This is a genomic window from Streptosporangium sp. LJ11 (genome assembly GCF_051918945.1).
Taxonomy (GTDB): Bacteria; Actinomycetota; Actinomycetes; order Streptosporangiales; family Streptosporangiaceae; genus Streptosporangium.
Genome location: NZ_JBPXMB010000018.1, coordinates 115,344 through 171,308, shown reverse-complemented (window position 1 = coordinate 171,308; position 55,965 = coordinate 115,344). Strand labels below are relative to the sequence as shown.

At 68.2% G+C, this 55,965-nt stretch carries 51 protein-coding genes and 8 pseudogenes (1 of these 59 cut by a window edge); 29 read left to right on the top strand and 30 right to left on the bottom strand.

The annotated features are described in order from the left end of the window. A protein-coding gene (locus ACTOQ3_RS26170) for a fumarylacetoacetate hydrolase family protein (RefSeq protein ID WP_440085994.1) crosses the window boundary here: on the top strand, positions 1 to 331 show its final stretch. The gene continues 605 nt to the left of window position 1, outside the view; the window shows 331 of its 936 coding nt (coding positions 606–936); its start codon lies beyond the left edge, outside the window; it ends in the stop codon at positions 329 to 331. A gap of 403 nt (positions 332 to 734) precedes the next feature. On the opposite strand, the gene ACTOQ3_RS26165 is transcribed toward ACTOQ3_RS26170, so the two are convergent. Both ACTOQ3_RS26165 and ACTOQ3_RS26160 read right to left on the bottom strand, forming a co-directional pair. Further along, on the bottom strand, positions 735 to 2,330 hold the full coding sequence (locus ACTOQ3_RS26165; protein WP_440085993.1) for a 3'-5' exonuclease: 1,596 nt from the start codon (positions 2,328 to 2,330) through the stop codon (positions 735 to 737). A gap of 229 nt (positions 2,331 to 2,559) precedes the next feature. After that, a pseudogene (locus ACTOQ3_RS26160) lies at positions 2,560 to 2,769 on the bottom strand (helicase-related protein); the annotation flags it as partial. Positions 2,770 to 2,808: 39 nt separating this feature from the next. Between ACTOQ3_RS26160 and ACTOQ3_RS26155 the strand changes: the two are divergent. Together ACTOQ3_RS26155 and ACTOQ3_RS26150 are read left to right on the top strand one after the other, a co-directional pair. Then, positions 2,809 to 3,243 carry a hypothetical protein gene (locus ACTOQ3_RS26155; protein ID WP_440085992.1) on the top strand — a complete coding sequence of 145 codons (435 nt, stop codon included), beginning with the start codon at positions 2,809 to 2,811 and terminating at the stop codon, positions 3,241 to 3,243. Between the two features lie 185 nt (positions 3,244 to 3,428). Further along, positions 3,429 to 3,677, top strand: coding sequence for a hypothetical protein (locus ACTOQ3_RS26150; protein WP_440085991.1), 249 nt, complete (start codon positions 3,429 to 3,431; stop codon positions 3,675 to 3,677). A 247-nt stretch (positions 3,678 to 3,924) separates the two neighbouring features. Here ACTOQ3_RS26150 and ACTOQ3_RS26145 read toward each other — a convergent pair whose 3' ends face one another. After that, complete coding sequence (locus ACTOQ3_RS26145; RefSeq protein WP_440085990.1) at positions 3,925 to 5,772, bottom strand: hypothetical protein; 1,848 nt, start codon at positions 5,770 to 5,772, stop codon at positions 3,925 to 3,927. 332 nt (positions 5,773 to 6,104) lie between these two features. Here ACTOQ3_RS26145 and ACTOQ3_RS26140 point away from each other — a divergent pair, with 332 nt between their 5' ends. From ACTOQ3_RS26140 to ACTOQ3_RS26130, 3 genes and pseudogenes are all read left to right on the top strand, one after another. Continuing rightward, positions 6,105 to 6,572 carry a DUF4158 domain-containing protein gene (locus ACTOQ3_RS26140; protein ID WP_440086070.1) on the top strand — a complete coding sequence of 156 codons (468 nt, stop codon included), beginning with the start codon at positions 6,105 to 6,107 and terminating at the stop codon, positions 6,570 to 6,572. 4 nt (positions 6,573 to 6,576) lie between these two features. Further along, positions 6,577 to 6,852, top strand: a pseudogene (locus tag ACTOQ3_RS26135) (transposase); the annotation flags it as partial. A gap of 2 nt (positions 6,853 to 6,854) precedes the next feature. Then, positions 6,855 to 7,010 carry a hypothetical protein gene (locus ACTOQ3_RS26130; RefSeq protein WP_440085989.1) on the top strand — a complete coding sequence of 52 codons (156 nt, stop codon included), beginning with the start codon at positions 6,855 to 6,857 and terminating at the stop codon, positions 7,008 to 7,010. A 162-nt stretch (positions 7,011 to 7,172) separates the two neighbouring features. On the opposite strand, the gene ACTOQ3_RS26125 is transcribed toward ACTOQ3_RS26130, so the two are convergent. From ACTOQ3_RS26125 to ACTOQ3_RS26100, 6 genes are read right to left on the bottom strand one after another with little or no spacing between them, the layout of a single operon-like run. Then, entirely contained in the window at positions 7,173 to 9,302 is a 2,130-nt protein-coding gene (locus tag ACTOQ3_RS26125) for an alpha-galactosidase (protein ID WP_440085988.1), read from the bottom strand. Between the two features lie 24 nt (positions 9,303 to 9,326). After that, positions 9,327 to 10,160, bottom strand: coding sequence for a carbohydrate ABC transporter permease (locus tag ACTOQ3_RS26120; protein WP_440085987.1), 834 nt, complete (start codon positions 10,158 to 10,160; stop codon positions 9,327 to 9,329). Next, positions 10,153 to 11,049 carry a carbohydrate ABC transporter permease gene (locus tag ACTOQ3_RS26115; protein ID WP_440085986.1) on the bottom strand — a complete coding sequence of 299 codons (897 nt, stop codon included), beginning with the start codon at positions 11,047 to 11,049 and terminating at the stop codon, positions 10,153 to 10,155. The genes ACTOQ3_RS26120 and ACTOQ3_RS26115 overlap by 8 nt, the downstream gene beginning before the upstream one ends. 14 nt (positions 11,050 to 11,063) lie before the next feature. Next, positions 11,064 to 12,335: an ABC transporter substrate-binding protein gene (locus tag ACTOQ3_RS26110; protein ID WP_440085985.1), complete on the bottom strand. Its 1,272-nt coding sequence runs from the start codon at positions 12,333 to 12,335 to the stop codon at positions 11,064 to 11,066. Positions 12,336 to 12,358: 23 nt separating this feature from the next. Next, entirely contained in the window at positions 12,359 to 14,845 is a 2,487-nt protein-coding gene (locus ACTOQ3_RS26105) for a glycoside hydrolase family 97 catalytic domain-containing protein (protein ID WP_440085984.1), read from the bottom strand. After that, positions 14,838 to 16,067: an ROK family transcriptional regulator gene (locus ACTOQ3_RS26100; protein ID WP_440085983.1), complete on the bottom strand. Its 1,230-nt coding sequence runs from the start codon at positions 16,065 to 16,067 to the stop codon at positions 14,838 to 14,840. Before ACTOQ3_RS26100 ends, ACTOQ3_RS26105 begins: the two co-directional genes overlap by 8 nt. A 191-nt stretch (positions 16,068 to 16,258) precedes the next feature. Between ACTOQ3_RS26100 and ACTOQ3_RS26095 the strand changes: the two are divergent. Continuing rightward, a pseudogene (locus ACTOQ3_RS26095) lies at positions 16,259 to 16,852 on the top strand (recombinase family protein); the annotation flags it as partial. 293 nt (positions 16,853 to 17,145) lie between these two features. On the opposite strand, the gene ACTOQ3_RS26090 reads toward ACTOQ3_RS26095, so the two are convergent. The 4 genes from ACTOQ3_RS26090 to ACTOQ3_RS26075 all read right to left on the bottom strand — a co-directional run bounded on the left by ACTOQ3_RS26090 (position 17,146) and on the right by ACTOQ3_RS26075 (position 19,055). Continuing rightward, positions 17,146 to 17,442, bottom strand: coding sequence for a hypothetical protein (locus ACTOQ3_RS26090; protein WP_440085982.1), 297 nt, complete (start codon positions 17,440 to 17,442; stop codon positions 17,146 to 17,148). A 31-nt stretch (positions 17,443 to 17,473) separates the two neighbouring features. Then, entirely contained in the window at positions 17,474 to 17,926 is a 453-nt protein-coding gene (locus tag ACTOQ3_RS26085; RefSeq protein ID WP_440085981.1) for a GmrSD restriction endonuclease domain-containing protein, read from the bottom strand. 67 nt (positions 17,927 to 17,993) lie between these two features. Next, positions 17,994 to 18,299, bottom strand: a complete 306-nt coding sequence (locus ACTOQ3_RS26080) for a hypothetical protein (protein ID WP_440085980.1) — start codon at positions 18,297 to 18,299, stop codon at positions 17,994 to 17,996. A 9-nt stretch (positions 18,300 to 18,308) separates the two neighbouring features. After that, positions 18,309 to 19,055 (bottom strand): SDR family NAD(P)-dependent oxidoreductase, encoded by a 747-nt coding sequence (locus ACTOQ3_RS26075; protein WP_440085979.1) that lies wholly within the window; start codon positions 19,053 to 19,055, stop codon positions 18,309 to 18,311. Positions 19,056 to 19,153: 98 nt separating this feature from the next. Here ACTOQ3_RS26075 and ACTOQ3_RS26070 point away from each other — a divergent pair, with 98 nt between their 5' ends. Then, the gene (locus ACTOQ3_RS26070) at positions 19,154 to 19,762 is read left to right on the top strand and encodes a TetR/AcrR family transcriptional regulator (protein WP_440085978.1); all 609 of its coding nucleotides are present in this window, start codon (positions 19,154 to 19,156) and stop codon (positions 19,760 to 19,762) included. On the opposite strand, the pseudogene ACTOQ3_RS26065 reads toward ACTOQ3_RS26070, so the two are convergent. Continuing rightward, positions 19,759 to 20,701 (bottom strand): annotated as a pseudogene (locus ACTOQ3_RS26065) (IS481 family transposase). The gene ACTOQ3_RS26070 and the pseudogene ACTOQ3_RS26065 overlap by 4 nt on opposite strands. Positions 20,702 to 20,875: 174 nt before the next feature. Between ACTOQ3_RS26065 and ACTOQ3_RS26060 the strand changes: the two are divergent. Both ACTOQ3_RS26060 and ACTOQ3_RS26055 read left to right on the top strand, forming a co-directional pair. Continuing rightward, on the top strand, positions 20,876 to 21,625 hold the full coding sequence (locus ACTOQ3_RS26060; RefSeq protein WP_440085977.1) for a helix-turn-helix domain-containing protein: 750 nt from the start codon (positions 20,876 to 20,878) through the stop codon (positions 21,623 to 21,625). A gap of 37 nt (positions 21,626 to 21,662) precedes the next feature. Beyond that, entirely contained in the window at positions 21,663 to 22,367 is a 705-nt protein-coding gene (locus ACTOQ3_RS26055; RefSeq protein ID WP_440085976.1) for a GOLPH3/VPS74 family protein, read from the top strand. 20 nt (positions 22,368 to 22,387) lie between these two features. On the opposite strand, the gene ACTOQ3_RS26050 is transcribed toward ACTOQ3_RS26055, so the two are convergent. The 3 genes and pseudogenes from ACTOQ3_RS26050 to ACTOQ3_RS26040 form a co-directional block, all read right to left on the bottom strand. Then, positions 22,388 to 22,594 carry a hypothetical protein gene (locus ACTOQ3_RS26050; protein ID WP_440085975.1) on the bottom strand — a complete coding sequence of 69 codons (207 nt, stop codon included), beginning with the start codon at positions 22,592 to 22,594 and terminating at the stop codon, positions 22,388 to 22,390. A 738-nt stretch (positions 22,595 to 23,332) separates the two neighbouring features. Then, entirely contained in the window at positions 23,333 to 24,340 is a 1,008-nt protein-coding gene (locus tag ACTOQ3_RS26045; protein ID WP_440085974.1) for a zinc-dependent alcohol dehydrogenase family protein, read from the bottom strand. Positions 24,341 to 24,493: 153 nt separating this feature from the next. Continuing rightward, positions 24,494 to 25,378 (bottom strand): annotated as a pseudogene (locus tag ACTOQ3_RS26040) (IS256 family transposase); the annotation flags it as partial. Between the two features lie 774 nt (positions 25,379 to 26,152). On the opposite strand from ACTOQ3_RS26040, the gene ACTOQ3_RS26035 reads away from it, so the two are divergent. Continuing rightward, positions 26,153 to 26,662, top strand: coding sequence for a hypothetical protein (locus ACTOQ3_RS26035; protein WP_440085973.1), 510 nt, complete (start codon positions 26,153 to 26,155; stop codon positions 26,660 to 26,662). Between the two features lie 79 nt (positions 26,663 to 26,741). Then, on the top strand, positions 26,742 to 27,443 hold the full coding sequence (locus ACTOQ3_RS26030) for a GOLPH3/VPS74 family protein (protein ID WP_440085972.1): 702 nt from the start codon (positions 26,742 to 26,744) through the stop codon (positions 27,441 to 27,443). A 94-nt stretch (positions 27,444 to 27,537) separates the two neighbouring features. Here the strand turns inward: ACTOQ3_RS26030 and ACTOQ3_RS26025 are convergent, their stop codons facing one another. From ACTOQ3_RS26025 to ACTOQ3_RS26015, 3 genes and pseudogenes are all read right to left on the bottom strand, one after another. Further along, on the bottom strand, positions 27,538 to 27,804 hold the full coding sequence (locus ACTOQ3_RS26025) for a CPBP family intramembrane glutamic endopeptidase (protein ID WP_440086069.1): 267 nt from the start codon (positions 27,802 to 27,804) through the stop codon (positions 27,538 to 27,540). Between the two features lie 150 nt (positions 27,805 to 27,954). Further along, entirely contained in the window at positions 27,955 to 30,114 is a 2,160-nt protein-coding gene (locus tag ACTOQ3_RS26020; RefSeq protein ID WP_440085971.1) for an alpha/beta fold hydrolase, read from the bottom strand. A gap of 572 nt (positions 30,115 to 30,686) precedes the next feature. Beyond that, positions 30,687 to 31,252, bottom strand: a pseudogene (locus tag ACTOQ3_RS26015) (LLM class flavin-dependent oxidoreductase). A gap of 322 nt (positions 31,253 to 31,574) precedes the next feature. Here ACTOQ3_RS26015 and ACTOQ3_RS26010 point away from each other — a divergent pair. Further along, complete coding sequence (locus tag ACTOQ3_RS26010) at positions 31,575 to 32,303, top strand: MerR family transcriptional regulator (protein ID WP_440085970.1); 729 nt, start codon at positions 31,575 to 31,577, stop codon at positions 32,301 to 32,303. Positions 32,304 to 32,310: 7 nt separating this feature from the next. On the opposite strand, the gene ACTOQ3_RS26005 is transcribed toward ACTOQ3_RS26010, so the two are convergent. From ACTOQ3_RS26005 to ACTOQ3_RS25980, 6 genes and pseudogenes are all read right to left on the bottom strand, one after another. Next, entirely contained in the window at positions 32,311 to 32,796 is a 486-nt protein-coding gene (locus ACTOQ3_RS26005) for a hypothetical protein (protein ID WP_440085969.1), read from the bottom strand. A 286-nt stretch (positions 32,797 to 33,082) separates the two neighbouring features. Then, the gene (locus ACTOQ3_RS26000; RefSeq protein ID WP_440085967.1) at positions 33,083 to 33,223 is read right to left on the bottom strand and encodes a hypothetical protein; all 141 of its coding nucleotides are present in this window, start codon (positions 33,221 to 33,223) and stop codon (positions 33,083 to 33,085) included. An 8-nt stretch (positions 33,224 to 33,231) separates the two neighbouring features. Beyond that, entirely contained in the window at positions 33,232 to 34,059 is an 828-nt protein-coding gene (locus ACTOQ3_RS25995; RefSeq protein ID WP_440085965.1) for an alpha/beta fold hydrolase, read from the bottom strand. A 58-nt stretch (positions 34,060 to 34,117) separates the two neighbouring features. After that, positions 34,118 to 34,390, bottom strand: a pseudogene (locus tag ACTOQ3_RS25990) (alpha/beta hydrolase); the annotation flags it as partial. Positions 34,391 to 34,657: 267 nt separating this feature from the next. Continuing rightward, a complete protein-coding gene (locus tag ACTOQ3_RS25985) occupies positions 34,658 to 35,326 on the bottom strand; it encodes an NADPH-dependent F420 reductase (RefSeq protein ID WP_362864075.1) in 669 nt (222 codons plus the stop codon). Further along, positions 35,323 to 36,393 (bottom strand): LLM class flavin-dependent oxidoreductase, encoded by a 1,071-nt coding sequence (locus tag ACTOQ3_RS25980; RefSeq protein WP_440085964.1) that lies wholly within the window; start codon positions 36,391 to 36,393, stop codon positions 35,323 to 35,325. The genes ACTOQ3_RS25985 and ACTOQ3_RS25980 overlap by 4 nt, the downstream gene beginning before the upstream one ends. Before the next feature lie 97 nt (positions 36,394 to 36,490). Here ACTOQ3_RS25980 and ACTOQ3_RS25975 point away from each other — a divergent pair, with 97 nt between their 5' ends. The 4 genes from ACTOQ3_RS25975 (at position 36,491) to ACTOQ3_RS25960 (ending at position 39,336) form a co-directional block, all read left to right on the top strand. Then, on the top strand, positions 36,491 to 36,991 hold the full coding sequence (locus ACTOQ3_RS25975) for a MarR family winged helix-turn-helix transcriptional regulator (RefSeq protein ID WP_440085963.1): 501 nt from the start codon (positions 36,491 to 36,493) through the stop codon (positions 36,989 to 36,991). Next, positions 36,988 to 37,608: a GNAT family N-acetyltransferase gene (locus ACTOQ3_RS25970; RefSeq protein WP_440085962.1), complete on the top strand. Its 621-nt coding sequence runs from the start codon at positions 36,988 to 36,990 to the stop codon at positions 37,606 to 37,608. The genes ACTOQ3_RS25975 and ACTOQ3_RS25970 overlap by 4 nt, the downstream gene beginning before the upstream one ends. 120 nt (positions 37,609 to 37,728) lie before the next feature. Beyond that, positions 37,729 to 38,307: a low temperature requirement protein A gene (locus tag ACTOQ3_RS25965; protein ID WP_440085960.1), complete on the top strand. Its 579-nt coding sequence runs from the start codon at positions 37,729 to 37,731 to the stop codon at positions 38,305 to 38,307. 270 nt (positions 38,308 to 38,577) lie between these two features. Then, positions 38,578 to 39,336 (top strand): MerR family transcriptional regulator, encoded by a 759-nt coding sequence (locus ACTOQ3_RS25960; RefSeq protein ID WP_440085959.1) that lies wholly within the window; start codon positions 38,578 to 38,580, stop codon positions 39,334 to 39,336. 231 nt (positions 39,337 to 39,567) lie between these two features. Here the strand turns inward: ACTOQ3_RS25960 and ACTOQ3_RS25955 are convergent, their stop codons facing one another. Continuing rightward, complete coding sequence (locus ACTOQ3_RS25955; RefSeq protein ID WP_440085958.1) at positions 39,568 to 40,215, bottom strand: TetR/AcrR family transcriptional regulator; 648 nt, start codon at positions 40,213 to 40,215, stop codon at positions 39,568 to 39,570. A 115-nt stretch (positions 40,216 to 40,330) separates the two neighbouring features. Here ACTOQ3_RS25955 and ACTOQ3_RS25950 point away from each other — a divergent pair, with 115 nt between their 5' ends. Then, positions 40,331 to 41,296: an alpha/beta hydrolase family protein gene (locus ACTOQ3_RS25950; RefSeq protein WP_440085957.1), complete on the top strand. Its 966-nt coding sequence runs from the start codon at positions 40,331 to 40,333 to the stop codon at positions 41,294 to 41,296. 43 nt (positions 41,297 to 41,339) lie between these two features. Here the strand turns inward: ACTOQ3_RS25950 and ACTOQ3_RS25945 are convergent, their stop codons facing one another. After that, positions 41,340 to 41,618 (bottom strand): LysR family transcriptional regulator, encoded by a 279-nt coding sequence (locus ACTOQ3_RS25945; protein WP_440086068.1) that lies wholly within the window; start codon positions 41,616 to 41,618, stop codon positions 41,340 to 41,342. A 299-nt stretch (positions 41,619 to 41,917) separates the two neighbouring features. Between ACTOQ3_RS25945 and ACTOQ3_RS25940 the strand changes: the two genes are divergently transcribed. The 3 genes from ACTOQ3_RS25940 (at position 41,918) to ACTOQ3_RS25930 (ending at position 45,047) form a co-directional block, all read left to right on the top strand. Continuing rightward, the gene (locus ACTOQ3_RS25940; RefSeq protein ID WP_440085956.1) at positions 41,918 to 42,481 is read left to right on the top strand and encodes a hydrolase; all 564 of its coding nucleotides are present in this window, start codon (positions 41,918 to 41,920) and stop codon (positions 42,479 to 42,481) included. Positions 42,482 to 42,928: 447 nt separating this feature from the next. Then, positions 42,929 to 43,798 (top strand): lysostaphin resistance A-like protein, encoded by an 870-nt coding sequence (locus ACTOQ3_RS25935; protein ID WP_440085955.1) that lies wholly within the window; start codon positions 42,929 to 42,931, stop codon positions 43,796 to 43,798. A 286-nt stretch (positions 43,799 to 44,084) separates the two neighbouring features. After that, positions 44,085 to 45,047 carry a lysostaphin resistance A-like protein gene (locus tag ACTOQ3_RS25930; RefSeq protein ID WP_440085954.1) on the top strand — a complete coding sequence of 321 codons (963 nt, stop codon included), beginning with the start codon at positions 44,085 to 44,087 and terminating at the stop codon, positions 45,045 to 45,047. Positions 45,048 to 45,321: 274 nt separating this feature from the next. Here ACTOQ3_RS25930 and ACTOQ3_RS25925 read toward each other — a convergent pair whose 3' ends face one another. Further along, positions 45,322 to 45,669, bottom strand: coding sequence for a hypothetical protein (locus tag ACTOQ3_RS25925; protein ID WP_440085953.1), 348 nt, complete (start codon positions 45,667 to 45,669; stop codon positions 45,322 to 45,324). A 357-nt stretch (positions 45,670 to 46,026) separates the two neighbouring features. Here ACTOQ3_RS25925 and ACTOQ3_RS25920 point away from each other — a divergent pair. From ACTOQ3_RS25920 to ACTOQ3_RS25885, 8 genes and pseudogenes are all read left to right on the top strand, one after another. Then, a pseudogene (locus ACTOQ3_RS25920) lies at positions 46,027 to 46,431 on the top strand (transposase); the annotation flags it as partial. 261 nt (positions 46,432 to 46,692) lie between these two features. After that, positions 46,693 to 47,739 carry a LacI family DNA-binding transcriptional regulator gene (locus tag ACTOQ3_RS25915; RefSeq protein WP_440085951.1) on the top strand — a complete coding sequence of 349 codons (1,047 nt, stop codon included), beginning with the start codon at positions 46,693 to 46,695 and terminating at the stop codon, positions 47,737 to 47,739. 134 nt (positions 47,740 to 47,873) lie between these two features. Continuing rightward, complete coding sequence (locus ACTOQ3_RS25910; RefSeq protein WP_440085949.1) at positions 47,874 to 49,973, top strand: beta-galactosidase; 2,100 nt, start codon at positions 47,874 to 47,876, stop codon at positions 49,971 to 49,973. Between the two features lie 97 nt (positions 49,974 to 50,070). Continuing rightward, positions 50,071 to 50,304: a hypothetical protein gene (locus ACTOQ3_RS25905; RefSeq protein WP_440085947.1), complete on the top strand. Its 234-nt coding sequence runs from the start codon at positions 50,071 to 50,073 to the stop codon at positions 50,302 to 50,304. Positions 50,305 to 50,313: 9 nt separating this feature from the next. Then, complete coding sequence (locus tag ACTOQ3_RS25900) at positions 50,314 to 51,390, top strand: extracellular solute-binding protein (RefSeq protein ID WP_440086067.1); 1,077 nt, start codon at positions 50,314 to 50,316, stop codon at positions 51,388 to 51,390. 290 nt (positions 51,391 to 51,680) lie between these two features. Continuing rightward, entirely contained in the window at positions 51,681 to 52,190 is a 510-nt protein-coding gene (locus ACTOQ3_RS25895; protein ID WP_440086066.1) for a transposase, read from the top strand. Positions 52,191 to 53,271: 1,081 nt separating this feature from the next. After that, complete coding sequence (locus tag ACTOQ3_RS25890) at positions 53,272 to 54,612, top strand: aspartyl protease family protein (protein ID WP_440085946.1); 1,341 nt, start codon at positions 53,272 to 53,274, stop codon at positions 54,610 to 54,612. A gap of 556 nt (positions 54,613 to 55,168) precedes the next feature. Further along, positions 55,169 to 55,396, top strand: a complete 228-nt coding sequence (locus ACTOQ3_RS25885; protein WP_440085945.1) for a hypothetical protein — start codon at positions 55,169 to 55,171, stop codon at positions 55,394 to 55,396. Here ACTOQ3_RS25885 and cyaB read toward each other — a convergent pair. Continuing rightward, the gene (gene cyaB, locus ACTOQ3_RS25880; protein ID WP_440085944.1) at positions 55,393 to 55,947 is read right to left on the bottom strand and encodes a class IV adenylate cyclase; all 555 of its coding nucleotides are present in this window, start codon (positions 55,945 to 55,947) and stop codon (positions 55,393 to 55,395) included. The genes ACTOQ3_RS25885 and cyaB overlap by 4 nt on opposite strands. Positions 55,948 to 55,965: the final 18 nt, after the last annotated feature.

The following is a 55,965-nucleotide window of genomic DNA, read 5'->3' as shown; positions in this document are numbered from 1 at the left end:
GCTCGCCCTGACAGCCGAGATCAACGGGGTGGAAGTCGGCCGGGACCTGCTGTCCAACATGAGTTGGACGTTCGAGGAGCTGGTCGCCTACGCCTCCCGAGGCGCCTGGGTCCGCCCCGGTGACGTACTCGGCTCCGGCACCTGCGGCAACGGCGGCTGCCTCGCCGAACTGTGGGGGTTGCGCGGCACCCAGGACCCTCCGGCGCTGAAACCCGGCGACACCGTCACCCTCACCGTCGAGGCCATCGGCACCGTTTCCAACACCATCGTCCCCGGCAGCGCGCCCCTGCCGATCCCGCCCGCACGCAAGCGCCCCCGCGACCGTCCCTGACCAGCGCCTTCAGTTGTCCCCGAAGCCCCGCTTCCCGGCATCGCGGCGACGGGGCTTCCCTATACCAGGAGGGATAATGATGGACCGCCTCCGCGACAAGGTCATCGTGTCCACCTGAGTCGCCCACGGCCACCTCTCTTCCGCTCTGAGGAAGGGCGGCCTGGTGTTTGTGGGTGATACGTCTTTAGTCCATATTTAGATGATCTTGAATTTTGAGCCAACGCCTTTACATTGTAGATTTTTTATTATGCTTCTCAGATAGCTGACATGTTGCGCAAAGACGCCCGTCCCGCAGTTGAGCACACCGCCTACGCGACCTGCTGAAGTCCCCTTTGCCTCCCTGAATCCAGTGGCGTGCTACCCCCGGTTGACGACCCCGCTGGAGAGGGTCAAAGCGTGATACTCATCGTCTGCGACGGTGACTGCGGCCGGTGGGCGGTGATGAGGCCCAGGGCGCAGCGGACAGGTGGCCAACCGCGCCGATCTGGTGGAACCAGCGCAGGTCCTGAGCTGCCGCGCGTTCCAGATACAGGCGCAGCAGGTGGGCGCAGGTTCGTGCGTCGCTTTCGGCGCTGTGTGCCCGGCCGGGATCGATTCCCTCGGCGGCGGCGCAGTCGGCGAGCCGGTGGGAGGCCAGTGGCGGGCCGAAGCGTCGTGACAGGGCCAGGGTGCACAGGGACAGCAGGTCGTCCGGGGCGGCTCCGAGGCGGGCGAACTCGGCGCTGAGCACTTCGGTGTCGTAGCGGGCGTTGTGGGCGACGATCACGGCGCCGTCGAGCATGGACGCGATGTCACCGGCGATCTCCGCGAAACGCGGGGCGCCTGCCAAGTCCGCGGCGGTAAGGCCGTGGATGCGCGTGGGGCCAGGACCCGTTCCGGAGTCGACGATCGTTGAGTAGAGGCGGTCGTCACGACCGTCGGGGTGCAGGCGGATGATCGCGATTTCGACGATGCGGGCCTTGCGGGCGTCGGTCGAGGTGGTCTCGACGTCGACGACGGCGTAGGGAAGAGATCCCAGCCGGTGGCGACGCGATGCCGCAGCCGCAGTGACAGGAGGCTCCGCATGCGCGGTCTGTGCGGGAGCGGCCTTGGCAGCGAGGGTGGCGATCGCCTGCTCGGTGCCGGAGACGTCGAGTTTGCGGGCGGCATAGGAGCGGGTTAGCAGGCTTTCGCCGATGACGTCGTCGTACTTGTCGATTCTCTTGTCGGGGATCAGGCTCGCCAAGTCAACGGCGTCGGGGAGGCCGGAGGCGGCCAGGTCGGCCAGCAGCTCCGCGGCCGCCTGGGGTGGGGTGGCGCAGAGCAGTAGGGCGACGCCGTAAGGGGCGACGTCGATGCCTCGGGCGTGCAGGGCCAGGGCGGCCGTGGTCATGATGGCGTCTCCCCGGAAGGGGAACAGCAGGCTGTCGGCGCCGTAGCCGAGGAGCGGGCTGTGGTGCAGGCCGAAACGGCGGTAGGCGGTGCGGCCTTGGGCCAGGAGGTGCTGGCCGGTCGTGTCCAGGTAGGGCGGGACGGTGGAGTCTTCGTAGATGCTGCGCATCTGGGTGCGGATCCGGTCGTGGATGTCGGGGCCGGGGCCGGCGAAACGCGGCGGGCGGCCGCCGGAGGCGCGGGTGACGTCGATGATCTTGGCGTGGGTGTCGATGGTGAGGATGCGCCAGCGGCGGCCGGCGAAGATGAGCAGCGCTCCCTCGGGCGGGGAGTTCTCCAGGGGAAGGCTGCCGAGGGTTCGTCCCGCGGTGACGATGCGGTATTCGGTGGGGGCGGCGAAGGCGGCGTAGAAGGTGTAGTGGTTGACCAGCCGCTCCCCCACCTCTGCGTGCAGTAGCAGGCCGTCGCTTTCCTGGCGGATGAGCCGTCCGGCGCCGAGGTCGCGCAGCAAGGCGGCGAACATCGGCGCGTCGATCGTACGGAATGGTCCTTGGGCGCAGAGGGTGCGGTGGGCGTCGGCCGGGGTGATGCCGCCGTGCTGGGCGATGAGGGACAGGAACTGCTGCACCAGCGTCGACAGGTGTAAAGCCGCGCCCTGGGGAGGTTCGTACCAGCGTTGCAGAAGCAGTTCGATGGTCGCGACGGCTTGGACGAGCTGGGTGCGGAGTTCGTCGGCGGGGTGGATGGCAGGGGGTCGGTTCGGGTTCGCTGATGTAGAGCCGCAGGACGGCGGGGCCGCCGCGTCGTCCGGAGCGGCCGAGTCGCTGGCGCAGGGCGGCCACGCTCGGGGGCGCGCCGACCTGGGCGATGGAGGAGACCGAGCCGATGTCGATGCCCATCTCCAGGGTGGAGGTGCAGATGGCGGTGGTCGGCCGGCTGCGGTCCTTTAGCCGGGACTCGGTGTGCTCGCGGATGTCCTTGGACAGGTTGCCGTGGTGGGGCAGGAACTCGTTCGGCACTCCCCCGGTGTCGCAGCGGCGGCTGAGCAGGTCGCTGTAGTCCTCCACCGCGCCCCGGGAGTTGGCGAAGATGAGGTTGTGTGAGCCGTGCAGGGTGGCGAACAGGTGGTCGGCGATCGCGAGCCGGTCGCCGGAGGTGATGTCGTCGGTGCTGACGTCGGTGCCCAGGACCTCGTGCGCGGCCTGGGCGCGCGGGTCGAGTGTGGGTGCGGTTTCGACGTAGCCGCGTACCTGCAGGCGCAGCTCCTGGGCGTCGGAGGTCGAGACGATCGAGGTGACCCGCTCCCCCGCGCCCGGGCGCAGGACCCGGCCGCGCGCTTCGACACTGCGCCCGGCCAGCACGTTGGAGATCAGCCTGATGGCCTCCAGTTCGTCACCGATCTCGGTGATGTGACAGTGCGCCTCTGGGATGTGTCCGGGCTCGCCTGGAAGCGTCTCGGCGGCCTCGGACTTCACCATGCCCTTGATCTGCAGGGCCTTGTGTGCTCTCGATATGGTCATGGCGCGACAGTAGCGCTCTGACCAGCGGCTTTCACGGACAACGAGCAAGAAGCGAAGGCCTTCGCCGGGCCGCTGGGGTGTGCTGTGATGTAAGGCCCACATTGTCCTGCGCTCCCCTCCCCCGGCAGGAAAAGGACCGCGTGCCCCGTACGGTCTCGTCCCACCATCACCGTCTCGCGGGCACTGCCCTCGAGGAGATTCACCGGTTGACCGGGCTGTACAAGCTGGCCGCGCTCGGCGAGGGCGTCTGCCCGCACTGCTTTGGGGATCTTCCTGATCAACGTCGACGCCTGGCGGGAGGTGACCTAGCGCGGTCGGCGCGGGCCGCTGGCCCTGGAGGGTCCCACCTGGACCTGGTCGCCGCCGCCGAGACCATCGTGGCCGCCTACGACCGATACCTGCGCGACACCGCGATCCAGGACGCCCTGGGCATCGACCCGGACCAGGTGCGATGAACGCGGCCGTCGTCCCGCTCCGCCCCGGCGCCGACGTCGCGCGGCCGCGCAGCACGCCCTGACTGCCGTGCCCCGCCGCTTGGCTCGATGGAAACTGTCGGCCCACATCATCACGGCGTACACGCGGATGTACGACTCAACGCTGCGGTCACCCGCTTGTTCACCGACGGAGGAGCGAAGGTGGTGAAAGCGCTGCTCGCCGCCGGGGCCGGTCTTCGTCGGCTGACCGACCCCGGCGCGATCTGGCTTACCTGCGGGCCGTCTTCACGCGCTTCTGGTCGTCGCTCACCCATTCCTGGATCTGCGGCCAGGGTAGTCGGATTGAAGCTCCTTGTTCGGTTTGGCTGATCAGGCGCCACAGTTCGCTGCTGCTACGGGTGTCGATCCAGGGCCGCCCGATCCACTCCTGGTCGTTGAGGCGATTCCACAGGCCCAGGGCGCAGCGCATTACCGCGCTGTACAGCGTTGCCGGTCCGGTTCCTTGGTAGCCCCAGGAGTAGCGGGGTTCGCCGCCGGGGTTGGGCAGGGGGTCGGCGCGCAGTTGGCCGTCGGAGGTGGGGGTGAGGGCGAAGACCGCGCCGTTGCTGGTGGGGTCGGCGGCGATGACGGTGTACTCGTTCCAGTCCTCAGGCTGGCCGGTCGGCCATTCGGTGGCCAGGCGCGCTCCAGCACCGTCGTGCCGCTCCTGGGCGAACTCCACCGTCAACCGGCCTGCCTGGTCCCGCCACACTCCGGCGACCTGCTGCTGTGCCTCCCTCACGGATCCGAATTCGGTCTCGGCGGCTGGGGAGATGTCGCTGGTGAGCAGCCGGGCGAAACGCCGCGTCCCGCGCAGGCTGGTCAGCTCTTCCTCGCCGACGGGGGTGAGGGTCTGGCGCCATTGCGCCACCACGGGGCCGCTGTCGGTGACCAGTTTGCGCACGGTGGCGTCGAAGACCAGCTGGGGCCGTTGCCGATACAGCAGTGACCCCAGGGTGCGCACCGCGTCGTTGAGGGCCTCTCCGGTCTGTCCCGGGTAGGGCGCCTTGCTTTCGTGCCGGCGCAGATCCACCAGCTCTGTGGCCGCCGCGTCCTGATCCACCGCGCTCTCGGCTGCTCTGTTCCCGGCCTGTTCCAGGTCGATGGGCCAGTCGGGGCGGGCCGGGCGCGCGACCAGGTACCAGCCGTCGCCGCGCTCGGGCTGGGCGGCGTGGCCTTGGCGTACTTCGGCCAAGGTGGCCAGGGCATCGCGGGCCAGTTGCGCGAACGCCTGCGGGTAGCGCTCGGGCATGTTCCAGGCGCGGGCGGCTTGGAGGGTGTCGCGTACCGTTGGCCAGTCGGTGGTGGTGTCGGGGGTGGTGAAGGTGGCCTCATGTCCGAAGGCCTGCATCCGCTGTACGGCGGCCGGGGTGCAGCTGCCCTCCAGCCACATCGGGATGGGGCGGCCGATGACCCGGGCGATCTCGGAGGGGTCGTACAAACCCGCCTGTTGCACCGGGACGGTGTCGGGGTCGGCGAACTCCTCATCGTCATCGGCCGGGGCCTTGAGAAACGACAGCAGCGGATGGCGTGTCTTGGCCGCAGCGGTGCTCGTCTCGGGGACCAGCCGGTAGCCGTCGATGTTGTAGAGGTCGTAGCTGGAGTCGCCGAACAGTCCTGTCGGTGCGATGACGATGACCGCGTCCGCCCAGAGGGCGGGCTCCAGCACGTGCGCCGCGGCTCGGGCCGCGTCGAGGTGCTCCATCCACTCGCCGGTGTAGAAGTTCACCTGGACCACGTGGCCGTGCGGGGTGTCCCACACGATGGCGTGCACCCGGCCGGGCCGTGACCCCAGATAGGGGCGGACTGCCACCTCGCCGTTGAACATCACCGGCGCCGGTTCGCTCGCATCCGGCCAGGAGGTCAGACCAACAGCGTTATCGGGTACCGCTCGGCCGGTGCGGCGGCACCAGCGGTCGATGGTCGAGGCCCGCCACAGGGGGCGGCCGTCGGCGTCACTGTCGTCGGGTTTCGGTAGGCGGCCTTTTTCTGTCCAGAGGGCGCGCGCGCGGCCCTCGGAGATGCCCACTCGCCGGGCGAACTGGGCCAGTGTGAACTGCTGCTCGCTCTGCATCATCTTTTCGCTCCCCTACACATGCCAACAGCATACGATAGGAGAGCGGAACCGCTCGGGTGTTGGAGCGATAGCAATTTCCCTAGTGGATGCGATGTTTCATGGCATGGAGCAGGATCGATGTCGAAGGCCAACACCGGCGTGCCGCAATCGCCAAGTGCTCTTGCGACCTCGCCAGGAAATCCGGGGGTCCCAGTAGCCCTGTCGAAGAATCCAACAAATATAGCCCTGACCTGCGGCAATGCAAGGACGGCATCCGAACCTAAGATCGTTTTCGCTGCGTTCTGTTCCGGATTGTCCGGTCTAGAGCGTGGGGTGGTTCGGTGTCGGAGAAGATGTTCTCCCAAGAGCAGTTGGAGCAGTTGCGGTCGTTCCCGGAGGTCGGCCGCGATGAGTTGATCACACACTTCACGTTGACACCTGCGGATGTGGCGTTCGTGGATCCAGGTCGGGGTCGAGGCCCGGCCGATCGGCTCGGGATGGCCGTGATGGTCGCGACGCTACCGTGGCTGGGGTTCGTGCCCGATGAGGTGAGCGCGGCTCCGCCAGAGAACGAGACCCCCGCCTTCACACCCCTGCTGAGCAGCCAGGACCTGTCCAGACGGTCATCACCGCCGACGCCCTCCACACCTAGCACGACCACGCCCGGCAGATCGTCGCCGCAGGAGGCCGCCACCTGTTCATCGTCAAGGGCAACCAGCCCACCCTGCACCTCCGGCTCAAGGCTCTGCCCTGGCGCGAGGCGATCCTCAACGACCGCACCGACGAGATCGGGCACGGCCGCCGCGAGATCCGCCGCATGAAGATCTGCACCGTCAGCTTGTCCGCGAGGGCGCCCGCACGATGCTCGCCGCCGCCCTGTAGGCGGAGATGGACGCCTACATCGCCGCCTTCGCCGACGAGCGTGATGAGGCCGGACGTCGGCTGGTCGTGCGCAACGGCTGACACCAGCCCCGCGAGCTGCTCACCGCGGCCGGCGCGATCGAGGTCAAGGCGCCGCGGGCCAACGACAAGCGCATCGACAAGCGCATCGACGGGGACAGCGGCGAGCGCCGACGTTTCTCCTCGGCGATCCTGCCCGCCTAGTGCCGCAAATCGAGGCGGCACAAAAGCGCTGGCGCGCGATCAACGCCCCCCACCTCGTCGCCCTGGTCCGCGCCGGGGCCACGTTCGTCAAGGGCAAACTCGTCGAGCGCCCCGAAGAATCACCGGCCGTCGAGGACGGATCGGTAGCCGCCTGAAAAATCTCGCCCCACAGGTATTGACGATTACTCGCACCTGACCTCGGAGGAGAACCTGGGCGAGGTCGGGCCAGGCTGGGAGTACTACCTCGACCTGCTCGTCGCCTCGCGGGACGGCTCGGCACCGCCCGCGTTCGACGACTACCACCCGGTGACGAAGGCCTACTTCGACGACCTGGTCGCCGAGCCGGACCGGTGACCGGCTGCCGGTGAGTCCTGCCTGACCAGGTGGATCTGCGTGCTGGCGTAGTCGCCCGGCGGCAGCTCCAGCTCCAGCCCGTGCGCGGCGAGGATCACGCCGTGGTGGATCCGGCCCGTGTCCACGTCGTGGTAGCGGCCGTCGGGGTCCAGCCCGGCCGGGCGTAGCCTGGCCGCCCGGTGGCCGAACCGGGTGGCGACCCGGTAGGCGAAGATCACAATGTCGTCGCCGCGGACGTACTGCACGCCGCTGAGCGAGTCGCCGGGCGCGCCGAGGCGATGCAGCTCCCCGTGCTGGACCACCGGCCGGATCCGCTTGTACCTGGCCACCAGCTCGCCCGCCTCGGCCAGGTCGGCGTCGCTCCACGCGGGCAGGTCGCCGCCCAGCCCCAGCACGCCGGCCATGGCCACGTGGAAGCGGAACCGCAGCGGCACGAGCCGGCCGGTGAGCGGGTTGGGGCTGTCGGTGACCCAGGCGCCCATGACGCCGGGCGGGTAGATCTGGCCGAACCCGTGCTGGATGGCCAGGCGGTCCACGGCATCGGTGTTGTCGGAGGTCCAGACCTGGTCGGTGCGGCCCAGGATGCCCAGGTCGGTACGGCCGCCGCCGCCGGCGCACGCCTCGATCCGCACCCCGGGATGGGCCGCGCGCAGCCGGTCCATGATGGTGTAGACGTTGCGCACGTGATCGATCCACAGCCGGTCGGGATCGTCCTGGCCGGGCCAGCCCGCCTGGGTGAAGGCCCGGTTGAAGTCCCACTTCAGGAAGTCGATCTCGTGGTCGGCCAGCAGCCGGTTCAGCCAGCCGTACGCCCAGGCGGCCACGTCGGGCCTGGCGAAGTTAAGCACGAGCTGGTTGCGCAGCGTGAGGCGGTGCCGGTTGGGCATGTGCAGCACCCAGTCCGGGTGCTCGCGATAGAGGTCGCTGTCGGGGTTGACCATCTCGGGCTCGACCCACAGGCCGAAACGCATGCCCCGCTCGTGCACGCCGGCGATCAGCGTGTCCAGGCCGCCGGGGAAGCGGCGCGGGTTGACGTGCCAGTCGCCGAGCCCGGCCCGGTCGCTGCCGCGCTTGCCGAACCAGCCGTCGTCGAGCACGAACAGCTCCGCGCCGGCGGCGGCCGCGCGGTCGGCGAGCCGGAGCTGGCCGTCGAGGTCGACGTCGAAGCCGGTGGCCTCCCAGGAGTTGTAGACGACGGGCCGCAGCTCTTCGGGATGGGTCAGGACGTGCCGTCGGGCGTGGGCGTGCCAGGCCCGGCTGATGCCGCCGAAGCCGGCCGTGCCGTACACGCCGGAGAAGACGGGGGTGTGCCAGCTCTGGCCCGCCTCCAGCCGCCAGCGCAGACCCTCGTGGCCGAAGCCGCCGGTGAAGCCGACGGCGTCGAACGGGGGCCGCTGCACGGTGATGCGCCAGCTTCCGCTCCAGGCCAGAGCCGCGCTCCACACCTCGCCCCGCTCCTCGGTGGCGGTGCCGTCGTCGAGCATGACCCACGGGTTGGCGTGGTGGCCGGTGGCGCCGCGGCGGCTGGTCAGCACGGTCTCGCCGACCGGCAGCTCCTCCCGCCGCACCTGGTTCTCCGACGACCAGCCGCCGACCACGTGGCTGAGCCGGACCTCCTCGCGCATCGGCAGCGTCCAGGCCGCCGAGTCACAGCGCTCCAGCGTGATCGGCTCGGTGCCGGTGTGGCGCAGGGTCGTCCAGCGTTCGATCACGTCGCTGTCGGCGTGCACGCGGTAGTGGAGGGTGATCTCCAGAGGGTGGTGACGGTCGGCGAACCGGATGGACAGGTGGCCTTCGTCGATCGAGTGGTCCAGGTAGCGCCACTCCACCCCCTCACCGTGATCGGCGTAGATCACCCGCAGGGACGGGGCACCGAAACCCGGCCCCTCCAGCTCACCGTACCCACCAAGAGTGAAGCTGGAGGCGTCACGGCGAAGCGCCGGAGGTACGGCCGGCACCTGCTCGGCCGTCAGCGAGGGACCCCAATGGAGGTGACGCGGGCAGTCGTCGGCGTCCAGGGCGAGCGCATAGGAGGAGCCGGGGGTTCGCAACAGCCACAGTCGCCGGTCGGCCAGATAGGTCACAAGGGGCATGAATGGTCCTTCGGAGAAACGGGGTCAGCCTTTGCTGCCCGACATGGCGATGCCCTGGATGAACTGCCGCTGGAGCAGCACGAAGCACACCACCATGGGCAGGATGGCCAGCAGGGAGCCGGCCATGAGCACCGGATAGTTCGTCATGGTGACCCCGTGCAGGGTCGACAGGCCCACGGGCAGCGTCATCATGTCGGGCCTGGTGTTGACGATCAGCGGCCAGAGCAGGTCGTTCCAGGAGAACAGCGACGTCATGATCGTCAGCGCCGCCAGCGCCGGCTTGCACATCGGCAGGATGACCCGCAGGTAGACCTGGAACGGGTTGGCGCCGTCCAGCTTGGCTGCCTCGTCGACCTCGGCCGGGACGGTCAGCATGAACTGGTAGAGCAGGAACACGCCGAAGGCGCTGAAGATCCCCGGCAGGGCCAGCGCGGGCACGGTGTTGAGCAGGCCCGCCTGCCTGATCACCTCGTACTGCGGGATGACGAACAGCTGCGGCGGCACCATGAGCACGACGAGGAAAATCCACAGCAGCGGCTTCCTGAAGCGGAAGCGCAGCCGGGCGAAGACGAAGGCGGCCAGCGACGCGAACACCAGCTGGCCCGCGACGCGCAGGATGAGGGTCATGACGCTGTTGGCGGTCATCGACAGCACGGGCATCAGCTCGAAGAAGGCCGCGTAGTTGTCCCACCGCCACTGCTGCGGCAGTAGTGTCGGCGGCGCGCTGGTCGACTCGCTCAACGTCTTCACCGAGGTAAGGAACTGCCAGATGAACGGCGCCACCATCGCGGCCGCGCCCGCGAGCAGGACGAGGTGGGTGAGCAGGCGCCCGAGGCCGGGCCGGCGGCGCTCAGCCATAGTGCACCCACCGCCGCTGGAGCCGGAACTGAACCGCCGTCACCACGAGCGTGAGCGCCAGCGTCAGGATGGCGATGACCGCTCCCAGTGGCCGGTCGTTGCGCACGAACGCCTCCTCGTAGAAGAGGTACACGATCGTCTTGGAGTCGCGCAGCGCGGGATTGTTGCGCCCCATCATGATGAACAGCAGGTCGAACATCTGCAGCGACCCGATGACCGAAAGGGTCGAGACCAGGAAGACCGACGGCGACAACAGCGGCGCGGTGATGTGGCGGAAGACCCGCACCGGGCCCGCCCCGTCGATCCTGGCGGCCTCCACCACCGAGGCGGGGATGGCGTCCAGCCCGGCCGCCAGGATCACGAGGTTGGTGCCGAATGTGGTCCAGATGCCGACCAGGGCCACGGCGACCAGGGCGGTGCCGGCATCGGCGACCCAGGCCTCACTCGGGCCGCCGAAGAACCCGAGCACCTGGTTGAGGAGCCCGAAATCGCCGTTGTAGATGTAACGCCACACCATCGCGACGGCGGCGGGCATGGTCACCACCGGCAGGAAGTACAGCGTGCGGTACAGGCTGCGGCCGCGCAGGCCGCTCTGGTGCATCAGGGCGGCCGCCGCCATCGCCAGCGGCACCCCCAGCAACACGATTCCGGCGTACAGCAGCGTGTTGCCCACGGCGCGCGGCAGCTGGGGATTGCCCAGCGCCTGCGCCCAGTTGCCCAGCCCCTCGATCCGGTAGCCGCGGAACGGGTTGCCTTCCGACAGCGACAGGATCAAGGTGCTGACCAGCGGCCACAGGTAGAAGACGGCCAATCCCAGCAGCGGCCCGGCCAGCAGGACGGCGGCCCAGCGGTTGTCGGGGTGGCGGGAGGACCCGGCTCGGTGCGTCATAGGGGAGCCGATCCCTACTGCTGTTCCTGCGCCAGGGCCTCGTCCATGGCCGTGGCCAGCGCCTTGGCGGCCTCCTCGACCGGCTGCTCGCCGTTCCAGGCCGGGGTGAGCAGCTCGCCCTCCCGGCTGGACCAGGCGTCGGTGTTCTTCGACACCGGGTAGACCACCGCGTTGGGCAGCTGGTCGAGGAAGGCCTTCAGGTTGAACTGGGGCGCCGCCTCCACCCACGCCTGCTGGGTGCCGGTGTAGGAGCCGAGCACGGTGCCGGTCTCGCTCTGGATGCGCGAGGCCTGCTCGCCCGACAGGAAGACCGCGAGCTTGGCCGCCTCCTGCGGGTGCTTGGAGGAGGCCAGGGCCACGTTGCCGAGGCCGTTGATGACGGTGGCCTCCTTGACGCCCGCGGGCAGCTCGGTGACGTCGACGTTCTTGGAGGTGTAGGCGTCCTGGGCGAAGCGGTGGGCGTAGAACGAACCGCTGTAGTACATGGCAATCTTGCCGCCCATGAACTGGGCCACCGCCTCGGTGTCGCTGAGCGACTTCAGGTCGGGCGAGGAGCCGCTCTTGATCAGGTCGGTCCAGAACCGCAGGCCGTCGATGCTCGCCGGCTGTCCGAAGCCGGAGGACTTGCCGTCGGGGCTGATGACGTGGCCGCCGGCCTGGTGGATGGTGTTGTAGTAGCCGGCCTGCGCCTCCACCGGGGCGGCGATGCCGTACACGCCCTTGTCCCCGTCGGTCAGGGCCTTGGCGTTCTTGACGACGTCGTCCCAGGTCCAGTCGGCGTTCGGGTAGGGCAGCTTGGCCGCGTCGAACAGGGCCTTGTTGTACCAGAGCCCGATGGTGTCGAAGTCCTTGGGCAGCGCGTAGGTCTTGCCGTCCCGCTCGAACAGCGGCAGCAGCTGCTGCGGGTAGGCCTTCAGGGCGGTGCCGCTCGCGCTGATCGCCTCGTCGAGGGGCTGTATGGCACCGCCGTCGACGTAGGGGGCGATCTTGGAGCCCAGCATCCAGGCCACGTCGGGACCGGTGCCGCCGGCGGCCGAGTTCTGCAGGGTGGTCCAGTAGTCGGTCCAGGGGATGACCTGGACGGCGACGTCGATGCCGGGATTGCCCTTCTCGAAGGCGTCCACCACCTTCTCCATGGCGGGCTGCTGGTCGGTCGAGAAGATGGCGTAGGTGAGCTGGATCTTGCCGGTGCCGGGGTCGGCGGTCTCTGAAGTCGTGCCGCCGCAGGCGGACAGGGTGAGCGCAGCCGCCGCCAGAAGCGAGACCGCAGTCCACTTGGTGCTCATGGGAACCTTCCTTGATCTGACGTTCAGGCCTGGACGCTCGGTGCGATCCAGTCGATGTGGGGGGTGAGCTCGCCGACTCCGGCCTGCTCGGTCACGAGTTCGAGCACGTGCGCGCCGGTGATGTCGGCTTCGACGGGACGGGCGGGTTCGCCGGGGGCCAGCGTGACTTCGGCGACCACGCGGCCGTCGGCGAGCACCCGGCACAGGGCCGGGGCCGCCTGGGGCGTCTCGTCGTCGATGCCGACGTGGGCGGTGAAGGTGCGCGCGGTCCCGCCGACCGCGTAGGCGATCGAGGAGGGCGCGCACACGCCCAGCCCGTGTTCGTGGTGGTGGCCCGCGACCCGCATCGGCCGGCCGTCGCCGGGGTCGCCGCCGCCGTTGGACTGGTCGGTCTCGACGGGGCCGAAGCCGTTGCTGGAGCGCACCGGCCGCATCCGGCTCAGCTCGCTTCGTCCGGCTCCGACGGGGTGTGCCAGCCGTACGTGCGCGATCACCGACCGCTCGGCGGCTCGCGGCCGCCCCGCATGCACAGCCAGTACGGCCAGGCGGCCAGCGGTGAAGGACTCCGGCACCTCGACCTTCCACGACACCCTGATCCCTCCCGGCCGGGCCTCGCTGCCGGTGAGCTGCGGGCTCGGCCAGCCCGGCGGCACCTCCAGGTGCGCCTCGTGGCCGCCGGTGACCTCGGCGTGGACGTGCGTGGCCGTACCGGAACGGGCCAACAGCAGCGGCTCGTCCACCCGGACGGCGGGCCGGTGCGGCTGCCGGATGGCAGGCTCGCCGCGGGTGGCGATGCAGACGGCGCCGCCGTTGGGCCGCAGCCGCAGCGGGAGCCGTTCGGCGGCGGTGGGGTGTGACTCGGTCAGCCTGCCGTCGGCGTCGTCCTCGATGAGCGTGAGGTGGTGGTCCGGGCCGATGCCGAGGCCGGCCAGGTCCGCTTCGGTGTCGACGGGGTGCCCGGCGGCGATGGCGCCGATGAACCAGTCCTCGCCGGAGCGGCGCGCCAGCACGGCGTACTCCCCCGGCCGTCCCGCCAGCAGGCGGGTCTCGTCCCAGTGAGCCGGGATCGCCTCGATGGCCGCCTCGGCGACGGGCCGCGCCTGGTAATGGCTGATCTCGTCGGCGAAGTGCAGCAGACCCGACTCCAGGACGATGCCGAGGGCCAGCTCGTGCGCCTCGCTCGTCTGGCGGTCCCGGGCGGAGAAGGTGACCGGCGTGTAGTCGGCCGAGCCCACGACGTTGCGGGTGAAGGGCAGGATGGTGTTGTGCTCGGGGGTCAGCGGCTCGCCGTAGAAGACGTAGTACTCCGCGCCGCGGACCGCCTCGTAGCTCATCACGTGGGGGTGGGTGCGCGCCCACCCGCGCGGGATCACCGAGCCATGGAAGTTGATCATGAGGCCGGCCCGGCGGCACTCGGCGATCACCGCGTCGTACCACTGGTAACGCGCCTGGGCCTCCGACTCCATGAAGTCGACCTTGATGCCGGCCACTCCCCAGGAGGCCCACTCGGCCAGCTGGAGTCTCTGCTCGGCGGTGCCGAGACGGTCCCAGGCCACCCACACGAACACGCCGACGCCGCGGGTGCTCGCGGCCGAGACCAGGTCCGGCATCCAGGCCGGGTCCCAGCCACAGTCGACCAGCACGTACTCCCAGCCGCGCTCGGCGGCGTAGTCCAGCATGCGCAGCTGCTTGTCCAGGTGGGCTCCGCTGAAGAAGTCAGACCACCACGACCAGGCCGCCCGGCCTGGGCGGGCCCAGGCGGGGACCGCCTCGGCGGCGGCGGGGGCGAGGTCCTCAACCAGGTGCGAGGCGACGATGGTGGCCAGGTCGCCGGCGATGAGGACCCGCCAGGGCGTCGCCACCTCGCCGGTCTGGAGAGTGACGTCCTCGGCCAGGGTGAAGGCGAGCTCCCCGGCGCCGGCGTAGCGGGCCAGCGCGCCGCCGTACCGGCCGTCCAGATCGGCCTCGGTCGCCAGGACGTAGAGGTCGGATTCCAGCTGGGCCAGGAAGGGGAAGCCGTAGTCGCCCAGCTGGAGCACCTCCAGGGTGGAGGAGAAGCGGGTGGTCTCGTACCAGGGGGTGTAGGCCAGCGGCCAGGTGCGCGCCGCGACCGGAAGGCGCAGGTGAACGTCACCGCCGCGGATGCTCCTGCCGCTCAGGCCGTGCAGGACCAGGCGCAGCGCGACACCGTCGGCGGCGGCCCGCAGCACGATCGACACCCCGCCCTGGGCGGTCCGGAAGCGCACGGTGCGCTCGCGCTGCTCCACCTGGTGCTCGCCCACCCGCTTGCCCACGACGAGCTCGTAGGTCTCGTGGACGGCACGTTCGCTCGTGGCGTCGAACGCCAGGCCCGCCAGCAGGTCGGCGCCGTCGGCGGTGGCGAGCCGGATCGGCGCGGGCGAGGTCAGCGCGATCCCGTCCCGGCTGGCCGACCACGTCAACGCGGCGCCGTCGAGGTGAAGGCCGATGCGCAGGCTGCCGAAGGCCGCCTCCCAGTGGTGTTCAGACAAGGGAGTCTCCAAGGGTGCGTCGGGAACCGGCGACGGGGGTGCGTGAGGGGAACGCCATCGCCTCGATGGCCATCGCCGCCGCTCCGCGGGCCCACTCCTCGAACGGCAGATCCCGTACGTGCACCGCGACGTGGTGGGCGGCGCCGAAGGCGTGCTCGGTGAACGCCTCACGGATGGCCGTCTCGAACAGGTCGTAGGTGGCCACGCCCTCACCGGCGACGATGATCTGCTCGGGCCCCAGCAGGTTGGCCACCGACGCCAGTGCCCTGCCGATGAGGGCTCCAGCGTCGGCGAAGACGGCCACGACATCCGGATCGCCGCCACGGGCCAGCTCGACGGCCTCGCCGTACGCCAGATCGGCACGGCCGGTGGCCTGGCGGGAAGCGGCTTCCAGGGCGGTCGTCGAGGCCTCAGCCTCGACACAACCGCGGGCGCCGCAGTGGCACGCCACCGACCGGTCGCCCAGGGGCAGGTGGCCGATCTCGCCCGCCACGCTGTGCGCGCCGCGCACCAGGGCGCCGTCGACCACCAGGGCGCAGCCGATGCCGGCGCCGACGGTGACCACGGCGAAGTTGGCCACCCCGCGCCCGAGGCCAAACCACTGCTCCGCGATGGTCAGCGCCTTGACGTCGTTCTCCACCACCACGGGCAGGCCCAACTCTGCCGCCAGGGTCCGGCCCAGGTCGACGTGGTGCCAGCGCAGGAACGGCGAGTAGCGGACGTAGCCGGTCTCGTGGTCGACGTCGCCTGACAGCGTGACGCCCAGGTGGCGCGGCGCGAGCGCGAACCCCACCCGCTCCGCCGCGGTGAGCAGCTGCCCGTGCAGGGACACCACTTGCGTGATGACCTCGTGCGGCTGCTGGCGGGCCAGCGTGCGCCGCTTGGTGACGCGAGGGGTGCCGGCCAGGTCGCAGACCACGCCGATGAGCTCGTCGCCGGTGATCTTGATGCCCACGCTGCCGGTGTGCAGGGGCCGGATCCGCAGTGGGCGGCTGGGGCGCCCGAGCCGGGCCTCGTCGGGGCCCAGCGGGTCGGCGCTCTCGTCGTCCTCGAGGTATCCCGCCTCCAGCAGCGGCTTGACGGCGCGGGTAATGGCCGGTGAGGACAGGCCGGTGAGGCGGGCGATCTCGGCTCGGGCGATGGGGCCGTTCGTCAGCACCGTCGTGAGAACGGCTGCCTCAGCGGGGGTCCCTTCGATGGGGCCCTTTCTCTGGCGTGGCATGTCGCACAACGTAGAGGCATTTAATTACTTTAGACAAGTAACATTTCCGCAACGTGCGGTGGGACAGCGTGATGAGCCGGAAACTTTGTTACCTAACGCAGGTAACAACGATCAGTCCACCTGCTTGAGGAAGACGACGCCGTCGATCAGGGCGAGCCGGGCCGGGTCCAGCGGGAAGTACTTGCAGTCAACGGCCAGGCGACACCTTTGTCATCACCCGGCCGTCACGGGTGGCCCGCTCGCTGCGCCATCTCCTGGACCTGGCGGCCGACCTGCGCGAGCGCGAGGTGGACCTGTTGGTGCTCAAGCAGGGCATCAACACCTCCACCCCGTCCGGGCGGCTGCAGTTCCACATGTTCGGCGCCTTCGATGAGTTCCTGCGCGAACTCATCATCGAGGGCACCCTCGAAGGACTGGCCTCGGCGCGAGCCCGCGGCCAACTCAGCGGCAACAACCCGCTCACCAGCAGCATCAACTGGGCCGTCGCTGGAAGGATAGATGTCGGCCTGCGTGTCCCCTCAAGTTCTGGCACGGGCGGCGACCAGGGAGGCGCCGATGACGTCAGACAGCACATTCGCCCCAAGCGAGCCGACCACACCCATCCCGGCCAGCAACACCGCCGGACCTGGTTCCACCACGGCCAGCGGGGCCAGCGCGCTGGCACACAACCCCGCCAGCAGCGCCCGCGGTGTTGCCCACCCCAGCCCCCGCGCCGACAGCGCGGCCGCCTGGCGCACCCAGCCACGTGCACCATCCTGGGCGGCGACAACCTGGCCGGGCGATAAGGCAGGAGTACCTGGCTCAGGCTGCTGTCCGCCCTGTGGCTCCACCCGCTGCTCCTGACCTCGCGACAGCACGCCCGATGAACGTTCAGGTGACAACATCGGAGCGTGGAACGCCTCTTCTGCACTATCGACATCCACGGACTTATCGCCGCAACCTCACGGAGCGCTACTCGATCTCAGCAGATTGTTCTGAACCGATCGATGAACATCTATGATCACCTGGCGGGTGGTTTCCTCGTTGGCGCTATGACCTGCAGCAGGGTCAGGGCTGCCTTCCTCAGCCGAGCCGCCCCTCAGGGGAGTCCTTCAGGCAGGCCGTCACGGACGGCGCGCAGGATCGCGGTCTTCACCGCTTGCCCGGTGCGACCGGCGCGCGGGGTCGGGCTGCCGGTGAGCGTGTACCACTCCTCGGCGCCGGTGTATTGCACCCGCACCTGCGCCTGGTCGCCGGAGAGGGTGATGGCCACGGTGAGATCCCCGGTGATGACGCCGGCCTCGTCGGTCATCACCCCGCCCGGCCCGGCAACAACCTCACCCTGGTACTGCTTGTCGGCTCCCTTGCTGGTGGCCTTGCCGCTCGCGTCGCCCATCACCGCTCCGATCCGCCGGCCCGCACCCTGCTTACGTGCAGGTACCCAGCATCGCGGTCAGCGTTTTCTTCTCCGGTGCGGTGACGCTCAGCGCGTAGTACTTCTTGACCTGCACCCACGCGCGGGCGTACACGCACCAATACGAGCGCTGGGGCGGCTGCCACTGATCAGGGCTCTGATCACCCTTGGAGCGGTTGGAGGCGGCCGAGACCGCGATCAGCTGCGGGCGGGTCAGGTCGTTGGCGAGCGCGCGCCGCCGCTGAGTGCTCCAGGTATCGGCGCCTGAGCGCCAGGCGTTGGCCAGCGGCACCATGTGATCGATGTCGAGGCTGGCGGCGCGAGTGTAGGTGCGGTTGTCATACAGCGACCGCCAGCTGCCCGAGGTCGCTTTGCAGTCGTCATCGCGGGTGACGTTTCGGCCGTCGCGGGCCAGCACCACTTCCCGGGTGTCGCAGCCGGCGCCTTTGCGGGTGAGAACTGCCATAAAACTGTCAGTGGTGATTTGCCACGAGATGTCAGTGCGCAGGTCAGAGCGTCGTCACACAAAGGCGCTACGCGACGTCGCCGAGCTCGTCGAGCCAGGTCAACAGTCCGATGTCACGGTTGTCGAACCGGATCACGCGGAAACCGTGACCGGCGAAAAGTGCGCAGAATCCGTCGGGCCAGGCGATGAGCTGCTTACCCACACCCATGATCAGGAGCATCACCTGCTCGTGGGCGTCGCCGAACTCGTCGTAACAGGTAGTGATGCCATTGGACTCTACGAAAGGCAAGTCGTCTTCCTCTCCCAGCCGGTCGGGCGTCACGGGCAGGCGTTCACGTGCGGAGCGCCTGCCCGTGACGGCTGTCGATGTCATGCGTTTTGATTACAGGTAGCCGGGCTTAGGGGGCTCGACGGCGGTGAGGCCGCCGTCGACGGGGATGTGGGCGCCGCTCACGAACGAGGCGCCGGGGCCGGCGAGGAAGGCGATGACCTGGGCGACGTCTTCCGGCTGGGCGAAACGGCGCAGCGGGATGAGCGGGATGTAGCCCCGGAGATACTGCTCGGGGGCGCTGGTGAGGACAGGGCCGGGTGCGACCGCGTTGACGCGTACGCCGGACGGGCCGTACTCGGCGGCCCACGCGCGGGTCAGTGAGCTCACTGCTGCCTTGGTGGCTGCGTAGACCGCGTTGTTGACGTCCCCGATCACGGCGGCGCCGCTGCTGACGTTGATCACACTGCCGCTGCCGCGCTCGGCCATCTTCGGTGCCAGGGCGGTGGTCAGCTGGTAGACCGCGCGCACGTTGGCGTCGAGCATCGCGTCGTACTGTTCGCCGGTGATGTCGGCGCTGGGACCGAAGCTGCCCACCCCGGCGTTGTTCACCAGCACGTCCACCTCGCCAGCTTCCCGGGCCAGCCGGGCCACGTCGTCCGGGTTGGTCAGGTCGGCGGCGACGAAGCGGGCCGAGCCGCCGTCGGCCTGGATCTTCTGGACGACCTCCTCCCCGCGCTGGGCGTCGCGTCCGGTCACCACCACGCTGGCACCGCGCGCGGCCAGGGCGTAGGCCGTCGCCCGGCCGATGCCGGTGGTGGAACCGGTGATCAGGGCAGTCTTGCCGGTCAACTCGCTCATGACGGGAACCTCCTTGTAGAATTCTGTACCAATCGATCGGTACAGAATTACGATAGCACATCTGGATCGATCGGTAAGAAATCGGTAAGGTGGGTCACGTGGACGGTCAACGGAGCGCGCAGGTGGGTCGGCCCAGGGGCTTCGACGCCGACGAAGCGCTTGAGAACGCGATGCGGGTGTTCTGGGAGAACGGCTACGAGGGCGCGAGCCTCACCGACCTGACCGAGGCGATGGGGATCAACCGCACGAGCATGTACGCGGCCTTCGGCAACAAGGAGGAGTTGTTCCGGAAGGCCCTGATGCGATACAGCGACGGCCCGGCGTCGTACGGTGCCGAGGCGCTGGCCGAGCCGACCGCCCAGCAGGTGGCCACGGTGTTCCTGCGCGGCGCGGTCCGGAGCGCCACCCTGCCGGGCTACCCGACCGGGTGTCTCAGCCTCCGGGCGTCCCTGCTCGGGGGCGAGGACGGGCGGGTCATCCGCGACCTGCTGGCCGCCTGGGGAGAAGAGATCAGCACCAAGCTGACGGATCGGTTCCGGCGCGCGGTCGAGGAAGGCGACCTGCCGCCGGAGACCGACCCGTCAGTCCTGGCGAAGTACGTCATAACGATCGGGAACGGCATCGCAGTGCAGGCCGCCGGCGGCGCGGAGCGCGACGTCCTCCAGTTGGTCGCCGACGCCGCCCTACGGAGCTGGCCGCCGGTCTAGCTGTACTGACTTGAGAGGTTAGGTACGCGGCTGGTGGGTGGTTGGCCGTTGAGTGCGGTGTGGCCGCGGTGGTGATTGTAGGTGTGGAGCCAGTGCGGCAGTGCTTGCCGGCGTTCGGTTTCTGAGGTGCAGGGCTGGGCGTAGGCCCGTTCCTCCAGCAGGGTGCGGTTGAAGCGTTCGACTTTGCCGTTGGTCTGGGGCCGGTAGGGGCGGGTGCGTTTGTGGGTGATGCCCGCGGCGGCCAGAGTGTCGCGCCACAGGTGGGAGCGGTAGCAAGAGCCGTTGTCGGCGAGTACGCGCCGGATGGTGATGTTGTGGCTGGTGAAGTAGGTCTGGGCGCGGTGCCAGAACGCGGCGGCGGTTTCTTTGGTCTCATCGGCCAGGATCTCGCTGTAGGCCAGGAGTGGTCGTCGACGGTGTTGTGCAGGTATCTGTAGCCGAGGTTGGGTCGGCCGTGGGTGGTGCGGGGCCGGGCGGGGTCGCGGTGGGCGGAGCTGTGGCGTGCGCCGGCGGGGCGGCCGTGGACGCGGTGGCCGCCGCCGTCGGGGATGTTGCCGAGTTTCTTGATGTCGACGTGGATCAGGTCGCCGGGCGTGGGGTGTTCGTAGCGGCGGATGAGGCGGCCGCTGGTGCGGTCGAGGTTGTTCAGGCGGGGCAGGCGGTAGCGGGTCAGGGCCCGGTGGCCGGGTTCAGGCCGAGCAGGTAGGCGATGCGGGCCGGTCCCCAGCGGCGTAGCACTCTGACCTTGATGATGCGTCGTTCGGTGCGGGTGGGGGTGCGTCGCGGACTGTGGTGCGGGCGTGAGGAGCGGTCGCTCATGCCTGCGGCGCCGTAGCGGCGGTAGCGGCTTGCCCAGCGTTGGGCGGTGGTGACCGCGACCTGGAAGCGTTCGGCCGCTCGTCGCAGTGGCCTACCTCCAATTTCTGCGCACGTCTGCACGCACTAGCCCGGACGACGGAGCCGGACACGGCGGTGTTCGAAGCGCGGGCGCGACTTAAGGAAGCTTTCAAGATCCGAGTCGTCGGCGCATTGACCCTGTGGTGGGAACACGGTGTCAACTGCGAGCCAGCACCTGACAGCCGACCGCCGGGTCAGACCCAGGAAGGAACCGACGTGGCCTGGAGCACCCGTGAGCTCGCGGAACTCGCCGGCACCACGGTGAACACGATTCGGCACTACCACCGGCTCGGCCTGCTCGACGAGCCCGAACGCCGGGCGAACGGATACAAGCAGTACGGGGTACAGCATCTCGTCGTCCTCCTGCGCATCCGGCGTCTCGTAGAGCTGGGTGTACCCCTTTCCCGGATCGGCGCGATCACCTCGGGCGGTGCCCCCGCTCCGGAAGTGCTGCGCCAGGTCGACGCCGACCTGGCGGCCGAGGTCGAGCGTCTGCGCCGAGCCCGCTCCGACATCGCGATCATTCTGCGCGACGGGGCGCCGGCCGACGCGCCCGCCGGCTTCGAGTCGGTCGCGCCGCGGCTGACCGTGTCCGACACCTCGCTCATCCACGTCTTCAGCCAGCTCTACGACGACGACGCGATGAAGGACCTGCGGCGCATGGTGGACGCCGACACGGATCCCATCAGCCACGACATCGACACCCTGCCGCCCGACGCCGACGAGGCGACCCGCCAGAACCTCGCCGAGAAGCTCGCCGCGCGGCTGGCGCAGCATCTGGTCGACTATCCCTGGCTGCGCGATCCCGCCCGGCATCTGTCGAAGAGCGAGCACGTCACGCGCCAGACGTTCATCGACGCCGTCGTCGGGCTCTACAACGCCGCCCAGGTCGATGTGCTGGGCCGGGCCGGCATTCTCGCGCAGGAGCAACTGCGCCGCGAACGGGGGCTCAACTCTCCGGCCTGAGCACCTGCGTCGCATCCCGAATCGAAAGGAAGACACCATGGCTCAGCTCGGGACCGCCACTCTGGGCGAAGACCTCCTGTTGCTCCTGTTCCAGCCGAACGCGGGGATGCGGGGCACCGGTGTCATCGCCGGCGAGAACACGCTCTTCTACGTTCTCGGGGGTGCGGTGCTCGCCGATCTCGGCCTCGGTGGACACGTGCGAACCATCCCCGGCTGGGGCGGATCGACCCGGGTGGAGGCCGTCACGGACCGTCCCCCCGCGGACGACACCCTGCGATCGGCGTGGGACTACGTCGCCGTGAAGCCCCGAGGGGTGCAGGCGACGCTCGCCGCGATCGGGCCGACCCTGCGGAGCCCGTTGCTCGACCGGCTCATCATCCGCGGCGACATCCGCGAGTCCACCCGCAAGGCGCTCGGTCTGTTCGACATGAAGGTCCTCGAGGACGGCGGAACCGGACGGCGGGCCGGTCTGCTCTCCGACGTGCGGGCGGTGCTGGTCGACGGCGTGGAGCCGCAACCTCGGGTCGCCGCGCTCGCGGCGCTGCTGTCGGGAAGCCGTGCGCTCCCGCAGTTCGATCCCGAGATCCCCTGGGCCTCTTCCGTCATCACCCGCGCCCAGAAGCTCGAGCAGGGCAACTGGGGAGCCGAGGCTGCCGCCGAAGCGGTCGCCCGCACCGTCACCGCAACCATCGTCAGCAACGTGATCGTCGCGGCGGCTGTCCTCCCGCCGCAGAACCAGTAGCGGGGCAGGTCAGGAGGAGCTCACGGCCGCCGGAGGAGCATCGCCTGGTCGACGATCTCGTCGAGTTCGGCATGGTCGAGACCCTTGACGGCCTGCACCGAGAGGCCGAACGCGATCGTCGTGATGTATCGGCCGAGTTGCTTGGGGTCGGCGTCGCCCGGCAGGTCGCCCTCGTCGACGGCGCGCCGGAAACGTTCCTCGACCTGCGCCTGGCGGCGTTGCGCCACTGGACCAGCGCCTCGTGCACGGCCCGGCTCTCGTCGTTCGACGGCAGCGCGCCCTGAACCGTCAGACATCCCCCGAAGTCTTCCGGAAGGGTCGAGGTGTGGGCCGCACCGCGCAGAATCGCCTTGGCGGCAGCTTGCGCGGTCGGCTCGGCCAGAGCACTGTCCAGGTAGCTGCCCGGACCCTCGACGTAGCGCTGCAACGAGCTGCTCCTTGTTGCCGAAGGCCGCGTACATGCTGGTGGTGATGCCGTCTTGGTGGACGTTCTTGAGTGCTTGTCGGCGCTCGTACTCAGCCGGGCTGAGTTGGACAAGGTCCTCACCGGGCCGATGACTTCCTGCTGATCTGGGCCCAGCGTCACGTGGAGGCCGGACTTTTCCGCACCGGCCCGCTGCGCCACGAGGAGTTCTCGATCCGGGACAGAGCGATCGACCCGCTCCTGATCGAACGTCTGGCCGATCTCGCCGAACGCTGCTTCGCGCGGGCCGGCCACAGCCGGTCGTCATGTGGGGCAAGACCACCAGCAACGACCGGCTGCTCCGGCACGACCTGTCGGCCGAGTTGCGCATCCGAGGTCTCGACGTCCCGCGGTTCCGGCCCAGCTCCGCCGGGGTAGACGCCGTGCTGACCGGTGGCCTGTTGCTCGCCACGGCCCGGGTGGGGCGGGCCCGGTCCGCCGACCGCACCCGCTCCTGCCGATCAACCGATGGTGTACGCGCCCGAGGGCGTGGAGCGTTCCCCTACGAGATGCGAGGGGGAAGTGCAAGAGTTTCGCCCGCCACATCGATTGCGACTTTGCCGCGCAGTGCATACGACTGCCTGTTCTCCAGGAGTTCGTGAGCCTCGCCCATTCGGGCGAGCGGAAGAGTCGCGCCGATGACCGGCTTCACGAGACTGCGCTCGACCAGCGTGGTGAGCGCGTCCAGCTTTCCTCGGTTCTGTCGTGTGAAGACGAAGTGATAGGCGGCGTTCCTGCCCCATGCCTCGATGAGGTTCTGCGGCTGCGCGATGTCGACGATGCTGACGACGCGTCCGGAGTCGGCGAGCGTCAGCGGGCTTCGTGTGAGCGTGTCGCCACCGATCGTGTCGAAGACGACATCGACCCCCTTGCCTCGCGTCATCTCGGCCACGGCATCGACGTAGTCCGCGGAGGTGTAATCGATCGCCGCATCCGCTCCGAGAGAGCACACGAACTCATGGTCGCCGGCTTTCGCGGTGGTGATCACTCGTGCGCCGATTGCCTTCGCGATCTGGATCGCGATCGTGCCGACACCGCCCGTGCCTCCATGGATGAGGATCGTCTCCCCCACGGTGAGCTGAGCTCGCGTCACCAGGGACTCCCAGACCGTTCCGCCGACAAGAGTCAGGCTCGCCGCCTCCAGGTGACTGAGGTTCTCCGGTTTGCGGCCGACGAGGTCGACGTCGGCGACATGCTGCTCGGCGTAGGAGCCGGGGCCGCCGAAGATCCGGGGCGTGTAGTACACCGCATCGCCGGCACGGAACTCGGTCACGTGGGATCCGACTTCCTCGATCACGCCGGAGATGTCGTATCCGATGATCGCCGGAAGCGGCACATGATCCACGTAGTCTCCGCGACGGATCTGATAGTCGAGCGGGTTGACGGCGGTCGCATGGACGCGCACCCGCACCTGGCGGGGTTCGACTTGCGGTACCGAGACGTCGCGCAGCTCGAAAGCATCGGCCCCACCGAAACGGGCGAGCACAACAGCCTTCATCAGATCAGTCATATCGGTGCTCCTCATCGTGGTTCTGGTGCGTGACGCAACGGCAAGGTCGGCATCCATCCAGTGAAAACGGTGTGGTTACCACATAGTCCAGCCGTCGGCCGGTGAACGGGAGGATGTCCCGACGTTCGTGGAACTTGATCAGCGGTCCGACAGTCAGGCAATGTTCTCGTTGTAGCAGTTCGGGCTGGGATTCTGCGCCATGGCATGCCGATCGAGAGCGGCGCGGAGTCTGGGCAGGTGCATGTGGCCGTTGATGCGACGGAACTGTTTGGTCGCCTCGGCCATGCCGACCGCGCACCAGCGCAGCGCCATCGTGCCGTCCTTCCAGTTCTTGACGTTGACGGCGTGGTCGCGGCAGATCGAGATCATCGACTCGATGGGGTTGGTCGAGCGCAGGGTACGCGCCAGCATCGGCGGCACGTCCAGCCGCAAGATCGTGAGGGTCTCGTTCATGCCCTCCCGTAGTGAGGCCGCGGCTCCGGGGTGGGTCTTGTCCAACTCGGCGGTCAGGGCGGTGAGTGTGGCCTCGGCGGCCAGCGGGGTGTCGGCGTGGTAGGCGTCTCGCATGCGTTTCTCGGCGGCGGCGCGAAGTTTCAGCGGTAGCCGGTCGCGGACGTTTCGGATTTTGTGAAGCTGGCAGCGCTGGATCACCGGATGGTCGAAGACGTCCAGCACCGCGCGGCACAGCGCTTTGGAGCCGTCCAGCACTACCAGAAGCGGCGTGGTGACATCGAGGCCGCGCTCACGCAGGCCGACGATGAGCTCGCGGGCCAAGGTGGCGTTCTCGGTGGAGCCCTCCACCAACGCGAGGGGGTGTTTGGTGCCGTCGATGCCGATCCCGAGCGCCACGATGCAGGTGTGCTCGCCGAAGTGCACGCCGTCCAGCATCAGCGCGGCCAGCTGCAGCTCGGGCAGATCGGCCGACATCATGTCCGAAAGGGCGCGTTCGGTGGCGGCGACGAACCGCCGTGAGATCGACGATTTGGAGGTGCCGGTGGCGGCCTGCTCGGAGTGATGTGGTAGTCGCTCGAGACCTACCATCAGGTAGGCCGCGAGGCGGGGACCGCCACATCAAGTTCTACGAGCTACGGGACAACCTCCGTGACCCGGTTCGCCCATCGCCGGATGGCGGCCCGGGCACTTTCCTTACTCACGAGTAGCCTGCTGAAATGCAGGCGTGCGTCTGGGCAACTGTCCCGCCGCGCTGGAGGCCGCGCGCAGAGCGGTCAGAACCGACGAGACGCTGAGCAGCAATCTGACGCTCCCGCCGCCGCCTCAAGGAGCTGAATCTTACCTGAACGGCCCTCCCGCACAGGCACTGGAGATTTCTACCGACGCGAACATTTCGCCGCGGGTGCGAATCTGACAGCGACGCGACGATCTCGGGGCCACCCCGATCACCCCTGGCGCCGACGCGTACGTCGGTGAGCTCACCGATCTGATCGCCGGCTCCCTGGCTGCCCCTGCTCGACGATCGGTCCTGAACCTGCGCGAGCTCGCTCGGCCGGGCAGTTGCACAACGGGCCGCCCGGAACCGTCGTAGTAGACACGGAAAGGCAACTTCGGCCCGGAGTCGTTGCGCGAGATCGACGCCCTGCCGACGCGGCGGTCGCGCTCGGCGACGCGTCCCAGCTCGACGTGCTGAGCCGAGCCGGCGCCCTCGCTCAACAGCACTGAGCCGGTGGCCCGAGGCGGACCCCGGCGGGGAACGCGCCCGATCCTCGGGAATGCCACGAACAGGGCGTTTGACTCTGTGCTGAGCACACGGTCTCTACTCGGTGGTGACGCATCTCCCCGCTCGAGGAGCCCACCGTGAATCCCGTCGAAACGCTCGTTCAGAACTTCCGCGACCTCGTAGCCGAGGTGCCCGAACTGGTCCAGCCGTTCATCGTCATGCTGGCCGGCGCGATCCCGTTCATCGAAGGCGAGGGCGCATCGCCGATCGGAGTGGTCGGTGGGATCCATCCCGTGGTGGCCGCGGTTGCCGCAGCCGCGGGCAACTTCCTCTGCGTACTCGTCGTCGTGCTGATCAGCTCGCGGGCCCGCGCCGCGGTCGCTCACGGACACCGGCCGAGCAGCCGCGAGGAGCGCCCCGAGTCCAAGGGGCGCCGGCGCTTCCGCCGTTACCTCGTGCGCTTCGGTGTGCCCGGAGCGAGCCTGCTCGGACCGCTGGCCGTGCCGACCCAGTTCACCGCGGCCATGCTCATCGCCTCGGGGACCTCGCGCTCCTGGGTGCTGCTGTGGCAGGCGATCGCGATCGTCTTTTGGACGACGTTGACCACCACCCTGGTCTGGGGTGTCGTCTCGTTCGTGGTGGCTTGACCTCCGGCTCCACCCTCCCCTGTCGACTGCATCGCGTTTCCCGGACTCGCGTCGCATTCCCCGTCGAAAGGATCACACGATGACACAGCGGCTCGGCCCGCCGACCCTGGCCGAAGACCTTCTGTTACTCCTGTTCCAGCCGCTCTCCGGGCCGGAGGGCACCGGAGTCGTCGCCGGCGAGGAAACGCTTCCCTACGTTCTCGCCGGAGCGGTGCTTGCGGATCTCAGCATCGGCCGGCACGTGCGAACCGTACCCGGATGGAGCGGGTCGACCCGGGTGGAAGCCGTCGCCGAGCGGCCACCGACGGACGACCTCCTGCGATCCACGTGGGACTACCTCGCCTCGAGGCCGCGAGGCGTCCAGGCGACGCTCGCCGTGATCGGACCGGCCCTGCGCCGCCCCTTGCTCGAACGTCTCATCGAGCGCAACGACATCCACCGATCAACCTGTGTCGAGACCGAAGCGCCCATAAGGGAGATGTTGACAGACGGCGAATCCGGGCGCAGGAGGAGCCTGCTTCGCAGCGTACGGGGCGTGCTGGTCGGCGAGGCGGAGCCGGAGCCCCGCCTCGCCGCGCTCGTGGCACTGCTGTCCGGAAGCGGGATGCTGCCGCAGTTCCATCCTGAGATCCCGCGGACCACCGCGACCATCGCCCGAGCCAAGCAACTCGAGCACGGCATCTGGGCAGCCGATGCCGCCGCCGACGCGATCGCCCGCAGCTTCGCCGCGACCATCGTCAACAACGTGATACTCGCGGCGGCCGTGCTGCCCAAGCGATGAACGAGCTACACCCCTCGCTCCGGACCAGTGCGGCGCGACCGCTCGCGGAGCCAGACGAAGGCGAGCACGGCCAGATTCATGACGGCCAGAATGATCAGCGAAGGGCCACCGCCGGCGCCCTCGGTGCGGTCGACGACCAAGGGCCGCCATCGGCCATGAGCACGTTGACAGTCGTCGTCACCAAGTTGTTCGCCACGTGGAACGCCATCGCGGCCTCGAGGTCCCGAGTGATCAATCCCATGACGGCCGTGCATGCCGAGAGGAGCACGTAACAGGCGAAGAGCCAGGGATCGCCCGCTGCGCGCAGGACGGCGAACATGAGGCTGGAGACCACCAGTCCGGTGATGAACGCCGGGCGCACCGCGCGCAACCACGACCCCGCGGCCGGGAGCACCGAGCCCCCGGAACATGATCTCCTCGCCGGCCGACTGAAAGCGACTTCCACCAGGCCATCCCGATGTGTGTACCGAAGGGACGGGCGTTGTCGAGGGAAGCGATGTTGGCGTCGGGTTCACGAAGCGTCGGTGCTTTTCGTTGCGGATCTCTGGCGTACGTGGCGGAAGGTGGCGCGCACCTCCGCAGCCAGCAGCTCGGGTTGTTCCCAGGCGGCGAAGTGTCCGCCCTTGGGCAGCTCGTTGTAGTGCACGAGGTTCGGGTAACGCTGCTCCACCCAGCGACGTGCGGCGAGATAGATGTCGCGGGGGAAGAGGCTGACGCCGACCGGCACCTCGACCTTCGGGTCGCGGTAGGTGCGGAAGCTCTCCCAGTAGATGCGAGCCGAGGAGGCGGCGGTGCCGGTCAGCCAGTACAACGTGATGTTGTCCAGCATCTCGTCGCGACTGAGCAGGTTTTCCGGATCGCCGTCGTGGTCCGTCCACTGCTCGTATTTCTCGTAGAGCCAGGCCGCCTGCCCCACCGGCGAGTCGGTGAGCGCGTACCCGATCGTCTGAGGGCTCTGGATCTGCTCGTGCTGATAGCCCGACTCGTGGGCCTGGAAGTCACGCCATCGTTGCAGGGCACGCTCCTCCTGCTCGTTCGTGGCTTCCTCGGTGCCGTAGGTGGGGAACATGTTGGAGTGGATGGCCCGGACGGCGGGCTCGCCGATGCCGCCCAGCGCGGTGGTGACCGCGTGCCCCCAGTCGCCGCCCTGCGCGCCGAAGCTGTCGTAGCCCAGCCGCCGCATCAGCTCGACCCAGGCGCACGCGATCCGCTCGGGTCCCCACCCGGTCTCGGTCGGCTTGCCGGACAGTCCGAAGCCGGGCATCGAGGGCAGGACCACGTGGAACGCGTCCCGGGGGTCGCCGCCGTGGGCCCGCGGGTCGGCCAGCATCGGTGCCACCTTCAGGAACTCGATGACCGAGCCGGGCCAGCCGTGGGTCATCACGAGCGGCATCGCCTCCGGTTCGGGCGACCGCAGGTGCAGGAAGTGGATGTCGAGTCCGTCGATGCGCGTCGTCGACGGGTTGAGCGCGTTCAGCCGGGCCTCGCAGGCCCGCCAGTCGTAGCCGTCCCGCCAGTAGTCGCACAGTGCCCGCAGCCTGCGCAGCGGCACGCCCTGGCTCCAGTCCTCCACCGGTTCGGGATCAGGCCATCGCGTACGGAAAAGCCGCTCGCGCAAATCGTCGAGCGCGGCCTCGGCGAAGGCAAAGGGCGATGGTCGAACGGCTTTGCTCTCGGCCTCGGCCAGATACGCCGCGAGATCGTCGTACCCGTAGTGGAGCGCAAGTTGCCGGGGTGTGTGACCGGTGTGCGAGGTGAGGTCGAGGCGGGCGCCCGCCTCGACCAGGGCTTGTGCTGCCTCCCGGTGCCCGTGCCACACCGCGTCGTGCAAGGCGGTAAAGCCGTTGTAGGCACCCTGGGCATCGATCTCGAGCGTCGGCGTACCGCTGGGGCCGCGCGTCGTCAGCGCCCGGATGACGTCGGCGTGCCCGGCGAAGGCGGCCTCATGGCCCGGCGTCGCGCCCATCAGCCCGTTGAGCCGGCGCGGATCCGCACCGGCCTCGCGCAGCACGCGGACGATGCCGGTGTGCCCGTCGCGAGAGGCGATCCCGAGCGGCGTGTAGTCGTCGTCATGATCGCCGACGGCCGGCAGTCGCTCGTCGAGGGCCGCACCGGCCCCGATGAGCCGTCTCACCGCAGTGAGGTCGCCGACCTGTACCGCCGCCGTCAGCGCCAGCGACCGGATCCGGTCGGCGTCGGCCGCCATCCGCGCGTGCAGGAGACCGGCGATGACCTCGGAGCCGTCGCGCAACGCCAGGTCGAGCGCCGTCTCCTGCCAGTGGTTGCGCACAGAGGTACGGGCTCCGCGGGCCAGCAGCAGCCGGACCGCCGCCTCGTGCTTGTACTGCACCGCGTCCATCAGCGGCGTGTGACCGAGCCGGGGCGACTGCTGGTCGACGAAGGCGCCATGGTCGAGGAGCAGGCCGATGACGCCGTCGTCACCGGCCTGCGCCGCCTTGTGCAACGCCGTGGCGCCCATGCGCGGCTCGACCATCAACACATCCGCGCCGGCCTCCAGCAGCCGCTCCACCAGGCGTGATCGACCGAGCCCGGAGGCGACCATCAGTGGTGTGAGGCCACCGGCGCCGCGGCGGTGCGGGTCCGCGCCCGACTCGAGCAGTTCCACCACCGCCGCCACGTCGTTGGAACGGATCGCAGCTTCCAGTGTCATACCGGCTCCTTCCATGAACGTCTCCCCGTATGCGACACCCTGTTCCAGGAACCGGGTCAAGCGGCCGGCCCGCCGCGCCCGTCGGGCGCTCTCGCCTTGAATGTATTCCTGAAACACAGGTGGCACTGGGAGGCTTCTGCGGCACGACAGGGAAAGATCACATGATCGTGGAGTTTCTGCACCCGGACGGATCGCTTCGGCAGGTCCGACTACTCGCCGGTCGCTGTCGCGACCGGATCCCGGCTGATCCTGCCGGCTCCCCGGACTCCAAGCCCGCCGCACCGGATCTGGCCGGTTAGGTCGCTGCCGCGCTGCACAACATCGTCATCGGTGTCCGAAGCGCGGGAGGAGACGTCGGCGACCTGGTGCGACCAACCTTCTACGTCGTCGACTGGGTGCCGGAAAAGTGGGATGAGGTGCTCGCCGGCATCACCGGGGCGCAGGAGGATGACGGTCTGCCCGCTGCGACTCCCAGTGGGCGAACCGCTCGCGGTAGAGCCCGGCCATGCGCTGGGTGTGCGAGGTGGGCCAGAGAGTGTTGTTGGCAAAAAGCCGTCACCGTAGAAGGCGGCCTATTCGGCGATCTCCGGGCTGCGGATGGAGCCATGCCGGACGAACGGCGGAACACCGTCGAGGGGGCGCGGCGTCGAGGTGAACGACTGCAGCGGCGTACGGAACTTGCCGGACCAGTCGACGGTGTCCTCCCGCCACAGCCGGCGCAGGAGCGCGTAATTCTCGATCGCCGGGGGATGCCGGCCCGGATGTCCTTGCCGAACCAGGGGTGGACCGGCCCGGTGTTGCCGCGGCCCATCATGAGGTCGACGCGGCCGCCGGACAGGTGCTGCGGCATCGCGTAGTCCTCGGCGATCTTCACCGGATCGTTGGTGGTGATCAGCGTGGTGGCCGTGCTCAACAGCAGTTTCTCGGTCCGGGCGGCGATCCGGCCGAGCATCGTGGTCGGCGAGGACGGCACGAAGGGCACGTTGTGATGCTCGCCGGTGGTGAACACATCGAGGCCCACCTCCTCGGCCTTCAGCGCGATGGTCACCATGGCCTGGATGCGCTCGTGCTCGGTCGGGGTCCGGCCCGTCGTGGGGTCCGGAGTGACGTCACCCACGGTGAAAATGCCGAACTGCATCACGAGTCTCCTTCGAACCGGGTCGCCTCATTTGTCGACCGGCCGGAGCCGGTGGGCTTCGGCGCGACGACTCCGGCCAGCGGGACTGCGCCGATGCCGGCGGTGTTCCCCCGTCAGAAACCGTGTGCCGGCCACACAGTCAACGTCATCGCACAGCCGTGTCCCAAGGACCCTGGTGGAGCCCCCGCTGGAGTCGAGTAGCACCGGGTGCCGGCAGCCGACAAACGCCGGATCGGTCGCGGCATTGTCGCGATCATCCTCCTGCCGCGTACCTTTCGTGGGCAGGCCTGTCAGCAGGCGAGTGACCGAGAAGGAGATCGACGTGGCTTGGAGCACGAGCGAGCTCGCGACACTCGCGGGCACCACGGTGAACACGATCCGGCACTACCATCGTCTGGGCCTGCTCGAGGAGCCCGATCGCCGCCACAACGGCTACAAGCAGTACGAAACACTAGATCTCGTACGCTTGCTGCGCATCCGCCGGCTGGCCGAGCTGGGCGTGCCCCTGTCCCGGATCAAAGAGCTGAGCACGGGCTCCCCCGAGGCGCTGCACCAGGTCGACGTCGACCACGCGGCCGCCATCGAACGGCTGGAGAAGGCCCGGCAGGGCATCGCGGCCATTCTGAGCGAGAACGCGCCGCCCGACACGCCGCCGGGCTTCGAGCCTGTCGCCGGCCGCCTGTCCGAGGCCGACCGCTCGCTCATCCACATATACACGCAGGTCTTCGACGACCAGGCCTTGGCCGACGTGCGGCAAGCGGTGGAGAACGACAACGACGACGCCGTCAGCGCCGACTTCGACGCGCTGCCCGCCGACGCCGACGAGGCGACGCGGCAGAACCTCGCCGAGAAGTACGCACCGTCCCTGGTCCGTACCCTTCGTAACTATCCCTGGATGGACAACGACGCGATGGCCCACGTGTCGAAGGGGAAGTCCGTCACGCGGCAGACGTTCATCGACGCGTTGCGGGAACTCCACAACGAGGCCCAGCTCGACGTCATCCACCGCGCCAAAGAGCTGGCCCGCCGGCAGTTGCGGGCGGAAGGCTGACCCGCCGTCAGTCCGCCACCGCGTCCAGCCACCGGTTGTACCGCAGGCGCAGGGCACGCTCGGTGCTGCCCACCGTCGCGCTGATCACGAGCGCGATGTTGAGCCAGGCCGGCGCGTCGATCGGCGACTCGAAGACACCGAACCGCTCGGCCAGCGGCGGGAACCGGGAGATCGACTCGACGGTCTGCGGAAGGCCGAGGATCAGCGGCACGAGGATCAGGACGAGGGAGATCACGCCGATCCAGCGGCTGAGCAACGGACGCTCGCGGTCGAGCCGGGCGCGGCGCCCCTCGGCCGAGCGCGGATCCGGCACGAGCTGCTGCTCGGTCCCGTCGTCGGCGACGAAGTGGCACCGCCGGAGGCCGAAGGGCGACGTCTCCACCTCGATCGCGCCGCCCTCGATCGGGAAGACGGCAGGGAGCCTCGCCCGCTCGAAGTGCCGGCCGTCGCGATACAGGTGGGCTTCGGTGTCGAGGTTCTCGTTGCTCTTCATGTGGTTCACATCGACCGCGTATTCCGCCGGCCGGCCCGCGCCGGCGTCCGCGGGAAGATAGAACAGGGACCGGGACAGAGGCTGCCACCAACGGAATCGCTTCAGCGCGTGCCCGTCCCCGAGTTTGAGGCGCTGGATGGCTCGGCGTCGCCGCCATTCGTCGAACACCCGGTCATCAAAAACTATGTTCCAGGGACACAGTCAAGCATGACCGACCCCTGCGCGTACGCACCGACGCGCAAGGTGGCACCGGGTCAAGGGCGGTTGCGGACTTCTCGAGCGGGCGTCATCCGCTGCCGGTCAGTAATGCCAGCAGCGCCCGCTGCTGCGGCGGGCCGAGGTCGAGCTCCGTCTCGCCGTGAAAACCCCGCACCGGGCCGAGCACCAGAAAGCGCAGTCCGAGCGGAACCTGCGGCTCCGGTGTCATCGTCGGCCTCAGCGGCTCCAAGAGCCCCCGCCCCGTTCGGCCTCCGCGAGGATCCCGGCCAGCTCCGCCGGGCGGGACAGGAAGGCGGAGTGGGAGCTGTCCAGCGTTACCACCCCCGTCGCCGCGACGGAAGCGGCGTCGATGACCCGCACCAGGCGGCGCTGCAGGACCTCCGGGATCGCGTTGTCCTTGGCACAAACGATGTACGAGTGTGGGACCGCGCCGAAGCGCTCCCGGGTCACCGTCACCTTCTCGGCGGCGAACTGCGCGGGCGCGTCGTTGCTGAGCAAGGCGATGGCCGCCTCGGCCGTCGACACGTCGACGTCGCCGTAGAACAGTTCCCGGATCTCATCCCGGAGGGCAGGGTTCGCCGGGTCGAGACGCAGCGCGCCGACCACCGCGGGGTCGGCGACCAGCACCCGGTCAAAGGAGTGGTAACTCGCGGCGAGTTCGGCCACGGACGCGGTGACAGGGACGTACGCGCTGAGATAGACGAGGTGGGCGAACAACTCGGGAGCGAGCTCGGCGGCGGCGGTCGCGATCACGCCACCGAGGCTGTGCGCGACGACGACGCAGGGCTCGCCGTTCCCGGCCAGCCGGATCCGGTCGACGAGCGCCTCGGCGGCATCGCGCACGCTGACGCCGGCGACCGGCGAGAGCTCGGTGGCCAGCGCCGCCGGATCGAAGGGCCGCGCCGAGCGGGCGAACGGCGGCCGGCCGTTCAAGCCGTGCCCCGCGAGGTCCACCCCGACCGACGGTATGCCACGAGCGGCCAGGTGGGGCGTGACCGACGCCCAGCACCAACTGCCGTGCCACGCGCCGTGAACGAGAATCATCGGTCGCATGCTGCCCACCCTGAGTTCGTCATCAACACAACACCGCCTTTCCGCCGGCTCAGACCGAACATTCCGGCATCGGCTCCGGCAGCTTGAGATCGATCAGATAGTCGGCGGCGATCTTGTCGACACACGTGTTGGCCCCGCTGGAGACAACCGTGTGCCCCTCACCCTTCACGGTCAGCAAAGCGCTGCCGAGGGTCTCGGCGAGTTTGACGCCGCCTGCGTGCGGGGTCGTCGGGTCACCGGTGATCGAGATGACAAGCGTCTTCGGAAGGCCTTGAATGTTCTGGGCGTACGGAATGCCGAGAGTCGGCGGCGCCGACCAGAACTCGCATCCGTCCCGGGCGCCCCGCCCGACGTCGCCGCCCGGGCTCCATGCCGCCCGCCGGCACCTCGACCGGTCCGTAGTGGTCGGCGAAGCACCAGGCGCCGATCAGTGTCCGAGCCCGCTGGGGAATCGTGCGCCGCACCTGCAAGGCCCGCGGTCCGCCCAGGGGCACGTCGCGGGCCGAGAGCACCTCGACCCCGGTGGTGTTTCCGACCTGTGTCATGGACCGCATCACTTCCGAGGCCGCTTCTGGATTGCTCACTTGGATCACTCCACGATCGGGTTGTGCACGGCTGCCTGGGTCAGAAGTCGGAGCTCGGCGGCCTGGACGTTGGCGCCGAAGGCGGCGGTGCCCGGCTCGAGTCGGACACCCTCGGCGAGAGGTCCGATAGGCACGGGGTCGAAGCCCAGGTCATCGACGAGCGCCGCGACCTCGGTAACGTCTGCCTCGCTGTCACCGGCGACCGCGATCGCCTTGCGGCCCGGTGCCCCGGCGGGCCGGCCCTCGTCCTCCAGGTCGTGGTACCCCATGTGGTTGAAGGCCTTGACGACGCGTGCACCGTCGAGGAAACGCTGCACCTCCTCGCTGGAGGAGACGCCGGGCGCGAGGAACCGCTCGCGGGGCCCGTCGACCTCCCACCAGTGGTTCATGGTGTCGATGACGAGCTTGTGGCGCAGCTCGTCGGTCGGGAGCGCGCGATACTTGCTGAGCGGGAGGGCGAGAATCACGACGTCGGCGTCCCGTACGGCTTCGACGGACCAGACGGCGGTGGCGCCGGGCGTCAGGACATCGATGGTGAGGGCGATCTTCGCGGGGTCCCCCGACCCCGCGACGAGTACTCGATACCCGGCGGCGAGAGCGAGGCGGGCCAGGACCGTGCCCACCTTGCCGGCCCCGAGGACGCCGATGGTGCGTACGGCCGTGCGCACCGTCATCGGGCCACCTCCAGCGTGCTGGGCTCCTCGGCGAGCAGCTCGCGCACCATTGGGATCACCTTGGTGCCGTACAGTTCGACGGCGCGCAGACGGTCGCTGGCCGAGACGGAGCCGGCGGCGGAGTAGATCAGGTCGAAGCGCCCGACGTCGAGCGTGCGGATGGCACGGGCCATCCTGCGCGCGACGGTCTCGGGCGAACCGACGTAGAGGGAGCCGTGCTCGACGTCGGCCTCGAACTCCTCACGCCGCACAGGGGGCCAGCCGCGCAGGGCGCCGATGCGGTCGCGTACCTCCTTGTAGCCAGGCCAGAAAAGTCGCTTGGCCTCCTCGTCGGTCTGGGCAACGAAGCCGGGCGAGTGCATCCCGACCGGGTAGGCGGTGGTCTCCAGCTGTTCCGTGGCGCGCCGGTACAGGTCGACGTACGGGGCGAACCGGTCGGGCGCGCCGCCGATGATCGCGAGCATGAGCCGGAACCCGTACCGCGCGGTCCGGATGACGGACTGGGGCGACCCGCCCACACCGACCCAGGTCGTCAGCCGCCCGGACTCCGTCTTGGGGAACACGTCGGCGTCCTTGAGCGCAGCGCGCGTGGTGCCCTCCCACGTGACCGGTCCCTCGTCCAGCAGCTTGTGGAACAGGTCGATCTTCTCCTCGAAGAGGATCTCGTAGTCAGCCAGGTCATACCCGAACAGCGGGAACGACTCGGTGAACGACCCGCGGCCCAGGATCACCTCGGCGCGCCCGTTCGAGAGCGCGTCGACCGTGGCGAAACGCTGGAAGACGCGCACCGGGTCGTCGGAGGACAGGACTGTCACACCCGAGGCGAGGAGGATGCGCTCGGTCCTGGTGGCGATGCCGGCCAGCACCGTCTCGGGAGTGGAGATCGAGTACTCGGGGCGGTGGTGCTCACCGAGGGCGATGACATCCACGCCGACCTGGTCGGCGAGCACCGCCTCGTCCACGACAGCGCGGATCGCCTGACCATGGGAGACGACATTTCCCTGATCGTCGCGAGGTAGGTCGCCGAAGCTGTCGATACCGAACTGGACGGCGGTGCTGTCGGTCATGGGTTCGCTCCTTGCGGGATCCGGGTCTCACCGTGATTGGGATTGACGTGTCAATCCTGTAACGTGCAGAGTTGACGCGTCAATTCCCGGAGGTGCCATGGCGCAGAAGAAGCGCCGCGCGATGCCCACGCGCGAGGAGCTGCGCATCTGGCGCAATTACATCGAGACCGCCGAAACATTGCGCACCCTCCTGGAGGGACGGCTCCAGAGCAAGTCATCCTTGTCCTCCGCTGACTATCGAGTGCTGCTCGCACTGAGCGAGGCGGATCGGAGGACGATGCGTTCCTCCGAACTGGCCCAACTGATCGGCTGGCAACGCAGCCGCCTGTCACACCACCTGGGGCGGATGGAGAAGCGCGGGCTCGTACGCCGAGCCCCGTGCCCCGACGACGTCCACGGCATCGACGTGCGGCTGACCGACTTCGGAGCGGAGTCGTTCCGGCACGGCTCGGTGCCGCACCTGCGTGACGTGCGCGAGCTCTTCGTCGACGCGCTCTCCCCGGAACAGCTGGTGAAGGTCGACGAGTTCACTGAGGCGCTACGCCGACACCTCGACCTCGAGCCGCAGCGCGTGCATCAGGAGAAGAAAACTCCATGACCATGCAGATGGTCGGCAAGACCTGCAGATTCGACAGGGGGTGGCTGAAGGTGAGATTCACCTTCGACTCGCCGTCGCAGGGCAGCTTCGTCGTGGAGGAGGGCGGGGTCATACCGAACGGCCACACCGAGACCGTCGCGCTCGATCTGAAGGAGATGCGCGACGACGTCCACCTGAACTCGTGGACCGAGGCGAGCGGCGCGACGGTGACTCACGTGGAGAACTTCGCGAACGCGACGGTGTACTCCAAATACGTCACTTCCCAAAACGAGAGGACCACAGCAATGAACGATCAGAACCAGCAAGAAGTGACCATCCGCGACAACCCCGACAAGGGTCGCTTCGACGTCCTCGTCGAGGACACCCACGCCGGGTTCTCCATGTACAAGGACTTCGGAGAGATGCAGCGCATCTTCTACCACACGGTGGTCTTCGATGAATTCGAAGGCCGCGGTCTCGCCGGCACCCTCACTCGCACCGCACTGAGCACCAGCGCCCAAGCCGGATATCGCATCGTGGCGGTCTGTCCCTACGTCAAGAAGTGGCTCTCCACGCACCACGACTTCGACGAGGTCACCGACCCCGTGGGCCGGGAGCACCTCCGCGCTTTGCGCTGAACCGTGCACGAGCGCGCACCAGAGCCATCCGCCACGACGCCTCTCGCGCTTGCGACAGGAAGGACCCCGCGACGATGCCCGTACCCCCGGCGTCGGACGAGCAGGTTCCGCCTCATCCCGATGGCGGCCCGCGACCCCCACGAACCGGGCCGGTCGGCCAGCATGCTCGAGCTGTTCTTCGACCTCGTCTTCGTCGTCGCAGTGAGCATCGCTGCCGTACAGCTGCACCACGCCCTGACCGAGGGGCACGTGCTCGACGGCCTGGTCACCTACGGTCTGGTGTTCTTCGGGATCTGGTGGGCCTGGATGAACTTCACCTGGTTCGCCACGTCCTTCGACACCGACGACTGGCTCTACCGGGTGCCGACCATCGTCCCGATGGTCGGCGTGCTCGTGCTCGCCGCCGACGCGCTGAGCGACGAACGCTCACCACTGACCGACCGCGAGCTCGACGTACTGCGCGCCGGCCGGCACGGCGAGACCATCGGACAGATCGCCCGCCCCCTGTCCCTCGCCCCCGGTACCGTCCGCAACCACATCTCCACTGTGCTGGGCAAGCTCGCCGTCGACACCCGCCGGCAGGCCGTACTTCTCGCGGAAGAGCGCGGCTGGATCTGCTCCGCCAGCCACGCGGCGGGGTCCACACTGTTGTTCACGGCCATCGCTCTGTGCTCCTTCGATCTTGGTTTAGCAACCTGAAGGATCACGCGACGGCCGTCCTCATTTCACGGCGCCACGCCTGCCACCTGGGAAAACTCGCACACCACCTCCGTGGACGCAACCGCATCCGCTGTGCTATCGTGCCCGCGAGGACCGATAGGAACACAGTGTCGAGAACTCTCCTGTGAACTTGACTCGACGATGGGATCACGTCAAATCCCGTGGACCCGCATCGAGATCATCGCGTGGACCTCCAGGCGTCGGCCACGACATGCATCCGTGTCCGATGTGATCCAGGAAGGGACAGTCATGGCCTGGAGCACCCGAGAACTCGCCGAGCTCGCCGGCACCACGGTGAACACCATCCGGCACTACCACCGGCTCGGCCTGCTCGAGGACCCGGAGCGCCGGTACAACGGATACAAGCAGTACGGCGTACCGCATCTTGTCTGCCTGCTGCGCATCCGCCGCCTTGTGGAGCTCGGGGTGCCACTGTCCGAGATCGGCGTGGCGAAGTCGAACGGGGACGTTCCCCTGGAGGTGTTGCGCCAGGTCGACGCCCAGCTCGCAGCCGAGATGGAGCGCCTGCGCAGGGCCCGCTCCGACATCGCCGTCATTCTGCGCGATGGCGTGCCGGCTGACACCCCGGCGGGCTTCGAGTCCGCCGCTGGGCACCTGTCCGCGGCCGACACCTCCCTCATCCACATCTACACCCGGCTGTATGACGACGACACTCTGAAAGACCTGCAGCGCATGACGGAAACCGACACCGATCCCGTCAACGCGGAGGTGGACGCCCTTCCTCCGGACGCGGACGAGGCCACCCGGCAGAGCCTCGCCGAGAGACTTGCACCGCTCATCGCCCAGACCCTCATCGACTATCCGTGGCTGAACAACCCTGCCGAGCGCCTGTCCAAGAGTGAGCACGCCACTCAGCAGACGTTCGTCGACGCCGTAACCGCGCTCTACAACACCGCACAGATCGACGTGCTCACCCGGGCCAGCATCCTCGCGCACCAGCAATTGGGCCTCGCACAGGCGGCCGAGGACGACACAAATCCCGCTTGACTCCTCCCGTCGGGCCTGCGCCCGCCCGCGAGCTCGCCGACCACAGCGCTGCCACAGCGGCGGCCGCGCAGCCGCCGTTGACCACCGGAGAGCGATCGCAACACTGGCGACTGGCACGCTGGAGCGGACGGCCGGCCCTGGCGTCGCCGTTTCTCCGATCAGCGAACCGACAACTCACCGATAGTGCAGCCGCCGGATCGAGTGCGACGTCCGTGATCGGTGTTCGGGTCACTATTTGTCGCGCGGCGGGTTGGAGTCGTCTTCCGGAGCGATAGTGTCCGAGCCGCGGCCGTGCCGTGCCCCGGCGAGCACCCCTGTCACCAGAAGGGCGGCCAGGCGGGCGGCGTCGTAGTGGGGGTCGTTGCCGCCGCCGATGCAGAGGTTGCCGATGCCGCGCATGAGCATGTACCCGGACACTCGCCCGGTGGCCTCCGGTTCGAGTGCGGCGTCAAGCAGGGCGTCGCAGACCGGGACGAGCCGGTCGACGAAGTACTGATGCAGGGTATTCACGCCCTCCTTGTCGGACCCGAGAGCGCCGGCGAGCCCGTGCTTGGTCACGAGGAAGTCGACGAAGCCGGCCGCCCATCGCTGGAGGGCGACCCCGGGGTCGCCGGACTCGCGCAGGAGTGAAGGGCCTGCTTCCGCCAGCGCTTCCACTTGGTGCTGATACACCGCCGCCACCAATGCGGGACGCGTGGGGAAGTGCCGGTAGATCGTCCCCATGCCCACCCCCGCACGTTCGGCGATCAGCCGCACAGGCGCGTCCACGCCGTCCGTCACGAAAACAGCGGCGGCGACCTCCAACAGGGTCTGTTCGTTGCGCCTGGCATCGACGCGCTTCGCGCGGGGTGTCGAGCCGGCGGGACCGGGAGTCGTCATGGGAACCTCCGTCGAGACTTGCGAAATGGAACGCCGCTCCGTATCGTTTCGGAACGGCGCTCCGCTTAAATTGTCCTCGGCGGGGGCCCCGAACGCAAAGGACGAGTGATCTCCCATGAGTGGTACTCCCGCAACGGCCGACACCCCGATCGTCCATATGCTCGACGCCGTCGTCGGCCCCGGTGACCCAGTCGTCTCGGTCGCCCCGGTGCGTCTCGACGCGCCAGGGCGAGCGCTCCCCCTCGACGTGCGCGTCTCTGCCCCCGTGACCGGGCAGCACCTGCCGGTGCTGCTGTTCTCGCACGGCAACGGGTGGTCGCTCGACGGATACGCACCCCTGACGGCCTTCTGGGCATCTCGTGGGTTCGTCGTCGTCCAGCCGACGCACCTGGACTCCCGTCGCGACGGCATCGGGTTCGACGACCCCGGGTTCGGCCACGTCTGGACCGAGCGGCATGCCGACCTCGTGCGAGCCATGGACCAGCTCGAGGCGATCGAACGTGCGGTGCCAGGCCTTGCCGGGCGGGTCGATCGGGACCGGGTCGTCGCGGCCGGACACTCCTGGGGCGCCCAGACCGTGCAGATGCTGCTCGGCGCCCGCGTCCTCGACAGCACGGGCAAGGCCGGCCAGGACTACGCGGACCGGCGCGTGCAGGCCGGCGTGCTGCTGGCCGCGACCGGGATCGGGGGCGAAGAGCTGCACCCGTTCGCCCAGGAGCACTTCCCGTTCATGAACCCATCGTTCACCGAGCTGACCACGCCCACGCTCGTGGTGGCCGGCGACCACGACCAGTCGAAGATGTCCAGCCGCGGCCCGGACTGGTTCACAGACGCCTACGCCCACAGCCCGGGCGCCACCGACCTGCTGACCCTGTTCGGCGCCGAGCACTCCCTGGGCGGCATCCCGAGCTGGGAAGCCGCCGAGACCACCGACGAGAACCCGGAGCGCGTCGCGGTCCTGCAGCGACTGACCACCGCCTACCTGCGCAGCGCGCTGGACCCGGCCGGTACCGGATGGGCGAAGGCCACCGCAGCGCTGGCTGAGACCGGTGCGGCACTCGGCCGCATCGACAGCAAGTAGCCCCGGGCACGTAGTCCCCAGCGCGATTAGTCCGACCGGGTCGTCAGCGACTGACCTGAGCCGCATCATCCCTCGCGCGCTGCGGCGCCGTTCCCCGAGGCGGATGCGCGCGGATGGCGGTAATGCGCATATGTTCGAGGATGATCAGAGTCCGCCCCGCAGCGGTGAGCCCTACCCGACGGCTGGAGCGCACGAACAACGGCGTGCCGAGAATCTCCTCGAGCTTACGGATCTGATGGCTCAGGGACGGCTGGGAGATGTAGAGCCGCATGGCCGCGCGGCCGAAGCGCAGCTCCTCGGCCACGGCCAGGAAGTAGCGCAGGAGGCGCGGGCCGATATCGATGGACAGATCCTATCGTCGGGCGTCGGGACAAGTCTTGGACGCCCGCCATAGCGTCGGGTCACGCCACGGGAGGGACTCCGCCCCACTCCGCCGACGCCGGTCCGGCATGCCCGGAACCGGTCCCGGTCGGCGTGACCGGACGGCCTCCCGCACAGCCTGGCAGCTCTGAGCCTGCCCTTTCCTCTTGGCGATCGACCCCATCACACAGAAGGAATCATCGTGACGGTACCCCAAAGGTCGGACTCGACGCACTGCTCACCCCCGAGGAGAGCGTCCTGGTGCTCATCGACCACCAGCCCTTCCAGGTCGCCAACCTCCACAGCCACGAACCGACGCTCGTCATCAACAACACCGTCGGCCTGGCCAAGTTCGCCAAGGTGTTCGGCGTGCCGACCATCCTGACCACCGTCATCGAGGAGCGGGGTGGCCACCTGATCCAGGCGATCCAGGACGTCTTCCCTGACCAGAAGCCGATCAACCGCACCTCCATCAACACCTGGGTGGACCGTCGGGTGGTCGAGGCCGTGGAGGAGACCGGGCGCAAGAAGCTGATCATCGCGGGGTTGTGGACGGAGATCTGCGTCGCCATGCCCGCCATTAACGCGCTCGCCGACGGGTATGACGTCTTCGTCGTCACGGACGCCAGCGGCGGGGGCAGCGCCGAGGCGCACGACATGGCGGTGCGCCGTATGGAGCGCGCGGGCGTCGTCCCGGTCACCTGGCTGGTCGTGTCCAGCGAGTGGCAGTGCGACTGGGCACGCGAGGAGACGGCCAACCAGCTCGGGCCGATCCTCTTCGAGCACGGCGGCGCCACCGGCGTCGCGCTCGCGTGGGAACTGTAGCTGCTGGCCACGCCAACCACCGACGGTGCCGGCACGTAGTCCGGTCTGTCGCTGAGCTGGAGGCGGTTCCGGCGCTCGTGGCGCGCCAGGCCGCCTCCAGTCTCAGACTTGACCCGGTCCCAAGGACACGGTTTCAACTGGGAAAGTGCCGAGATGCCTCGGCATCGCAGCCAGTACTCACAACGACGAAAGGTGGGCGTGTCACCATCCTCGCGGATATTGGCAGTGCCGCCCCCGGGATGTGTGGATCGAGCGCGCGACGCTGAGCGGGACTGGCCTCGGAGCGTGTCCTCCGCCTCAGATGCAACTGGCTCCTCGACGGCATCGGCGTCTGACGACTCACGCCATACCGACCTCGCGTCCACCCGTTAAGAACGTCTACCCATTAAGAACAGAGAGAACATGATGGAACACCCCATCACGTCTGTCGAGTACCACCGTGGGCTCGTGAGCGACAAACGCCGTATCGGGCGAGGCATCCTCGCCATCGCCCTCCTCCTCGGGGGCATGCAGATCTTCGTCTTTGCGCTCGCCATCATCGCCACCCTCATCGATTCGGCGATCGGCACCGAGGCCAGGGAGGGGTACACCCCGCTCGTCAACGCCGCGGGGGCGTTGTCCGTAGCCCTCCTGATCCCGTGGAGCATGCTGATCCAGCGCTGGCTCTACGGCGTGCGCGGCGGGTCGCTGTCCTCGGTGCTGTCGCACTTCCGCTTCGACGTCTTCGGCCGCGCCCTCGTGGTCCTCCTTCCGGTGATTGTCGTGTTCCAGATCGTGTATTACTGGACGCCGTTGCCGCAGACGACCTGGGCATGGCACGACACCCTGCTTCTCGCCGCCACCGCACTCGTCCTGACGCCGTTCCAGGCCGCGGGCGAGGAGTACGGCTTCCGCGGTCTCATCTTCCGCGTCGTGGGCAGCTGGACGCGCAATGCCCGCCTCGGGCTCGTGCTCGCCATCATCATCTCGAGCGTGCTCTTCGCATTGGTCCACTTCTCCACGAGCGGGTTGCTGAACCTCTGGTACATCGTCTTCGCGGTCGGCACCGCGTGGATCACCTGGCGTACCGGCGGGCTCGAGATCGCCGTCGTGCTCCATGCGGTGTACAACGCTACGCAGTTCGTCATCGACGCCGCGCTCCAGGTGGACCCGACCGTGGCTACCGACCGCTCCGCCGGCGCGATCGACCTGAGCGTCCTCATCCCTGTTCCGCTCGTCATTGGCACCGTCATCGTCGTGGCGATCCGTGCTCGACGCCCAGGGACGGTTCTGACGCCGAGGGCGGCAGGGGCTCCTGCGCAGACCTCGACTGTCTAGAGATTCCCGGATGCTCCGGGGGTCGCGGTAGTGAGCGGCTCAGTATTTCCTGCGGCCACACCGTTGACCGTTTGTGTTTGCCTCTACGGCAGATTTTCTACTCAAGAGCGGATCAATCGACCCCTCCTCAAGAAAGGTTGTTCATCGTGCGCACACCAGAGCCCTGTGGGCCCCAGAGCGCGGATCCCCGACCCGACCCCGCGGCACCCATCAGCCAGGCTGCAGCGGGGCAGGCACCAGTCGTCACGGGCTGCGACAGCGGATCGCGCTGGTCGGGAGCCGAACAGTGACGGGGCCCGCAGAGCAGGGCTACACCGCTCCTCTTCACGCCGGCGACGCAGCCGTCGCACTGCCTGGGACACTGCCCGAACGTCCGTTCGGCGTCCACTTCCGGATGGCGCGCTGGAAGTCCCTGGTCGTCCTGATCGCGATACCGGCGATGCTGCTCCTGGTCCAGATCATCGTGTTCCAACCGGTCGTCCTGATCGAAGGCCCGGCAGACCCGAACAAGCCTGCACTCACACCGCTCACGATCGTCGCCACGGGCCTCAGCACCGCCATCACCGCGTTGCTCGCGACGATACTGGTCTCGAAGATGGCGAAGGTGCCGTGGCGGGCGGTGTTCCGTCACACCCGCACCTTCGACCGGCGCCGCGCCGGGGTCTATCTCCTCGGATCTGCGGGCCTGGTCGGTCTTACAACCATCGTGACGGCACTCATCGAGCCGGGGTCTACCGGGATGGGGGAATTCAAGATCGGGGCATCCACCGTCGCCATCCTCATCGCCACTCTTCTCGCCATCCCTCTGCAGTCGGCAGGTGAGGAGATAGCCTTCCGAGGAGCGGCCATCCCCGCCGCCGGCGCCTGGTTCCGTAGCGTCCGTCTCGCCATGGCGTTCGGCATTATGGTCTCCGGAGCGCTCTTCGCAGTGGTCCACGTGTCCCTGGACCCGTGGCTCGTCAGCTATCTGTTCGTCTTCTCTGCGTGCACAGCGCTCATGGGCCTGATCAGCGGCGGGCTGGAAGCCGCGATGGCATTCCACGTCTCCAATAACGTTCTCGCAGGCATCGTGAATGGCCTCTTCGCAGGCGGCGGCCCGTCGGTGATCGACCGTGCCGTCGGCTCCGGGCCCGGCGCCTCCATCATCATCCTCATGGTGATGAACGTCCTGGTCGTCGTCATGGTCTGGCTCGTGGAGCGCGCCAAGCGCTCGAACTCGACGGCGCCGACGGCGCCTGGGAACCGCTGAGAGCACTCGAGCTCCGGTCGCGCGTCCCGTACCGGGGCCGCGCGGGCGGCACCCGCGTTCACGAGGCCCCAGAAGTCATACGGAGAAGTACTTGGCCTCCGGGTGGTTGATCGCGCAAGTAAACGGCTATTTTTCTGCCGACAAGGTGCCCCTCTTGTGGTCCGGCGGAGAGAGGCATTGGGCATCGGCTCGCTACAGCAAAGTGGTGGAGGGTGCGGAATCTGCGTGATCGCCATCCGTGCGTTGGGTTCGAGTCTCGCCTTCGTTCTGGTGGCTACAGGCCGACGCCTCGCATGGCGTTGTCGCGCCAGCGGTCGACGGCGCGGATGTAGCGCAGCACGACCGGGGAGGCCGGAGCCCAGCGGCCATGCTTGGCGATGACGGAGACGGGGACGCCCGCGGCGTAGGCGACGGTGGCGCCGCCGGCGCGCAGGCTGTGCGCGGTGAAGGTGTCCGCGCCGGGGACGGCGGCGCGGACGGCGAGGTCGCGGACGATGACGTTAACGGCGTCGGCGCCGAGGCGGGGACCGAGGTTGCCGTGGCGGTCGATGCGGCGCAGCAGCCGCCCGGAGGTTTCCCCGGTCTCGCCGAGCACGGCGGTCCAGTCCCTCCAGACAGCCACCGGATCGGTCAAGGGATGTGCAAATCTGCAGCGAGATGTCAGTGCTACTCACCTGCGCATTCTGCATGAGGTGTCAGTAGATCTGCATATGCTGTCAGTGAGAATAACTCACTTCTGTGATCTTAATATCCGCCTTTCGAGCGAGGCGGCCGGGGTTTAGACGTGGCGCTGCTGCAAGCCGCACACGGATGCTCTCCTCGAACGACCGGACGGTATGAAAGTCAACCAAGCCGACTCCACCGAACTCGGGGTATACCAGTCGGCCAGCATGGAGATGGCGGCTTGGACGTCGGCGACCTCGGCGGCTCGGACGCTCGTCCGGTGGGAACCGACAGAGCCCAGACGATGTAACCGCCCTCCATCTTCGCCGAGCCCGACGCCGCGGCGGCCTGGGCCCGGCACACCTGGGTGCTGCAGGCGCTGGAGAGCAGCCATCCGGCCGCGGCCGAGCATCTGGACGCCGCACGCGAGGACTTGCTGGCCTTCGCCGCCTTCCCCCGGGAGATCTGGCCGCAGATCTGGTCGAACAATCCGCAGGAACGGCTGAACAAAGAGATCCGCCGCCGCACCGACGTCGTCGGGATCTTCCCCGATCGCGGCTCGATCGTCCGGCTTGTCGGTGCGGTGTTGGCCGAGCAGACCGACGAGTGGATCGAGGCCCGCCGCTACATGGGCCTGGATGTGCTGGCCAAGGCCCGACTACGGGTGATCTGCGGCGACACACCGCAGCAGAACCTCATCCCGCAGACACTTACCGCTTAACCTGCAGAAATAGGATCAAGCGGAGATCAACTCATACACCACTCCGCTGGACGTGACCTGTCGGAGGACGCTGCCACACGAAACGTGAGCGGTAACGTTTGCATTTTACGATAGTGCAGGCACTGCTCTGCGGGCTAGGTGAGCTGAAGCCTTTCGCCGCGCACCGCGGGCGTGAGTCCCCGAGGCCCGCTGGCGTCGTCTTTTCACCGCCTGGGTCGATGTTGGGCGGCCTACTGTGAGCGGACCAAACTGGAGGTCGGGATGAGCAGCGAGAGCGCCAAGTTGGGCGCGTCGACGGCGAGAGCGAGCGATGGGCGTTCCCCGACGATCTACGACGTTGCCAAGGTTGCTGGCGTTTCGCATCAGACCGTGAGCCGTCTGATGAAAGGTGAGGGGGTTCGTCCGAAGAACCGTGAGCGCGTTCTGCAGGCGCTCGAGGAACTTGGGTATCGCCCTAACTTGGCTGCTCGCTGGCTGGCCACCAACAAGTCGCACCGGATCGCGATCCTCACCCAGGAAATCGGCCAGGTCGGCCCCGGTCGAATCCTCCAGGGGGCTGGTGCCGAGGCCCGTCAGGCGGGCTACCTGTTGGACATCATCACTCTGGATGTCAGCGATCGGTCCGCCATCGACGAGGCGATCCGTCAGGTCAATGGGGAAGACATCGCGGGAATACTTGCGTTGGCCTCCACCGACGAGATGATCGCCGCGTTCGCCCACGCCGACTTCCGCGTCCCGGCCTTCATCGGTGCCGAAGAGGACGACGCCATGGGGGAGCACCCGGCTCAACGCAACGCGCGAGGACTGGATCAGGTCGTCGACCATCTTGTCAGAATCGGCCATCGCTGTTTCTTCCACATCGCCGGCCCCCGTACCTGGGTGGCCGCCCGCAACCGTGAGCTGGCGTACGAGCGTTCGCTGCGTCGGTACGGAATCACGTCGCTCGGTACCGCCTACGGTGACTGGTCGGCGGCCAGCGGCTATGAGGCGGCACTGAAGATTCCATCGAGGCTCGGCGTCACCGCTGTGGTTGCCGCCAACGACCAAATGGCCCTGGGGGCGATCCTCGCCCTGTCCTCTATGGGCTTACACGTCCCCGGGGATGTCTCTATCACCGGCTTTGACGACATCCCTGAGGCCGCGTATCTCTCTCCGCCGCTGACGACGGTCCGCCTGGACTTTGAGGAGCAAGGCCGTGATGCGTTCCTCCGCCTCATCGCCCAGATCGAGGGGCGTTCGTTACCGCCCGGAATCATGACCGCTGAGCTGGTCGAACGCGCCTCCAGTGGCCCGGTTCGGAGAGGCTAGACCCTCAATTCGTTACCGATAACGAATCTGTCGCGCAATATTGTTACCGGTAACGAATTAGAGGTAGCGTGCCCGTCAGCCGCCAGTGAGAGGTGCCGCCGGGCATCTTCTTCAACAAACAACGGAGTCCTTGCGTGAGTCTTGTGTCGCCCTATCGGCCGACCGGTGTTCTCTTCGGCGCCGCGTACTACGCCGAGTACCACCTCAGCGACCGGGTCAAGCAGGACCTGGACCTGATGAAGCAGGCCGGGTTCACAGTGATCCGGGTGGGCGAGTCGGTCTGGTCGAGCTGGGAGCCGGAAGAAGGGCGCTTCGAGCTGGAGTGGCTGCTACCGGTGCTGGACAGTGCCTATGAACGCGGCATCAAGGTCATCCTGGGCACGCCCACCTACGCCGTGCCGCCGTGGCTTCAGCAGGCCTACCCCGAGATCGCCGCCGAGCGAGCGACAGGGAATTCGATTCCTTGGGGGGCCCGTCAAGAGGTCGACTACTCGCATCCGGCGTTCCTGTTCCACGCGGAGCGAGTGATCCGCAAGGTGGTGGGCCGCTACGCCGACCACCCGAGCGTCATCGGCTACCAGGTCGACAATGAGCCGGGCCTGGAGCTGTTTCACAACCGCGGGGCGTTCATCCGCTTCGTGCGCCGGCTGAAGGTGCAGTACGGCGATGTGGACACGCTCAACCGGGAGTGGGGCCTGACGTACTGGTCCCACCGGATCGCCGACTGGTCCGAGCTGTGGCGCCCCGACGGCAACAGCCTGCCGCAGTACGACCTGGCCTGGCGGCGGTACCAGTCGGAACTGACCACCGAGTTCATCTCGTGGCAGTCCGACATTGTGCGTGAGTACGCGCACGAGGACCAGTTCGTGACCACCTGCATCAACTACCCGCGCAAGGCGCACGACGACCTGAAGCTCTCCGCAGCGCTCAGTGTGACCGCCGGCAACCCCTACTACTCCATGCAGGACCACCTGGATGTGACCAAGGAACTGGCCCCGCAGACGGAATGGACCACCACGGGCGTCGCCGGCTTGTTCCGGCAGGCCGACCGCCTGTTCTCCTCGCGGCAGGAACGCTTCCTGGTCACCGAGACGAACGCGCAGAGCATCGACGGCAGCGCCAACAACCTGCCCCCGTGGCCTGGTCAGCTGCAGCAGGCGGCCTTCGCCCTCATCAGCCGCGGCGCCGCCATGATCGAATACTGGCATTGGCACACCATTCCCTACGGGACGGAGACCTACTGGGGTGGTGTGCTCCCGCACTCCTTGCAGCCGGGTCGTGTGTACCAGGAAGTGTCCGCCATCGGTGCCGCGCTCGAGAAGATCGGCGACGCTCTGGACGGTTTCGAGCCCGACGGTGACGTGGCATTGCTGTGGTCGAACGACACGCGGTGGGCATTCCAGTTCTTCCCGCCGCTGAGCGTGGCCGGCCGCCCCGACCCGGCATCCTACGAGCGCATCTTCGACGCCTTCCACCGCGGCGTCATCGATGCGGGCGCGCAGGCGCGCATCCTGCACGCCCAGCAGGCCGTCGAACTCGGTGCAGCCGAGCTGGCGAAGCGTTACCCGGTGCTGATCGCACCCGCCTTCTATGTGGCGGCCGACCGCGAGCTTGAACTGCTGCGCGACTATGCGGCAGCCGGCGGGCACCTCATCATCGGCATCCGCACCGGCTACGGCGACCACGAGGCCCGCGCGCGCGTCGATGTTGCCCCCGCGGTCCTGCGAGAGCCCGCCGGAGTGCACTACGAGGAATTCTCCAACATCGATGAGCCGATCCCGGTCACCGGCCGCGGTGATTTTTCTTCCCCCGCGACCGCGGCGGCCACCTGCTGGATCGACGGCCTCATCCCGGAGGAGGCCGAACCGATCGCCGAATACATCCACCCGCGCTTCGGCGCCTTCCCTGCCGCAGTGACACGAGCCCACGGGTCTGGTCGCATCACCACGGTCGGAACCGTCCCGGACCCGACCCTGTCTGCGGCAGTGATCGCCTGGGCGCTACCGGCGGCGGTCGCCGACGAGCTCGCCCCGTCGCGCGCACTGCCCGTCACGATCTCGTCGGGGACCCTTCCGGACGGCAGACGTGCCTGGTTCCTTTTCAACTGGAGCTGGGACGAGACCTCCGTCACGATCCTCCGGCCCACCACCGACCCGGTGGCCGGCACCGCCCACGAGGCCGGGGCCGCCCTCTCCATCCCCGCATGGTCCACGCGGATCCTGCTCGACGGCTGAGTCCGCCCAGGTCAACGAAGCTCCGACACCATCACCCACGAGAAGAAGAACACAAATACTGAAAGCGACAAAGCGAGCAACGGCATTCGCAGCGAGCGTGGCGGTTACCGCGCTGGCCCTCGCCGGCTGCTCTTCCTCGGACAACGGCGGCAGTCCTGCTCCCAGCAGCCGCAAGGCCAGCCAGGCCGAGATCGACAAGGCGATGAACACACCGACGACGCTCACCTTCTGGACCTGGGTGTCGAACGTCGACGACGAGGTCAAGCCGTTCGAGCAGAAGTACCCGAAGATCAAGATCAACATCGAGAACGTCGGCCAGGGCCTGGACTAGTACCAGAAGCTGCGCACCGCGCTGAAGTCCGGAAACGGCGCTCCCGACGTGGCGCAGGTCGAGTACCAGTACATCCCGTCCTTCACGATCACCAAGTCACTGCTGAACCTGACGCCCTACGGCGCCGGCGACCTGAAGAGCAACTACCCCGAGTGGATCTGGAACCAGATCTCCCTGGACGGCAGTGTCTACGCGGTGCCGCAGGACGCCGGGCCGATGGGCAACCTCTACCGCTCGGACATCATGAAGAAGGTCGGCATCACTTCCTCGCCGAAGACGTGGGATGAATACGCGGCCGACGCGAAGATCGTCAAGGAAAAGACCGGCTCCTACATCAGCGACATCGCCTCCAACGAGCCCTCTGGCATGGTTGGACTGCTGTGGCAGGCCGGGGCCCAGCCGTTCGGCTTCGACGGCAAGAAGACCGTGACCATCGACGTCAACAGCGTCGAGGCCAAGAAGGTCTACAGCTACTGGCAGAACCTCATCCAGCAGGATCTGGTCTCCACCGACCCGGACTTCAACGACCAGTGGTACCAGGGGTTCTCCAACGACAAGTATGCCGGATGGCTGACCGCGGCCTGGGGCCCGCTGTTCCTCCAGGGCACCGTCAAGGAGACCGCCGGCAAGTGGTCCGCCGCCCCGCTGCTCCAGTGGAACTCCGGCGACAACGCCTCCGGCAACTGGGGCGGTTCCACCAACGCGGTCCTGTCGACCACGAAGAACTCCATCGCCGCCTACGAGCTGGCGAAGTTCATCAATACCGACCCGACCTCGACCAAGATGCTGAACGAGCGGCAGAACCTGTTCCCGACGATGAACTCCATGCTCAGCGACGCGTCGTTCACCGACGCGACCTCTGACTTCTTCGGCGGGCAGAAGGTCAACGAACTGTTCGCGCAGATATCCCCGACGGTCAACACGAAGGTCCAGTGGCTGCCGTTCATGGATTACGCCTACAGCGAGTTCAACACCACGGTCGGCAACGCCATGACGAACAAGGGCGACCTGTCGGCAGCGGCTGATCAGTGGCAGGACAAGCTCGTCGGCTACGCCAAGCAGCAGGGCTTCACCGTCCAGCAGTGAGCGCCCTGGAAGGGGGGCGACGCACCTCCCGGCGTCGCCCCACCAGATCGGAGCGAGCACCCGACTCGCCACTCGAGAGCCTCGGGAACAGGAGCCCATATGACCGTCAGCGCCGGCACGGCACCGCGACGGAACGCCCACGCGACGACGACCCGCAGGCAGCACCGCGCCGCCTACATCCTCGTCCTGCCGTTCCTCATCATCTTCACGGCGATGCTCATCGTGCCGTTGGCCTACTCGGCGTACCTGAGCTTCTTCCGCACTCAGCTGGTCGGCGGTGAGGAGTTCGCCTGGCTCGCCAACTATCTACGTGCCTTCACCGACCCGTCGTTCCTCGGTGGACTCGGACGGATGGCCATCTTCCTGGTCATCCAAGTGCCGATCATGCTCGGTCTGGCCCTGTTCTTCGCCCTCGCCCTCGACAGCAGCCGCATCCGAGCACCCAAAGCCCTGCGACTCCTGTTCTTCGTCCCCTACGCCGTTCCCGGCGTTGTAGCGACCCTCGTCAGGGCCGTCCCATCAAGCCTGGCAAGCTCCACGCGGACAAGGCCTATGACCGCGATGACCTGCGCCGATGGCTGCGCGGCAAGCGCATCGCCGTCCGTATCGCACGCAAGGGCATCGAGTCCGGCCAGCGATTAGGCCGGCATCGCTGGGTGATCGAACGGACCATGTCCTGGCTGACCGGCTATCGACGACTCACCATCCGCTACGAACGCTACTCCGGCAACTATCCGGCCCTTCTCGGCCTCGCTGCTGCTCTGTGCTGCTACAAGCGGCTCGTCCGACTCACCACATAGGACACGGTCTAAGTCCCAGGCTCCATGAGCACGGGCAGGAGTTCGTTGCCGTACCTCTGATGGGCGTGAGCGGGGAGCACGACCCGCGACACGGGCAAGGTCAGCGAGGCATCACAGCCCGTACACGCGAATACGATCATGCACCCTCCCGGATCAGGGTACTCAGTTCATCTTGGCTCAAAGCCAATCTCGAGAGAGTCGCTCGACGCCGGTTCAACGAAAGGCCACGCCGTATCTCACCACGGGCGAGGAATGCTGTGCGGCGGCGGCCCTGGTCGTACAGGAACGTGAATTCTGCGAAGGGTCAGAGACCTGGAGATCAATCGGTATCGATCGCCTGCACCTGTACGGCTGCCGCTTCTGTGAAGCCGAGAAGAGCGCGGCGCGCTTTCCGGCCTCGACGGTGAAAGGGGGCCTGGCTCGTTCGTCACCGACCATGATCGGTGCCGGGTGTGCGCGTCGGCTGCGGCATCCCGTGGTCTCTCGACGGCCGCCGACGCGGCCGTGACACGACCATGACACGGCACGGACGGGGCGTGGACACGGCTCGGAGACAGTGGGTGGCGTCGACGGGCGAGCCGCGGGCCGGTCATCGAGGGTGCGGCGAGACCCGGCGGCGTGTCGTGAGTGTTGTCGATCAGAAACGACCAGGCCGTGGGGAGGGCCTTGAGCCGGTCTTGACCCGAACTGTTCACCGCGGACGAGAACGTGGGCGGGACGCCGTGCCCGGGCAGGCCGTATGTCCGGGCGCCGGACGTCCGGGCAAGCCTCCGAGCAGGCCGTATGTCCGGGCGAGCCGGAGGCGGACCGCGGCACGGTGGCCGTACCGGTTGGCTGGTCGAAGCCGGACGGATCGGCCGTCCAGGCGGTCCCGGCCCGGAGCGCGGCCACCGATCCAGGGTCGCCTGGATGGGGCCGATGCGGTGCGGCCCGGGTGGGCCCGGCGACTCGGCGTCGTCCTCGTCAAGCGGGGCGAGCCGAACCGGCCGGGTCAAGTAGGGCGAGGTGGACCGGCCGGAGCCGCTGTGCCCGTCCGCCGGGCGGAACGTCACGGCGAAGATGATCAAGAATAGGAGAAGGCATGACTGATGACAGGCAATGGGACCGGCGTTCGCTGTTGCGGGGTGCCGCCGTGCTGGCCGGTGCGGCCGCGACGGTGCCGCTGCTCGACAAGGCGGCCACGGCGGTGGCCGGCGTCGGTGACACGGACGGGTTGTTCAAAGCCGGTGGCGGTGACGCGGACGCGTTGTTCAAGGCCGGGAGGTTCGAGCAGGCCGGTCGCGCGTACGAGGAGATCCTGAGAAAGGACCCCGGGAACGTGCACGCGGCTCGCCAGCGCGGCTACGTGGGGCTGCTGGCAAACCGGTTCCCCGACGCCGAGAGGTATCTCAAGATGGCCGTCGAGCTGGCACCCGGAGACAAGCAGGCCAACCGGCTCCTGGCCGACTGCTACATCCGGCAGGACAAGCTCTCCCTTTCGGCACCGCACTGGCGAGTCGCCGGCGAGGAGACCTACGCCAAATGGTTCGCGGCGTTCTCCGGCAAGCCGTACCAGGTCCACGGCGGCACCGCGCAGCTGCCCTGGAAGCAGATGGACCCGGAGCCGCTGGTGGAGGCCTCGATCAACGGCGGATCGACGAAGCGCTTCACGTTCTACACCGGCGCCCCGTCGCTGCAGGTGTCGGCGAAGGTGGCCAAGGAGGCCGGTCTGAGCCCCGTCGTCAGCGAGAAGATGGATTTCCTGGACGGCGTCGTATGGGCACACCACGGGGTTCTGGACTCGTTCAGGCTGGGCGGCATCGAACTGCGCAACGTCCCCGTGAGCTGGTCGACGACGGAGTCGGGCGGAGATGTCAGCACCGACAACGACGGCATGATCGGCATGTGGGTCTTCTACCACCTGCTGACCACCTTCGACTACGCGGGCCGGCAGCTGATTCTGCGGCGTCGGACCCCCGAAACGGCCGGTAAGGCGCGCGCCGCCGCCAAACAGGCAGGTGCCGATCCCTTGCCGATGTGGATGGCCCGCGAGCACGGGCTCCACAGCAGGGGCAGCATCGCCGGTGCCGCCGGCTCCGGCACAGGGGTGGTGGGCGTGCTCTTCGGCGGACACAGCGAGGTCGCCGGAATCGTGAAAAAGGAAACGGCCAAGCAGTTGCAGGTCCGCGTCGACCGCGACCGCCCGGTCGAGACGTTTGCCGGCAGTCACCCGGCCGTCGCCTACCCCTGCTACCCGAAGGAGATGCGCCTCGGCGACGTCGCCGCCGACGACATCTACTGCTTCACGAACCCGGACGCGCCGCTCGCCCCCGACGGGTTCAACGTGCCGGCCGTCTTCTTCCACAGCTTCCACAAGCCCAACACCATCACCCTCGACTTCACCGACATGAAGCTCTACGTCGCCCGCGGGCAGGCCGCCTGACCATCGCGACCGCAGGGGCGTCGCGGGAGCCGGACCCGTAAAGGAGCCCGTCACCTCGGATGACAGGGCGTTCGCCGGTGCTGTGAGCGGAAACGTCGGCCGAGTCGGCGGCCAGGCTCGGATGTGAGAGGGCGTTCGCCTCGGTGGATGCCCTCTCGCTGCGGATCCGGGCGCGTTCACGGCGCCGGTTGGTCGGCATCTCAGGGCGACGGACATCGGTTGGTCGGCATCTCAGGGCGACGGGCGACGGGCGTCGGGCGTCGGCGTGGGCAGGTGTGCGGAGCCCGGATTCGGACCGGGGAGTCGGACCAGGGGCCGGCCTGGGGGAGCTGGCGATCCTGGAAGCGCCCCTCGGGTGGCCCTCGCCGGGCGGCGACAGGTACGTACGGGTCCCGCAGGATGAAGCCCGGGGTCCGCATGCCCGGGGAAGCCGGTTACGGCCTTGAGGAACACGCGTCGTTCCAGGAGCAGCACGGGAGGAGGTGACGGCGGAACAGGGGAAGCCGTTCTCGTGGACCGTCGGAACGCCCCGCCTCGATCGAGATCTGCTCTCCAGATGAGCCTGTCGAACTCCGTCCAGCCGATCGGGCTGAACGGCTACCGCTACGACTACTTCCACGTCGGCCCGGCCCTGGCCCACCTCGTGCGCTCGTGTACGTACCTGCACGCGACCAGAGAAGCGAAGCTGACCGATCATGCGGCTGTCCGGCTGGCCGTGGACGTGAAAGCGGCCACCCTGCCGTGTACAGACCCGGTCGGATCCGGCGAACCGCCGCTGTTCTAAGCCGGGGCCAGCGCGGCGCGCACCAGCGAGTCGTAGGTGTCGGTCATCCGCTCCAGGGCGACGCCGAGCCCTCGCGCGAAGTCATCCAGCTCGGCCTGCACGACGGTGCCGGACTCCTGCCCGCTCACCGTGCGCTCGATCTCCACGAAGACCCCGGCGTGCTGCACCTCGTCAACACAGATCGTCATGTCCCCCAACGCCGCGATGCGGCGGGTCTTCACGATCCGGACCGTGGGGTGAAAGCCCATGAGGGTGATGGCGTGGTGCATCTGCTCGCGGTCAGCGACCACGGTTTCGTGCTCCAGGCACGCCATCGAATTGTCCAGCGGCCGCTTCACCGTGAACAGGTGCCGACCGCCCTGGGTACGCAGCCGGGCGAACGACCGGCCGACCTTTGGCAGGGCGTAGGTCCACCCGTCCTCGGCGTAGGCCTGATCGTCCTGGTGCACGGGAGCCGACAGCAGCGCCCCCTGCTGCGCGAGAGCGTCCTCCAATGCCGCCAGGTCACCCACCCGGTATTTGACCTCGATCTCCTGCACCCCGTGCGTCACGACGGCCTCCCTGGTCTC

Coding starts and splice junctions, on each gene's coding strand:
- ACTOQ3_RS26005 (WP_440085969.1), bottom strand. CDS start 32,796: ATGAAGAGCAACGAGAACCTCGACACCGAAGCCCACCTGTATCGCGAC.
- ACTOQ3_RS25975 (WP_440085963.1), top strand. CDS start 36,491: ATGGCGCAGAAGAAGCGCCGCGCGATGCCCACGCGCGAGGAGCTGCGC.
- ACTOQ3_RS25890 (WP_440085946.1), top strand. CDS start 53,272: ATGACTGATGACAGGCAATGGGACCGGCGTTCGCTGTTGCGGGGTGCC.
- ACTOQ3_RS25985 (WP_362864075.1), bottom strand. CDS start 35,326: ATGACGGTGCGCACGGCCGTACGCACCATCGGCGTCCTCGGGGCCGGC.
- ACTOQ3_RS26125 (WP_440085988.1), bottom strand. CDS start 9,302: ATGCCCCTTGTGACCTATCTGGCCGACCGGCGACTGTGGCTGTTGCGA.
- ACTOQ3_RS26120 (WP_440085987.1), bottom strand. CDS start 10,160: ATGGCTGAGCGCCGCCGGCCCGGCCTCGGGCGCCTGCTCACCCACCTC.
- ACTOQ3_RS26020 (WP_440085971.1), bottom strand. CDS start 30,114: ATGACACTGGAAGCTGCGATCCGTTCCAACGACGTGGCGGCGGTGGTG.
- ACTOQ3_RS25995 (WP_440085965.1), bottom strand. CDS start 34,059: ATGATTCTCGTTCACGGCGCGTGGCACGGCAGTTGGTGCTGGGCGTCG.
- ACTOQ3_RS25980 (WP_440085964.1), bottom strand. CDS start 36,393: ATGACCGACAGCACCGCCGTCCAGTTCGGTATCGACAGCTTCGGCGAC.
- ACTOQ3_RS26045 (WP_440085974.1), bottom strand. CDS start 24,340: ATGACTGATCTGATGAAGGCTGTTGTGCTCGCCCGTTTCGGTGGGGCC.
- ACTOQ3_RS26100 (WP_440085983.1), bottom strand. CDS start 16,067: ATGCCACGCCAGAGAAAGGGCCCCATCGAAGGGACCCCCGCTGAGGCA.
- ACTOQ3_RS25915 (WP_440085951.1), top strand. CDS start 46,693: ATGAGCAGCGAGAGCGCCAAGTTGGGCGCGTCGACGGCGAGAGCGAGC.
- ACTOQ3_RS26075 (WP_440085979.1), bottom strand. CDS start 19,055: ATGAGCGAGTTGACCGGCAAGACTGCCCTGATCACCGGTTCCACCACC.
- ACTOQ3_RS26000 (WP_440085967.1), bottom strand. CDS start 33,223: ATGACACCGGAGCCGCAGGTTCCGCTCGGACTGCGCTTTCTGGTGCTC.
- ACTOQ3_RS26110 (WP_440085985.1), bottom strand. CDS start 12,335: ATGAGCACCAAGTGGACTGCGGTCTCGCTTCTGGCGGCGGCTGCGCTC.
- ACTOQ3_RS25970 (WP_440085962.1), top strand. CDS start 36,988: ATGACCATGCAGATGGTCGGCAAGACCTGCAGATTCGACAGGGGGTGG.
- ACTOQ3_RS26145 (WP_440085990.1), bottom strand. CDS start 5,772: ATGATGCAGAGCGAGCAGCAGTTCACACTGGCCCAGTTCGCCCGGCGA.
- ACTOQ3_RS26030 (WP_440085972.1), top strand. CDS start 26,742: ATGACACAGCGGCTCGGCCCGCCGACCCTGGCCGAAGACCTTCTGTTA.
- ACTOQ3_RS26080 (WP_440085980.1), bottom strand. CDS start 18,299: ATGACATCGACAGCCGTCACGGGCAGGCGCTCCGCACGTGAACGCCTG.
- ACTOQ3_RS25955 (WP_440085958.1), bottom strand. CDS start 40,215: ATGACGACTCCCGGTCCCGCCGGCTCGACACCCCGCGCGAAGCGCGTC.
- ACTOQ3_RS26085 (WP_440085981.1), bottom strand. CDS start 17,926: ATGGCAGTTCTCACCCGCAAAGGCGCCGGCTGCGACACCCGGGAAGTG.
- ACTOQ3_RS25885 (WP_440085945.1), top strand. CDS start 55,169: ATGAGCCTGTCGAACTCCGTCCAGCCGATCGGGCTGAACGGCTACCGC.
- ACTOQ3_RS26140 (WP_440086070.1), top strand. CDS start 6,105: ATGTTCTCCCAAGAGCAGTTGGAGCAGTTGCGGTCGTTCCCGGAGGTC.
- ACTOQ3_RS25960 (WP_440085959.1), top strand. CDS start 38,578: ATGGCCTGGAGCACCCGAGAACTCGCCGAGCTCGCCGGCACCACGGTG.
- ACTOQ3_RS25965 (WP_440085960.1), top strand. CDS start 37,729: ATGGCGGCCCGCGACCCCCACGAACCGGGCCGGTCGGCCAGCATGCTC.
- ACTOQ3_RS26055 (WP_440085976.1), top strand. CDS start 21,663: ATGGCTCAGCTCGGGACCGCCACTCTGGGCGAAGACCTCCTGTTGCTC.
- ACTOQ3_RS25950 (WP_440085957.1), top strand. CDS start 40,331: ATGAGTGGTACTCCCGCAACGGCCGACACCCCGATCGTCCATATGCTC.
- ACTOQ3_RS26115 (WP_440085986.1), bottom strand. CDS start 11,049: ATGACGCACCGAGCCGGGTCCTCCCGCCACCCCGACAACCGCTGGGCC.
- ACTOQ3_RS26090 (WP_440085982.1), bottom strand. CDS start 17,442: ATGGGCGACGCGAGCGGCAAGGCCACCAGCAAGGGAGCCGACAAGCAG.